This is a genomic window from Planktothrix paucivesiculata PCC 9631, from assembly GCF_900009265.2.
GTDB classification, from domain to species: Bacteria; Cyanobacteriota; Cyanobacteriia; order Cyanobacteriales; family Microcoleaceae; genus Planktothrix; species Planktothrix paucivesiculata.
Genome location: NZ_LR734982.1, coordinates 310,077 through 367,747, shown reverse-complemented (window position 1 = coordinate 367,747; position 57,671 = coordinate 310,077). Strand labels below are relative to the sequence as shown.

Below are 57,671 nucleotides of genomic sequence, written 5' to 3'. Positions count from 1 at the left end.
AAAGCAGACATCATCAACCGCCCAAATTTGAGAAGATCGGGAGTGGGGATAGGCGACCCTCAGATGTTCAACATCAAACAGACTTGACATAAGGTGATAGGGGAGAGATCAGTTCTAAGTTCATTGTTCATGGTTGCGGTGGCATTGACAATAGGTTAGGGATCTGGGTTTTGGCAAATAGGATTTTTCACCCGTCTTCATCGTCAACCGCTCAACCGTCAACTTACCCCCATGATCTTGTATAGTTAATATCACCCAAGACTGTACTTATATCATCACTTTTGACCATGATACAACAGCTTAAAAGAATATTAAATCGGGGAAACTTATTACCAGGATTAGTAATTTCCTTGATTTTAACATTAATCCTAGGATTTTCAGCAACTCCTGCTTTAGCCACGGGAGTTTATCAAGTTCCTACCGTATCCTCCGGTGATCAAACCTGGGTTGTGGAGCTTGATGGTGTTCTTAGCCGCAGTACGCAAGGACGTTTAAGTAATAGTTTATCTGAGTTAGCTAAAAAAACCGGATATGAAGTTCGGTTTTTAACTATTCGCCGTTTAGATTATGGAGAAACCATTGAAACTTTTACTGAAAAAGTCTTTCAAAAATGGTTTCCGACCCCTGAAGTTGCAGCCAATCAAACCCTATTAGTTTTGGATTTACTAACTAATAATGCCGCGATCCAAACAGGAGAAAAAACCAAATCCTTATTAACCGATGAAATAGCTGAAAGTGTGGTTGAAAAAACCCTAAAATATCCCCTTCGGAAAGGAGATAAATATAATGAGGCGTTTATTGCAGCAGACGATCGCATCTCTACTGTTTTATCGGGAGAACCCGATCCCGGCCCGCCCATAGAACAAGATAATATTAGTGTGGAAAGCACCTTTAAATCGGCCGAAGAAACCGACGATACCAGTGCTACAATTATAGTAGCGGTCTTGTTAATCGTGGCAACGGTAGTTCCGATGGCAACTTATTATTATTTCCAGGCAAATCGGAGCTAAAAATCCATATTTTTAGCAATGGTTCAGATCCCTATAACCCCCTGAAAAAAGGGGGCATGGGATGTTCCCAGATCCTACTCATTTCAAATCAAATAAAATGCAATTTATTGATCAGGTTGAAGTTGAAGTCGAAGCCGGAAAAGGAGGCGATGGAGTCGTTGCTTTTCGACGGGAAAAATATGTTCCCGCCGGAGGGCCAGCCGGAGGCAATGGCGGGAAAGGAGGTTCGGTTATATTAGTTGCGGTTGAAAACCTCCAAACCCTCTTAGATTTTCGCTATAACCACAAATTTAAAGCCGATGATGGCAAGCGAGGCGGCCCGAAAAACATGACCGGGGCACATGGAGAAGATTGTTTTATTCAAGTGCCATTGGGAACAGTAGTTTATGATGCTAATACCGATGAAATATTAGGGGATTTAGTAGAAAAAAATCAACAGTTTTGTGTTGCAGCCGGAGGTAAAGGCGGTTTAGGAAATAAATTTTTTTTAAGTAACCGAAATCGCGCTCCTGAATATGCTTTACCCGGATTAGAAGGAGAAAACCGACGGTTAAGATTAGAATTAAAATTATTAGCAGAAGTCGGAATTATTGGTTTACCTAATGCTGGAAAATCCACGTTAATTTCCGCCTTATCCGCAGCCCGTCCTAAAATTGCCGATTATCCCTTTACCACCTTAATTCCTAACTTGGGAGTGGTCAGAAAACCCACGGGAGACGGGACGGTTTTTGCTGATATTCCGGGGTTAATTGAAGGCGCCCATTTAGGGGCGGGGCTAGGTCACGAATTCCTGCGACATATTGAACGAACTCGGGTTTTATTACATTTAATTGATATTACCGATAGTGACCCGATTGGCAATTATCATACTATTCAAGAGGAATTAAAAGCTTATGGGAGAGGATTAGGAGAACGTCCTCAAATTGTGGCTTTTAATAAAGTCGATGCGGTCGATACTGAAAGTTCAGAAATTCAAGCCCTCGCCTCTCAATTGCAAGAGTTAAATCCCAGCCCTATTTTTATGATTTCCGCCGTGGCTGGAATCGGTTTAGATGCTTTATTACAGGAAGTTTGGAAACAATTAGATCAACTAGCTTTAAGGGATAAAAAGGAGTTAGAAGTTGGAATCCTAATCCCCTAATCCCTATCTAGTTGATCAGAGTAAAGATATATAGCAATTCGTGATATGGGTAAAATACAGCAACCTCGGCACGGATTTCTATATATGCTCAATTTAAGTATTTGACTGATAAAACTCATAAAAAAAACATGGGAGGCCATAAACGAGAGTATATTTAGACCTGAGAGTGTCAATTTCCGATAAAATACTAAAAATAATATTCATCCTGTGTAACAGTAATTTTGAGTGTGGCTAATTCTAATCGAAAACCGATTCTCCTGGACTTTGAAAAGCCTCTAGTTGAGCTAGAAAGCCGAATTGACCAAATTCGTCAGTTAGCGAATGAAAATGGTGTGGATGTCTCCGATGAAATCCTACAACTCGAAGCCCGCGCCAGCCAACTGCGACAAGAAATTTTTAGTGGTTTATCCCCCTTACAACGGCTACAACTGGCCCGCCATCCCCGTCGGCCGAGTACCCTAGATTATGTACAAGCGATGACCGATGAATGGATGGAACTCCATGGTGATCGCCGAGGCTATGACGATCCAGCATTAGTGGGCGGTGTAGCCCGTTTGGGGGGACAACCCGTAGTTATCCTCGGTCATCAGAAAGGACGGGATACTAAAGATAATGTGGCTCGAAATTTCGGTATGGCCGCCCCTGGAGGCTATCGGAAAGCGATGCGACTGATGGAACACGCTAACCGTTTTGGGATGCCGATCATAACCTTTATTGATACTCCGGGGGCGTGGGCGGGAGTGGACGCCGAAAAATTAGGCCAAGGAGAAGCGATCGCCTATAACCTGCGAGAAATGTTTGATTTAGAGGTTCCGATTATCTGTACGGTGATTGGGGAGGGCGGTTCCGGTGGAGCATTAGGCATTGGTGTCGGTGAAAAACTGCTAATGTTAGAACATTCGGTTTATACCGTAGCTACCCCCGAAGCCTGTGCCGCCATTTTGTGGAAAGATTCAGGTCAAGCCCCCCAAGCCGCCCAAGCCTTGAAAATCACCTCCAAAGATCTTAAACAATTAGGCATTATTGATGAAGTCGTACCCGAACCCGAGGGAGGAGCCCACAGCAACCCTTTGAAAGCCGCAGAACTGCTGAAAAAAGCCTTACTTCAATCTTTAGAAGAACTTTTGGCTTTAACCTCTAGTCAGCGTCAAACCATGCGCTATCAGAAATTTAGAAATATTGGAGTATTTGCTGAAGCCAAGGTTTAAATCAACAATAATACCAGGGAATAAAAGGCAGCATTTAACGAACCCAAACATTTGAAAATATGACTAATAAAATTCCTTTAGAAGTTAAAATTAGTGGTTCGTTTTTTGCCCTGGTATTTGCTATTGTTCTTCTCGGTTTCTATGGAGTTTCCCGTCTGAATAGGCAGATTGAAACCCTGGGTTATACTGTAATTCCCAGTATTAGGGGTTTAAATAAAATCAATGAAGGACAAACCCAAATCCAATCCGCAGAACGGTTATTAATCAATCCTTTATTAACAGAACAAGAACGAGAACAAGAATTAAACCGCATTGAAAAGGCGTGGTCACAAATTAAGCAGGGATTTGAAGAATACGAAAAAACCGAACAAACCGAAGCCGAAAAAAACAGCTATGCACAGTTTTTAATTGATTGGAAGCAATGGATTCAGTCCCACGAAGATTATTTAGCGTTAGAAGCCAAATATAATCAATTAGGCATAACTAACCCTTGGAACAGTTTACTGCTTTTAAAAGATCAAAAAAACGTTGATCGCGCTGAACTCGACAAAGTAGAAGCAGCTTTAAAATTAAGGCTAGAACTAGATAAAATTGATCATGAAAATGGTAGAAGATATTACCTAGCAGAGCAATCTCTTTTACAAGTTTTAGAAATAAATAATAAATTGGGTGAATTAACTAAACAAGAAGCTATTAATGATGTTAAAACCATTGGTTTTTTGATGATAGTAGCGATTATTGTTTGTCCTACCCTGGCTTTGATATTAGGAAAAGTTTTAAGTCGAGGGATTATTACGATTCTAAATAGTATTAATCAGATCGCTAATTCTTCTAGTCAAATTGCCACCACTATCGAAGAACAAGAACGAATTACTGCTCAACAGGCGGCGGCGGTGAATGAAACTACAACGACTATTGATGAATTAGGGTCGTCTTCTCGCCAGTCGGCGGAAAAGGCAAAACTCGCGGCTAATAATGCTATTGAAGTGGCTGATATTTCTGAAGAAAATAAAAAACTGGTTCAAAAAACTTTAGTCGGAATTTCTGCCTTGCAATCTACAGTAGAACAAATTTCTAATAAGATGACGGGTTTAGATGAGCAAATGAATCAAATTAGTATAATTACTAACTTAGTTACTGATTTAGCTAATCAAACCAATATGTTAGCGTTGAATGCTTCTGTTGAAGCGGTGAGAGCCGGAGAATATGGGAAAGGATTTGCCGTCGTCGCCGGAGAAATTCGCAAATTAGCTGACCAAAGTAAAAATTCTGCGACTCAAATTAATCATTTAATTACCGAAACTCAAAAATCTCTGCAAACAACGGTTTCTGTGACCGCATCGGGCAAACAAAACGCCGTCGAGGGGATTGAATTATCGAAACAAACCGCTACGGCCCTGGAAAGGTTGTTTAATGGAATTAATCATGTCATGATGATTAATCAGGAAATTGCCTTAACTTCTCAACAACAAGCAACAGCAGTGGAACAACTCGTCACCGCCATGAACCAGATCAACCAAGGGACTCAACAAAGCGTCTTAGGAATTAGGGAAACCCGTGGTAGCGTTCAAGAAATCAACCAAGTTGCCGTTAATCTCCAAAACCTGGCGGGAAAAAAAAGTTGAGTTCCTTGAAGTTGGGAAGGATTCACCGAGAATCCTAAATCCTTAATGCCTTTGATGATATACTGACAAGAGTAACAAATCTTTACACATTTCTCAGGTTCAGCAGTTGATCGATTTGTCACATCAGTTTTAGTCCCCTTGGAGACAACTTAACAGGTACATGACTTCTCCCATGCAGAAAAGAGCCTTGATCACAGGAGCTAGTAGCGGAATTGGTCGGGCAACAGCCCTGGCCTTTGCAAAAGCCGGGATTGACGTTGCATTAGTCAGTCGCCAAAAGGATCGCTTAGAGGCCGTAGCCGCAGAAGCCCGAAATTTGGGAGTGGAGGCGAAAGCTTTTCCCCTTGACTTGGCGAAGGTTGAACAAGTCCATGCACAAATCGATACTATTGTGGCTGCTTTTGGCCCGGTGAACATCCTCGTGAACAACGCCGGGATGGGATACACCGGACACTTAATCGAAACCTCCCTAGCCGATTGGCAAAAGGTCATCGACTTAAATCTCACCAGCGTATTCCAGTGTATCAAAGGAGTTTTGCCTGGGATGCGAGATCAAGGAAGTGGAACCATTATTAATATTGTCTCCATTGCGGGTCTACAGGCTTTTCCCAATTGGGGGGCCTACTGCGTCAGCAAATTTGGTTTGATGGCTCTTTCCAAAACCCTGAATATGGAGGAACGGGCCAATGGAATTCGGGCGACAGCCCTCTGTCCTGGTTCTGTGAATACTCCTATTTGGGATAGCGAAACCGTTAACGCTGACTTTGATCGCTCTGCCATGCTGACACCGGAGATTGTAGCCGAGTCAATTCTCTATGTCGCATTATTACCAAGCGTTGCGGTTATTGAAGAATTAACCCTAATGCCCAGTGTCGGCACGTTTTGAATCGTTCTAAGTATCGATTTTAAAACCGTTCAAATCTATTGTTTCTAAACCTTTTTTCTGATGACTATTTCACCAAACACCAGTGGCGTCAAAAATGAAGACCTGACTGGGTTTTCAATTCGACCTGATCGCACCTTATCCTATAGTCAAAGCACCCTCTCCCAACCCTCGATAGAGGTGAGTGATGAAGAAATGATGGGGGCGGTTCGCACCATGCTTTTAGGGGTGGGTGAAGATCCCGAACGCGAAGGGTTACTCAAAACCCCCAAACGGGTAGCTGAAGCCATGCGCTTTCTCACCAGTGGCTATAATCAATCCCTGGAAGAATTGGTGAATGGAGCGATTTTTGACGAAGGCCATGAAGAAATGGTGCTTGTGCGCGATATTACTTTTTTCAGTATGTGCGAACACCATATGTTACCCTTCATGGGTCGGGCGCACGTTGCCTATATTCCTAATCAAAAAGTGATTGGATTAAGCAAACTGGCTCGAATTGTGGAAATGTACAGCCGTCGTTTACAAGTTCAAGAACGTCTAACTCGCCAAATAGCTGAAGCGGTTAAAACAGTCCTGGAACCCCAAGGGGTGGCCGTTGTCATGGAAGCTACCCATATGTGTATGGCAATGCGAGGGGTGCAAAAACCCGGGTCTTGGACAGTCACCAGCGCCATGGTCGGTGTATTCCAAGACGAACAGAAAACCCGTGAAGAATTCTTGAATTTGATTCGTCACCAACCCGCATTTTTCTAACGAACTAGGGATATTAATCCTGAATTAAGAATGTAGGATTGAGGATTAAGAGATATTTAACTTATGCTGGAAAAAGCCGAAAAGCTATAATTCTTAATTCTTAATTCTTAGTTCTTAGTTCCCTTTTAACGTTGAAAATTCATGATCCCTCAACCCATTAAGTTTGGAACCGATGGCTGGCGCGGTGTAATTGCTGCGGACTTTACCTTTGAACGAGTGGCTTTAGTCGCCCCCATTGCTGCTCAAATTCTCTATCAAACCTACGGAGAAAGTACCCGAAGCCGGACAATTATTGTGGGCCATGATCGGCGTTTTTTAGCGGAGGAATTTGCCCAATGTGCGGCCGAAGCCATACAAGCTGCTGGCTTTGATGTCAAACTGAGTCAAACCTATGCTCCAACTCCGGCATTTTCGTTAATCGCCCATCAACAAAAGGCTTTAGGGGCGATTGTGTTAACGGCTAGTCATAACCCAGGAAAATATTTAGGTCTAAAAGTTAAAGGGGCTTTTGGCGGTTCGGTGGGGCCAGAAATCACCCAACAAATCGAAGCCTTATTAGATCAACCCCCAATTTTTGAGACTCCCCCCGGAACCTTAGAACGGTTTGATCCTTGGCCAAGTTATTGTGAAACTCTCCGTTCTAAGGTGGACATTGGGGCGATTCAAGCAGCCGTTAATCAAGGAAAATTAACGGTTTTTGCTGACGTCATGCACGGAGCAGCCACCGGAGGATTAACTCAATTATTGGGAGATAATATTCACGAAATTAATACCGATCGTGATCCTTATTTTGGCGGGGGCGCACCGGAACCTTTACCCCGTTATATTCCTAAATTGTTTGAACAATTAGAATCCCATCGCTTTTCTAATGGGGGTTTAGCCATTGGATTTGTGTTTGATGGGGATAGCGATCGCATTGCTGCTGTTGATCAAAAGGGTAATTTTCTCAGTTCTCAGATTTTAATTCCCGTATTAATTGAACATTTATCTACTCGTCGCGGATTTACGGGAGAAATTGTTAAAACTGTAAGTGGTTCTGATTTAATTCCTCGAATTGCTCAATTATTCAATTTATCTTTGTATGAAACGGCGATCGGTTATAAATATATTGCCGATCGGATGTTAACCACTGAAGTTTTAGTCGGGGGTGAAGAATCGGGGGGAGTGGGCTATGGAACCCATATTCCTGAACGGGATGCCTTGTTATCGGCTTTATATGTCTTAGAAGCGATGGTACAGTCGGGGGAAGATCCGACCCAAACCTATCAACGATTACAGGCACAAACGGGCTTTGATTCGGCCTATGATCGGATTGATTTACCTTTGGCGGGGATGGAGGTGCGATCGCGGCTGGTAGAACAACTCCAAACTCACCCCTTACAGGAAATTGCCGGACAGCCTGTGGTTGATTGTTTAACTGTGGATGGTTATAAATACCGTCTGGCCGATAGTCGTTGGTTATTAATTCGCTTTAGTGGGACAGAACCCGTTTTACGTCTCTATTGTGAAGCTCCCAACATAGACAAGGTTAACGAAACCCTGGCCTGGGCTAAGGATTGGGCAAATCAGTTTTAATTGGATGCCCCAGGGTGCGTGTATAGTCTCTCGCACGCACCTGTTATAGCGCTAGGGAACAGGGAACAGGGAACAGGGAACAGTAAGCTGCGAAATGGTTTCAGGATTTAGGAGTGTCCTAACAGTAATGCGTAGTGCTATAGCCCTGAAGGGCTTACTACGATAATATCTAATAATTAAATAATATCTAATAATTAAAAATGACCCAAAAAATATTAATTGTGGCAACCGGGAATCCAGGTAAACTTCAGGAAATACAGGCTTATTTGGAGGATTTAGAGATTGATTTGCAACTTAAACCCAAAGATTTAGAAATAGAAGAAACCGGGAAAACCTTTCTTGAAAATGCAGCCTTAAAAGCGTCCCAAGTCGCAGTCGCCACAGGAGAATGGGCGATCGCTGATGATTCAGGATTGGCTGTAGAAGCCTTAAACGGATCACCGGGACTGTATTCAGCCCGTTACGCTCCCACCGAAGCCGAAAGAATTATCCGACTGCTGAAGGAACTCGGAGATCACCCGAACCGCCGGGCCAAATTCATCTGTGCTGTGGCGATCGCCCGTCCCGATGGTTCCATTGCCCTAGAATATCAAGGAGTTTGTCAGGGAACAATCACACAGAAACCCCTGGGAACCGGGGGTTTTGGTTACGACCCAATTTTTTACGTTCCCGAAGTTGAGATGACCTTTGCCCAAATGCCCGCCACCTTAAAACATCAAATTTCCCACCGGGGTCAGGCTTTCCAATGGATTCTACCCCAACTGCAAACATTATTTGAGAGCGCAAATTATAGACAATAAAAACTTTGAATAGGACTACTTAGCAATCGTAAATAGGTTGTAACATTTCAATACTGACATCAAACAGCCACAAGTATTATCCAGTATTATCAAGTATAACCCATTACCCATTACCCATTACCCATTACCTGTTCCCTTGTGATCAGGAATTTGGAACACAACTCCATAGGATTGCTATTTTGTAGACTTGATGAAATTTTCATCTTTTCAGATATGAACATAACCAATAATCATGAAACAAAGACAAACATCCTGGGAGTACCGGCAGATCGAGGTAGATGGCTTTTAATACCTTTGGGGATGACTATTCTACTGTGCTTAGGTAGTGTCTATTCCTGGAGTATTTTTAGAACTCCCTTGGAAAAAGAACTGGGAATTAGTGCCAGTGCCAGCCTATTGCCATTCACATTTATTTTAGTTTTTTATGCGGCTACCATGCCGATAGCCGGTTTTTATATTCCTCGGATTGGTACTCGTGTGATGACCGCAGCCGGCGGGATGATCGTCGGTTTAGGTTATATTCTTTCTAGTTTTGCTACCAATGTGACAACGCTAGTCTTCACCTACGGAGTTATTGCTGGCATTGGGGTCGGTATTGCCTATGGTGTGCCGATGGTGGTAGTATCCCAGTGGTTTCCTGATAAAAAAGGATTGGCTGTAGGGTTGACGATTATTGGCTTTGGACTTTCCCCCTTAATCACCGCTCCCCTCGCCAACCAACTAATCAATATCTACACCGTTCGACCCACCCTACGGATTCTCGGTATTGCCTTTATATTGATCATTTTAGCCATTTCCTTGACTATGAAATTGCCACCCCAGGGCTGGCATCCTCGACCAAATATGGGAAATTCCACATCGATATCAGCCTCATCTTACCCTAAGAATTTGTTGCGGAGTCGCTCATTTTATGGACTGTGGACTTGCTATGTGATCGGCACTTTAGTGGGTTTGAGTGCGATCGGTATTTCTAGTACAGTCGGAGAGGAAATTATTAATATTGACCCGACCCTGGCGGCTAGTAGTGTTTCCTTATTCGCCCTATTTAATGGGGTAAGTCGTCCATTGTTCGGTTGGTTAGTTGATCGGTTTAAGCCTCACTATATTGCTATTTTGTCCTATGTGTTAATTTTAATCGCCTGTATATTAATGGTCAACGCCGAGACAGGACAAGTGGGTAACTACCTGATTGCCTTCTGTCTATTTTGGTTTTGTCTGGGCGGTTGGTTGGCCATGGCCCCCACTATCACCCTGGGTTTTTTTAATCCAGAACAATATGCTCAAAACTATGGGATTGTCTTTACAGCTTATGGGGTTGGTGCTTTGATTGGAACCTTGGCGACGGGTCGGATTCGAGATTTATTTGGCACATACACCTATGTGTTTTACCCGATGGCATTTTTGGCGATGATTGGCATTATTGTGGCTTGTTTTCTGCTGAAAAAAGAAAGATTTTGAATAAAAGTGGGATACGACAAAGCCGTATCCCCAGTTTTGTCAAAAAAAACTTAAATAGCTTCTAAGTCTTTTTCTCCAGTCCGAATTCGGATAATTTCCTCCACTGGAGAGATAAAGATCTTGCCGTCACCGATTTCCCCTGTACGAGCGGCAGTAATGACTTTATCCAAGACCATATCAACCTGACTATCTTCGACAACGATTTCAACTTTGAGTTTTTGTAGGAACTCAACAGTGTACTCAGAACCCCGGTAACGTTCCGTTTGACCCTTCTGACGTCCAAAACCTCTGACTTCAGAAACCGTCATCCCCACAATACCTGCATTGACCAGGGCGATTTTAACCTCATCAAGCTTAAAAGGCCGAATAATTGCTTCTATCTTCTTCAAGATCCTCACTCCTCAAGTTAAGTATTTCTTGTAGTCGTCACTTAGCATTCTATCTTTTGATATCACCGCCGAGAGACAATTATTTGTAAAATATGCTACAATTTATCCCCTAAATGGAATCAGGGTTGACTCAGCCTAACATCTTGATCTCAAATTGATCCGATCTGACTAGAGAACAAGGGAAAAGCGCGGAACTCGCCCCAAATCCACCAGAGATTCTACCATACTTTGAAAAGTTAAGATGAGGGTTTAAGAATTGATAGATGGACTCCCTAGAAAATCTATCTAAATTTCCCGGAAAAATCCCAACACCCTTAACAATTTCATTGATATTGTAAAGTCTTGTTAAAAGTGGCAGTCTCTCGGGCCTGAGAGCTTGGTAACTTTTAAAATAAAAAAACTATCTACGGGCGGGTTAATCAAAATCAAATTTTAGTGTCAATACACTAATTGAAAAACCCACCCCAGTCAACTTAAACACAGTTCGAGGAATTACTGTGCAACTAAAAACTAAAATAGCTGCAAAACGGGCAACGGGTGCTTACGCACTGATGGACAGTTTGAAACGCCATGGCGTCAAACACATTTTCGGATATCCCGGTGGAGCAATTTTGCCCATTTATGATGAACTCTACCGCTTTGAAGCCACGGGGGATTTAAAACATATCCTGGTGCGTCATGAACAAGGAGCCGCCCATGCCGCCGATGGTTACGCCCGGGCAACGGGTCTAGTCGGGGTCTGTTTTGGGACTTCTGGCCCTGGAGCCACCAACTTAGTGACGGGCATTGCTACGGCCCAAATGGACTCGATTCCGATGGTGGTGATTACCGGACAGGTGCCCCGGTCGTCTATTGGGACGGATGCCTTCCAGGAAACGGATATCTATGGGATCACCCTGCCGATTGTCAAACACTCCTATGTGGTGCGTGACCCGAAAGAGATGGCTCGAATTATTGCCGAGGCGTTCCATATTGCCAGTAGTGGACGTCCTGGCCCGGTATTAGTTGATATTCCTAAAGATGTAGGTTTAGAAGAATTTGATTATATTCCCGTTAATCCTGGGGAAGTCACCTTACCCGGATATCGGCCAACGGTGAAAGGAAATAGCCGCCAAATTAATCAAGCCATTAAATTAATTCGGCAAGCCGAAAAACCATTACTCTATGTGGGAGGCGGAGCAATTGCGGCCGGAGCCCACCGGGAAATCCAAGAATTAGCCGAACTGTTTAATCTGCCCGTGACCACAACCCTGATGGGTAAGGGCGTGTTTAATGAAACCCATCCCCTATCGGTGGGAATGTTGGGAATGCACGGCACGGCCTATGCTAATTTTGCGGTGACGGAATGCGATTTGTTAATTGCCGTGGGCGCCCGTTTTGATGACCGGGTGACGGGGAAACTTGATGAATTTGCCGCCCGTGCCAAGGTGATCCATATTGATATTGATCCGGCGGAAGTTGGGAAAAATCGCGCCCCGGAAGTTCCCATTGTTGGGGATGTTAGACAGGTGTTAGTAGATTTATTGCGTCGATGTCAGGAAACGGTCGGAGCAACGGAAACCCAGCAAAAAACGGCCCAATGGTTACAACGAATTCAACGCTGGCGGGAAGATTATCCCCTGGTTGTGCCGATTTATCAGGATTCTCTGTCGCCCCAAGAGGTAATCGATACTTTGGGGAAAATGGCTCCCGATGCTTATTTCACAACGGATGTGGGACAACACCAAATGTGGGCGGCTCAATTCCTGAAAAATGGCCCGCGACGATGGATTTCCAGCGCCGGGTTAGGGACAATGGGTTATGGAATGCCGGCAGCCATGGGCGCAAAAACGGCCCTCCCCCATGAACAGGTGATCTGTGTGGCTGGGGATGCCAGTATTCAGATGAATATTCAGGAGTTAGGAACTCTGGCTGAATATGGGATTAATGTTAAAACCGTGATTATCAACAATGGTTGGCAAGGCATGGTGCGTCAGTGGCAAGAAACCTTCTATGGCGAGCGTTATTCTTCTTCTGATATGCAGGCGGGAATGCCTGACTTTGTGATGTTAGCCCAGGCCTACGGGGTCAAGGGGATGCAAGTCACCCGCCGGGAGGACTTGAAGGATGCGATCGCCGAAATGTTGGCTTTTGAGGGCCCGGTATTAATGGATGTGCAGGTGAAACGGGATGAAAACTGCTATCCGATGGTCGCTCCCGGTAAGAGCAATGCTCAAATGATTGGTTTACCCGAGCGGACAAAGTTAGAAACCATTGAGTTAGTTTATTGCAACAATTGTGGCGCAAAAAATGTGGGCAGTAATAATTTCTGTCCTGAGTGTGGCACTAAATTGTAATTTAACCGGATTTTAGGTAAGTAGCAACCCCGGATAGGGGTTGTTTTTTATTGATTTGATGGAGAAACACAAAGGCACTAAGACACGAAGAAGATTATAATTTTTGAGATGAACAGGAATTTGAGTCTATGAGTCCTAATGATGAATCGCGATCGGAACTTACCCTTGAATATTATATTAATTCAGGTCGGCAATATTATCAACAGCAAAACTGGGAAGCGGCGATTAATAATTATTTAAAAGCCTTAGAATTACAGCCGAATTTTTTCTGGACTTACTATGGGCTAGGCTATAGTTATTTTCAAGATGGTCAATGGGAAAATGCGATCGCGAATTACCTAAAAGCTATAGAATTAAAGCCGGATTTAATTGATTGTTACCAGAATTTAGGCTATGCTTATATTAAATTAGGTCAATGGCATCAAGCCTTAAACTATTATAATCAATTATTAACTTTTGAAGGGGCTATTCTCTATCCTCCCCATAACTATTTGCGAGAGATGTTAATTCAATGGCAAAGTATTAATTTCTCGGAGATCAGTCATAATTCAGATCGGAAAATTATCAAGATTTTTCAAGCTGACCCAGGGTTATATAGTATGCTTAATTGTTTATCTTCTGGGTATCAAAAACAGGTTTTTTCCCGAATTCAAGAACAGGGAATTGAGGTTACAGAAGATCAAATGGAAGCCGATATTATTATTTCTCAATATTTGGTTATTTTAGAAAGTTTTGCCCGTCAATATAAACAGCAAAAAAAATACTTGTTATATACGGAAGAACCCCGTTTTGATCTTAATTTCGAGTCTAAAGTTAATCTGGAAGGCGTGGAAATTAATATTATGAATATTTATACAGGAGATGTTTTTATTAATAATTATCATCTCTGTATTTGGCGGGGAAATCTATTTGGTCAACCCTTGCAATTCTTCACCGACGAGGATTTTGGACGACCCAAACATCGGAAAATCGCGGCTTTGATGTCAAAACATCCGATAGCTGGATTTGCAACTTTAGTCCGGGGGGGAAAAAGTATTGATTTATATAATTTGCGGAATCAAATTGCTTTAGAAGGTCATCAATTAGGGAAAATTGATATTTATGGAAAGGGTTGGGAAACCGGAATAACTGTGGAAAATTCTAGGGATGGGGACTGGACAAATCGCAAGTTTCAAATTCTCGAAGATTATCATTTTAATCTGTGTTTTGAGAATACCATCGCCCCCTATTATTGTACGGAAAAAATTTGGGATGCCATTATTGCAGGATGTTTACCAATTTATTATGGGGGAAAAGATGCAACTATTTATCAAGATTTTTCTGCCAATAGTTTTTTAGACTATTCTGATTTTTCCTGTCCTGGGGAGTTATTTCAATATATCGAAAATATGACTTTTTTAGAATATAAACAACGCTTGAATTTATGTATTGAGACGTTTAACCGTGTCGGGGTACTTCTCCGAAATCATGATTTTTATATTCCTCAACGGGCGGATAATTTAGCTGAAAAAATTAGAAGTATTGTTTTTTAAAACTCAGTCATCGTTGTTGTGCTTTAGCACTTCCTAATCGTTGTGCTTTAGCACTTCCTAATCAGAGTCCTCACCAGTCTAACAACCCGATAACGGAGGATTCTTGTAAAGAATTGAAACGTTTACTTGTGCATGGAGACAAGGGGACTGAAACAATAAAATACGGAGGCCCTAAAGAGCCTACTACATTGCATAATCTGAAAGATAAATCTGTGAAATCCGCGAAATCTATTTAATCAGCGATCGCTTTTAGATGTTGACTAATTAATTCCGCCGCCAAACTATTTCCGGCGATATTCCAGTGAGTATCATTGGGTTTATAGAGGCGAGTTATTTTAGAAGCGGCGACAAAACTCGGTAATAAATCCAAATAATCAATATTAGCCTGTTGTAAACGTTCTGTTAACATTCGGTTAGGAAGTTCAAAATCCAATAAATTCGGATCATTAGGATCAAAAGCTGTTTTTACTTGCTGTTGAAATTGTGAATTAACTTGAACTTCATCAGGAATAATCACAATTGTTAAAGGGATATTTTGAGAATCGGCAATTTCTTTAATTTTAATTAAATCCTGCATCGCATCTTCTAAAAAACCTTTAAAGATATCATCCGGGGGATTTCGTACAAACATATTACTTTTGCTAACCGTATCTTGCAGATATTTAGGACTATCAATGCTCGGTTGGTTATCGTCATATTTAAGCACCGGGTTGATGAATGTACCTTGATAATGGCTTTGAAGTTTAATTAAAGATTTAATTAGAGCAATAACATAGGAATTTTCCTCTTTTCTCAGGTGGGCGGTCATAGAATTATCTAAAAAATCATTGCCCATATAGAAGGATAAAACAATTCGGTCTGGATTTAATTTTAATCCTTCATTCACTAAAAGATATAAATAATCCTTTGGCCCCATACCGGGAATTCCCATATTAATCACTTCAGTTTTTTTACCGGATTTATTTAATTTTTTTTCTAAAAGCGTTAAATAATTATATTGATAGGGAACAACACCATAGGCGAAGGAATCTCCTATCCCTAAAATTCGGTGGGTTTCCGCAGGTTTTTCTACGGTAAATTCTAAATCTTTAAAACCTTGGGAATTTAACTTAAAATCATAGTCGGGGGCGTTGGCTTTTCCTCGAAAACGGTTATAGGAAGAATCATAAAAAACAAAACTAGGATTAATTTTATTATAAATTCTCAGGGTTATTTCGGACATGACAAACGTAATTAAAGCGATTAATGCAGTTTGTCCGAGAATTTGAGTAAAAGCTTTCAGTTTGATTTTTTGCATTTTAAATTTTATTGGAAGAAGGGGGAAAAAGTTTAAAAAATTGATTAGTTTTGGGGATTAAATTCTCAAATAATATTTCCGCAGCCAGTTGATTTCCGGCTGAATTCCAGTGAGGTTCTTGTAACAAGTATAAGGGACGTTGTTTTTGTTCAGCTTGAAACCGGGGGCGGAAATCTATATAACTAATTTGTTGGGATTGCAGATGGGGAATTAAAATATTCTGCATACAGTTTGGGTCATATTTTGATAAATTTAAGTCATGTTTTTCCTGAATTTGATTTAATAAATTAGGATTGACTTGAAACTCATCGGGATATATGGCAACAATAAACTGAGTATTTTGTTGTTTTAACAGCCGATTCATTTCGTCAATACTTTGGAGAATGTAATTGATATTACCATTCCAAACCCCTTTTTGCAAATCTTGACGTTTACAAAAGTCTAAGCGGGTCTTTTCCGTCGCTAGAAAGGTTTCTAGGGATAAAATACCGGGGGATTTTTCCGGTTCAGCCGGATTAATCACAAATTGTACTTGATAGGGTGAAATTGATTGTTTTTGAGCTTTTTGGGCTTCCTGAAATACTTTATATTTTTGTTTAATAAAGAGTAACAAACGAGATTGATTAATAATCGGATAACCGAATAATTTTAACTCCTTGCGTTTATCAATATCAATATAAATATCATTAACAATAATCCGTTTGCGGTTAGGTTTAGCATCAATAAAATCATTACCAACAAAAAAACCTAATATGACTAAATCAGGACGATATTCTAGGGCATATTTTTTTAACAGGGCTAATTGTTCCCCCGTGTGGGTTCCGGGGTATCCAGTATTAATCACTTCAACTTGAGAATTTTGATAATATTGGGCAAATTTCTGTTCTAATAAAGCGGTATAGTTTCCTTCTTTTCCCCCCGCCCAATTAAAGGAATCACTCAGAATTAAAATTCGATATTTCCCCGGTTCTTTTTGTAGGGGATAATCTCGATCATTAAACCCAAATTGATTATTTCCATTGGCGTAGGGACGAATTTTAAACCCTAAATCGGGATCATATTGATACAGTCCTTGGGATAACTGGGGTTCGAGGACAATCATTAATATTTCCACTAAAAATAATGGTACAATTGTCCAACAGAACAATAATAGCAAGATTTTAGATAGGGATTTTTTCATCATAAATAATCTAAAACTACAGCATAAAAGATTGATTTAACCACAAAGACACAAAGAAATTTTAAACACTAACCTGCTTTTGGTTATAGCGATCGCAAATTTCCAAAATTCTAGCTTAATGAAGAGAATAATTTTTTTTCAAGGTTCAATAAGCTGATTATTTTTATTCAGAGCCGGAGGCACAATTAATACTTTATCAACGCGGTTGCCATCCATATCCATCACTTCTATGCGTAAATTTTGCCATTCAAAATGGTCAGCAGCAGCCGGAATCCGCCCTAACTGAGTAATCACAAATCCCCCGACGGTGTGATAGTTTCCTTCTGATTCTTCTAATAAATTTTCTAAATCAAATAAATCAAAAAATTCTTCGACGGGCAACATTCCATCTAACAACCAAGATCCATCTTCTCGTTGCACTTTCTGGGGTTCTTCGGGATTATCCCAGGAGGGCATATCACCGACTAATTCCATGAGAATATCATTTAAAGTTACTAATCCTTGAATTACGCCATATTCATCAACAACGACAGCAAAATGGGTTTCTCCCTGTTTAAATAATTCTAAAATTTTTAAAACAGAAGTGGTTTCAGGAATAAATAACGGACGACGTAAACTTGTAGTTAAATCTAAGGGATTACCGGATAGGGATTGAGTTAATAAATCCGAGACTTTAATAAACCCTAAAACATGATCTAAATCTTCCTGACAAACTAGAATCCGAGTGTAAGCATTTTGGGCAATACTCTGACGATTTTCTTCGGCAGAATCATCAATATCAATCCAAAAAATCTCAGGGCGAGGTGTCATTAAACTTCTGACTTGGCGATCGCCCAATTCAAACACCCGTCCCACAATACTTTGTTCCGCTTCCTCCACAATTCCTGATCTAGTTCCCTGCTCAATCATAATCTTAATTTCTTCTTCGGTAACTTCCGGTTCCGTCGAGGCATGACTCCCCAAAAGCCTTAAAATTAATTCCGTAGACAGACTTAATAAATGAACAACGGGGGAACTAAAATTAGATAACCAACGCATGGGAATTGAAACGCTAGTTGCGATAGATTCAGGCGCATTCAGGGCTAACCTTTTAGGAACTAATTCCCCAATAATTAATGATAAATAGGTAATAATGATCACAACAATTGTAAAACTAATGGCATTGCTGTGGGGAACTAAAATCGGAATTTTATTCAGTTGGATGGCTAATCGGGCTGAAATTGCCGCCCCTCCAAAAGCACCTGCTAAAATGCCAATTAGGGTAATTCCCACTTGCACCGTTGAGAGTAAACTATTGGGAGAGTTGGCTAATTCCAAAGCCACTTTTGCTTTTTTATTTCCTCGATTGGCTGACTGTTGTAAGCGAACTTTGCGCGCAGAAAGAATCGCAATTTCTGACATCGCAAACACGCCATTGGCGACAATCAGCAGGAAAACGATTAAAATTTCTTGGAAGACAGATGACATTTTGGGGTCAGAATATAAAGATCAAAGACTAGAATAACTGATCCTATCAAGATCTAATTATCCTATCGGATTTTCAAAGAATTGCTTAAAATATTAAAACGACTGCATTCCCTGTCCCCTGTTCCCTGCCAATATGACATTTTCTTCTATCGTGCGTGCATTGGGGCGATCGCCCTTAACGGCTGAACTCCTAACCAAACTGAATAAATCCCAGTCCCTCTACCTCAATGGTCTGTCTCGCATTCCCAAGGGGTTAGTCGCTTCTACCTTGGCTCAGGAGTCGGGATTAAATCTGTTGGTGGTGACGGCGACCCTAGAGGAAGCGGGACGGTGGGCTGCCCAATTGGAGGCGATGGGATGGGCCACGGTTCAGTTTTACCCCACTTCCGAGGCGTCCCCCTACGAGTCGGTGACTTCTGAGGAGATGACCTGGGGACAAATGCAGGTCTTAGCGGAGTTGGCGGGACGGTTGCAGACGCCTTCGGATGTCCCGATGGCAATTGTGGCCACAGAAAGGAGCTTACAGCCCCATTTACCCCCGGTGTCGGCTTTTCAACCCTATTGTTTAAAACTATATCGGGGGATGACTTCAGCCGGAAAAACCCTCGATGAACAGTTTGCCAAGTTAGGCTATGAGCGGGTATCCTTGGTGGAAACCGAGGGCCAATGGAGTCGGCGGGGGGATATTGTGGATATTTTTCCGGTGGCCTCGGAATTACCCGTGCGTTTAGAATGGTTTGGGGATGAGTTAGAACAAATTCGAGAACTAGATCCCAGCACCCAAAGATCCTTAGATAAAATTGAAAATCTAATTCTTACCCCGACGAATTTTGATGTGATTATTCAAGGGAATTTAGCCGATGCTGAAACCTTAATTTCCCAAATTATTCCCTCCATCCCTAAACCGGAATTTCAACTCGATAATAATAACTATAAACCCCCTAAATCCTATCATTCTTTATTAGGATTAGCTTTTGAAAAACCCGCTTGTTTATTAGACTATTTAACCGATACGACTTTAATTGTGATTGATGAAATTGATCAATGTTGTGCCCATAGCGATCGCTGGTTAGAACATATTCAAGAACAATGGCAAGCCTTACCCGAAAAGCCTCCTAAAATTCATCGTCCGTTTACCGAATCTTTGCAACAAATTCAATCCTTTGATAAACTCTATTTATCAGAATTGGGGGATTATCAACCTAGTTTAGTTAATATTACTAATGTTCCTAGTTTAAACCTATCTTCCCGTCCAGTTCCCGCCACACCCCATCAATTTGCTAAACTGGCAGAGTTAATTCGATCTGAGCGACAACGATATTTTTCTATATTTATTGTTTCCGCCCAACCCAGTCGATCGGTTGCCCTATTATCAGAACATGATTGCCCCTCAAAATTCATTCCTAACCCCCGAGATTACCCCGCCATTGATAGCTTAATTAAAAATACCCCCGTTGCCTTAAAATATACCGGACTTGCCGAATTAGAAGGGTTTATTTTACCCACCTTTCGGTTAGTTTTAATTACCGACCGAGAATTTTATGGGCAGCATTCCCTCGCCACCCATGGTTATATTAGAAAACGACGGCGGGCGGCATCCAAACAGGTTGACCTGAATAAACTCCGTCCGGGGGATTTTGTGGTTCATCGTCAACATGGGGTAGGGCGATTTATTAAATTGGAAAGCCTAGTTATTAATAACGAAACTAGGGAATATTTGGTCTTACAATATGACGATGGCACGTTACGAGTTGCCGCCGATCAAGTGGGCAGTTTATCGCGATTTAGAAGTACCGGGGGTAAGGTTCCCCAACTGAATAAACTCACCGGACAGGCTTGGGAAAAAACCAAGGAAAAAGTCAAAAAAACCTTAAAGAAATTAGCCGTAGATCTATTAAAATTATACGCCCAACGCGCCCAACAAACGGGCTATGCTTTCCCCCCGGATATGCCTTGGCAACAGGAACTAGAAGACTCCTTTTCCTATCAACCAACCCCCGATCAAATTAAATCCACCCAAGACGTGAAAAGGGATATGGAAAGCGATCGGCCGATGGATCGGTTAGTTTGTGGGGATGTGGGATTTGGCAAAACAGAAGTCGCAATTCGGGCTATTTTTAAAGCCGTTACTGCTGGAAAACAGGTGGCATTATTAGCCCCGACCACAATTTTAACCCAACAACATTATCATACCTTAAAAGAACGATTTTCTCCCTATCCCATAGAAGTGGCTTTAATTAATCGTTTTCGCAGCAATTCGGAAAAACAAGAGATATTAAAACGGTTAGCAACGGGGGAAATTGATATCATTGTTGGCACTCAATCTTTACTGGGAAAAGGAGTACATTTTAAGGATTTAGGGTTATTAGTTGTCGATGAAGAACAACGTTTTGGAGTGAATCAAAAGGAAAAAATCAAGACCTTAAAAACCCATGTTGATGTCTTAACTTTAACCGCTACTCCCATTCCTCGCACCTTATATATGGCATTATCTGGTATTCGAGAAATGAGTTTAATTACTACTCCTCCGCCTTCCCGTCGCCCGATTCAAACCCATTTATCTCCTTTGAATTTAGAAATTATTAGAACGGCAATTCGTCAGGAATTAGATCGGGGGGGACAGGTGTTTTATGTTGTGCCTAGAATTGAAGGAATTGAAGAAAAATCTGCTCAAATTCGAGAGATGATTCCCGGGGTGAGATTAGCGATCGCCCACGGACAAATAGACGCCTCCGAATTAGAATCAATTATGTTAACCTTTAGTTCTGGGGAAGCGGATGTTTTAGTCTGTACAACCATTATTGAATCGGGGTTAGATATTCCTAGAGTTAACACGATTTTAGTTGAAGACTCCCATCGTTTCGGATTAGGTCAACTCTATCAATTACGGGGTCGGGTCGGACGTTCTGGAGTGCAAGCCCACGCCTGGTTATTCTATCCGACAACAGCCGACGGACGGGTTAATTTAACTGATGATGCTCGGAAAAGATTGAGAGCAATTCAAGAATTTGCTCAGTTAGGATCGGGCTATCAATTAGCCATGAGAGATTTAGAAATTAGGGGCGCAGGAGATATTTTAGGGGCCGAACAATCGGGTCAAATGGATGTGGTCGGGTTCGATCTTTATAGTGAAATGTTACAAGAAGCGATTCAAGAAGTCCGAGGTCAAGAAATTCCCCAGGTTGATGATACTCAAATTGATTTGAGTTTAACTGCCTTTATTCCTTCCGATTATATACCGGATTTAGATCAAAAAATGAGTGCCTATCGGTCAGTGGCGGCTTGTCAAAGTCGGGATGAATTATCTCGAATTGAGGAAGATTGGTGCGATCGCTATGGCCCAGTTCCCACCCCAGCGCGTCAATTAATTAGAATTATGGAACTCAAACAAATTGCTAAGAAATTAGGCTTTTCTCGTATTAAACCCGACGGGAAACAACATATTTTATTAGAAACCCCCATGGAAGAACCCGCCTGGAATTTATTAAAAGCCAATTTATCGGAAAGTTTACATACTCGGTTTGTGTATAGTAAAGGTAAAGTTACGGTGAGGGGATTAGCGGTATTGAGTGCGGATAAACAGTTAGAATCTTTAGTCAGTTGGTTAGCTCAAATGCAAACCGCTTTACCGGAAAATTCTACGGTTTAGATAATCTAAATTCCCTATTCCCTGTGCTCTGTTCCCTATTCCCTAATTACTTACAATGACAGATCAAACACCGATTGAAACCCCAACCTTTAACCCCTGGAATTATAAACCCTGGTGGTGTCAACCTTGGTCAATTCTATTAACTGGAATTACATTAATTTCCGGGAGTTGGTTGTTATTTAAAACCCTGTGGATTACAATTTTAGTCGCTATTCCTTTGTTGGCTTGGATGGGATTTTTTGTATTAATCTGGCCGAAGTTAATGGCGGAGGTTTATTCTCAGGAATATTTAAGCAATAAGGAATAAGTTATTAATGAGGTTAAAAATACAATCATCTATGAATCAAGAATATCATATAAACCATGCCCAAGAAAATTCGAGAGCTTAAAAACTTATTGGAAAAAGCAGGGTTTGTTTATCGTTCCGGAAAAGGAAGTCATACACGATGGATTCATCCTTTAATGCCCAGCGAACCAATTACCATTTCCGGAAAAGATGGTAATGATGCTAAAGTCTATCAAGAAAAAGAAGTTTACAAAAAACTAGATCTGTTAAAAAAAATTCAAGAAAAGGAGTCAGAATAATGAAATTACCTTATACAATTGTTATTCTCTGGTCTGATGAAGATAATTGTTATTTAGTTCACCTTCCTGAATTTCCAACTCAACAATTTTATACCCATGGAGAAACATACGAAGAAGCGTTAAAAAATGCTCAAGAAGTGTTAGAACTATTGATAGAAGACTATCAAGCCGAAGGAAAACCGTTACCCAGTTCTAAAACGACAAAACAAACTTTTCAGTTAGCTTAAAGAATAAGAATAATATGATAATTATCGGAATCGAAAATATGTATTTATGGGCAGAAAACGCGATCTGAGACAGGTTGATGCGATCGCTAGAGAGTTTAGAATGGGAGACGAATTAAGGATTGCTTTTGGTTTATTCCTTGAGGAAGAAAAGAAAAATGGTTATGGTGGAACTTTAAACCTTAGAGGCGATTTTACTTATGAATAACTCCGCCAGAAAGCTCAAGAATTTTTAGAGGATCTTTAAATGGCTATTCAAACATCTATTGCTAATCAGAAGCCAGATATCGAGCAAATTATTTCAGTCATTACTAAACCGATGCTCACAGAAATTTGTCATCAGGTTATATTTAGTTATGGGGATGAATTACGGCTAGATTTCGGTGAGATGTCTGCTTATACTCACCCAAAATTAGCACATCTACGCAAAGGTAGTTGGCAATTTGGCACAAGGGCAACACCTTGGGTTTTCAAGCAAGGCGATCAAATCTTAACTTATTCCTTGCCAGTAAATATAGATGCAGAAATAGATCAGATAGAAATAGATGCTGTCAAAAAAGTTTTGCAGCAATTGGAAAATAAAGAATTGATTGATTTTGTAATTGATGCTGGTAATATTAGTCTCACCCTATTTTTTGAGAGTTATTATAAACTTATTTTAGAGCCAGATTTGCAAGATAATTCTGGACTTGCCTATTGGGAATTGTTCATGCCAACTGAACAAATTTTGACGGTTGGGCCTGGATTTTTTTGGGAATGTAAATCAATTCACGAACGTTATTGATATTAAATTAAAGTGAGGATGGGGTGTTTTTCCCCAGAACAGAAACCGGGTTTCTTAATTTAATCTTGGGTAAGCCACAAAAATTGTCGCAGAAACCGGGTTTCTTATGTAGATTTTGAGGTCGGTGAGGTTGCGGGGCGATGCCCTCAGTGGATTTGGGACAGTGGTGTTTTTTAACGAGTTGCAGGTACGGCGGCGGGGTGATCGCGGTTATCGAATTTGCTGCTGTCGATGGGGAGGAGTTGGGCGAGGTTAACACTTGGGGTGTCGCTATGGCATAATTATTAAAGAACTTAATTAGCCATTAACCATGATCACTAATGTTGAAATTAACGAAGAACTGGTTAAGGAAGCCTTGCGGTTAACCCAGTTAAAAACAGAAAAAGAACTGATTGATTTTGCATTGCAAGAGTTAATTCGTACCCGAAAAAAACGTAATTTACTAGATTTAAGCGGACAAATTCAATTTTCAACTGACTACGACCACAAAACCTTGCGGTCAAACCGAAATGTTTCTGATTGATACTTCTGTTTGGATCAGTGTTTTTCGCGACAAGACAGGTGCAGTACGTCGATCGCTCGAAGCAATTATTAACAATGAAAGTATCTTTTTGAGCCGATTTACTCAGATGGAACTTTTGCAAGGTTGTCGAGACGATCGCGAGTGGACGCTATTAGAAACTTATCTTCAAGCTCAAGACTATATCGAGGCAACTGCCGATACTTGGATTGCTGCTGCCCGAATTTATTACGATTTGCAACGACAGGGATTAACGGTTAGAAGTAGTATCGACTGCTGCATTGCCCAATTAGCGATCGAATACCAACTCACTCTAGTTCATAACGATCGCGATTTTGAAACAATTCAGAGAGTGCGATCACTGCCCAACTGCCGCCCACACTGGCAAATTGGCTAACAGAAACCTTTGGTTTGGAAGCGAGTCCATTGCGAGATTTGAAACTTCGGGATGCTCAAGATAGTTTGAATCAGGTGGGGGGCGATACCCTCTGTGGATTTGGGGCGGCGGGGTTATCGCGGTGATCGAATTTGCTGCGATCAACGCAGAGGAGTTGGAGGGTTTGGTGGAGGTTGGTTTCGGTGAGTTGGGGCGTTGCTATGGCATGATTAAAAGTAGGTCAGTACCGTGAGGTTTTGTAAATGATGAGGTTTAATGATGTAGTCGAGGTAATTAAAGGTCTTTCTACGGATGAAAAGCAGGAAATTCAACTATTGTTGAACCAATACATCCGTGAAGAACGCCGTGATGAGATATATGATAACTTCAAGTTAGCGCAGGTCGAACAGCAAAAAGGGGAATTGAAGTTTTCTTCAAATATTAACGAACTAAGACAATTAATAGAGGAACATGGAGGTAGTCAAAATGTTGAGTATAGATGAAACCCAAAAACTATAGCAACCCTTAGCTAATAAATTAATCATTCCCCAGGATGAAGTAGATTATCAACGGCTTGTGGAATGGCTCGATCAACTGATTGATGAAGTTGGCGAAAACGAAGAACATCCCCTCGCCTCACTCATGGATATTCTCGGTATTTTAATCGAGCATTATGAAAATGAGCATATTCCTGAACTTCAAGACTGAAGTTAATTTTGGGTTTTCCCAAACCAGCGCCAGATAAACAATTCAACTTCTTCTAGCTCAAAGGGCTGGTTGCGAAACACATCAAACCCCGAAAAGGCATTCTTATCCGCTTCTGGTGACATTCACCCGACAAGTCTCCACCACCCGCGCCACCTGCACCCAGCCCCCAGAAACCCGGTTTCTGTCATAGTTTTCCTTTCCTACCCCCGTCTGCCAAATTGGCAACATAGTCTAGTTGAACTGGGTTTTAATGATTTTAGATAGCCAGATTTATTGACATCTACTTACTTACCCAGCGCATAGGATAGCATTCAGAGGGCTTTAACAGGCACTTATAAAGGAAGAATCTGTTTGGGAACACTTAGCAGGGATGCTTCACAAAGTTCAGCAGCACCCCTTTTGAAGCAGGAGAACATTTGCAAAATACTGTTCAGGTGATTGACAATTAGGTAATGAATTGTTAGTAGTTAAGGAGTAACAATAAGATGTTTATTTTAGCAGAAGCTACGTTTTGGGATTGGTTAAAAGAAACTCCCATACCTTTGCTTTTTGGTGTTATTTTGACACCGGCTGGCTTGGTACTAATATTAACTGGCTTTGGTATCATTAGACTAACAGAATGGATTGATATTAAACGAGGATGGGAAACTGTAGTTGTAGGAGTTATATTTTTGGCTATAGGAATTTTTTTATTAAATATCACACCTACACCTACACCTACACCTACACCTATATCCACATCTGCATCCACACTTATCCCCACAGATAGAGTTCAAATAATTGAGCCAAAAGACAACAGTTTTTTTGATAATCAACAAGGTGAAATTGATTTAAAAGTGGCATTTTTAAGGCCAAAAAAAGACGAATATTTATGGATAGTTAATAATCCAGGAGGGACAAAGGATTGGTATCCTCAATGCAACTTAGAGGATCGTGAATGCGGCACACCGATTAAAGAAGATGTTTGGTTATATAAGTATTGGATAAAAAAGGAGCTAGGCATTCATCAGATTAATATTGTTTCAGCAAATAAAAGTGCTAATTTAGCTTTTAAAAATTATCGTTCCCAAGCACTTTCAACAGGTGACTGGCCAGCAATACCTCTGCCTGATGGGGCTTATCCCTTAACCAAGGTGACAATTATTGTCGAATGAATCTGCCCTAGGAAGTAAACGAACCTATCTTAAACTCACCCGTTGAATCCTCACAATACTGGCTGATCTGAGAAGGCTATCAACCAGTATTACGATAAGAAAGACGACTAGCTATTGTTTAACCCCAATCTCTGTTAAACTTGCATTAATGGTTGGTAAATATTCTAATTCAAAAGCTCTATAGGCACGGTCATTAGTTTTTAATTGCTCGACAAAATGAGCGTATATTCTGGAAAATAAACCTGTTTGTAGTTGATCATCACGGGCAGCAGAATCATGGAAAAAGGATCTATGACCATATTTATTGCAATTAAGCATAATTTAGAGATGGTGCGTGCGCTGTGCTTACGCACCCTACTTGCGCTGAATGTAGGGGCGGGTTCGAGTTGATTTTTGTGATAATTATTAACCTGAATAAACCCGCCCTTTCCCGTGAATTTTAATCAACATTAAGCCTTTTCTAAAGGTGCCATGGTTAACCCTTCTCGACTTAATTGTTGATGATATAATTCCGCCTGTTCTTGGGGGCCAACCCATACCGTCGCTTGACCTTCATAATGGATTTGATTAGTTAATTGCCACGCGCTATCGGCTGTCATCCCGGGAATATATTTCATCAAACAATGACTAACGTGTTCAAAGGTATTAAAATCATCATTTAAGACAATGACTTTATAATTGGGATAGGTTTGATTAACAGTTTGACGAGAGCGAGTTGGTGCAACAGTAGGTGAACTTGCCATCCCTCGAATAGATGCTAAAATTCCCGTATTCATATCAATAACCCTAATTTCAAACACAATACAAATTAAACAATAATTTTTTATACTCTCAACCCAAACCTGAATAATTGAGGTTTTTGGCATTGATTTAAAATCATTATACCTTAAAATGAGTATTTTGGTTGTCAATTGGTTAGAAATGATTTTAACGACTGGTGATGATCCAGATGCAGTTGCTAATTGAGAAAATGATACATGGAGAGTAGAAAAATTATCAAGAAATTACAACAAGATGGATGGTATCAAGTCGGTGTTACTGGCAGTCATTATCCTTTTAAACATCCTGTAAAATTGGGTAAAGTTACTGTACCCCATCCGAAAAGGGATATTCCGATTCAAACCTTAAAGAGTATTGAAAAACAAGCTGGAATTAAATTAACATAAAGGAGAAAAAAATGACTTATTATATTGCTACTGTTCATAAAGATACTGACAGTGATTATGGAGTACAGTTTTATGATTTTCCGGGTTGTATTACTGCCGAAGAAACGATAGAAGCCACACAAATTATAGCTCAAGAAGCCTTAATAGGTCATATTAATTTAATGGTTGCTGATGGAGATGAAATTCCAGTTCCTAGTTCCCTAGAAACAATTTTAAGCGATAGTGATCATCAAGATGCGATCGCATTTTTAGTGATTCATATTCCCGATAAAATTTTCAATAGAATTAACACTTCGACTAACAAACAACAACAACCCTTAAAGCTTGCCAAAAGCTCCCCAAATTAAACCCGAAACCATCCCCCAAACACTGCCAATTCCAGCCGATACAATAATGGAACCCATTAATAAAGAAGTTGTACCTGTCGTTCCAGAAGTATCCAAAAAATTAGCAAAACTTGTTGCGGCTAAAACCCCCAAACCCGCCCCAGAAATTGCCCCTAAAAAATTACCCCAAATTGCCCCAATAAAAGCCCCCCTTCGTCCTGATAAATTCAGGGATAAAGGCAAACTCGGAGCACCTCCCACGGTTCCAAATATCCCTCCCGCTATAGTTCCACCAATAGTCCCCACACCTGCGGCTACAATCGCTGTCGCCATTATTCTGAGGGCTATTTCCGATGAATTTGAGGTTGAACTAATATTAGAATTCATCTGTTCAAATTGTTGCCAACCCACAGCTAAAATTCCTAAACAAACTCCCCCTAAAGTTCCTAAATATGACCCCCAAACTCCCCCCACAAATGCCCCTCGTCTTCCCCACAACCGTCCAATATGAGGTAAAGATAAAGGAGGTTTAAATAAATGCCAAACCGCACCCCAAACCATCCCCATTAGCCCTCCCCACATTAAACTTTGACCAATTAGGGGTTCCCGTTCCACGACGCCAAAAATGAATCCGGCAATCACCGCCGCCACAAAAATACCCGACCAGCCCCCCACAATTAACGCTACTACTCGGTTTAATCCCCCGGGCGGAGGGAGATAAACACTAATCAGCATTCCTATAAATGCCCCCCACATTGCCCCCACCATTAACCCGCCAATAATCGCTTCTTTCCCTTGGACAAATGCAATAATTAGGGCAATAATTGCCGATAAAACCGACGTTCCCCATAGTCCTCCTAAGAAAACTCCTTCAAATACATTCCCGAATAAAGTTTGCAGATAAAAATTAGGAGTCTGGGGAAAAACTAAGGTTTTTTTAGCCGTTTGTTGAGCAAAAATAGGACGGTTTGACGGTGTGAATAAAGGACGATTATTAACCGGAATAGGTTTATTATTTAAAACTCGTTTACGTTTGCGTTTGAGGGGTTGTAAATTTTGTTTTTGTTTAACGGCTAGACGGGAGGGAAACGGGTCACGCCCCCCTAATTTTTCCGTGCGATCGCACCAAGGACAAGAGCTTAAATGATTGCCATAACGATGTTCTGATTGTTGGTTGCAGGTAATTAAATTAGCTTCGGCTTCTTTTAATACTATTAACCAAGTTTTAGCATCGGGTCTGGCTTGGGGATTTTTGTATCCCATTTCAAAACATTGAATAAATAATTGTTGTAATTTTGGGTACAAAATTTCAAAAGGAGGAGCATAGGGCATGGGTTGATAGGGAACCTGTTTTGTCCCATAGACAAAATGACCCGCCCGCACCCGAGACTCAATAGCTGGAGGGTCGCCACTGCCCTGATAAACCCCGGAAAAGGGGTGAGTTCCCTCCATCAATAATAAAAATATTAATACCGCCAGTCCAAACCGATCCTGTTCTGGGGTACGGTTTAAGTCCCGAAAGGCTTGTCCCTGGAGTTCTGGAGGGGTAAATTCGGCTTTTCCCACCGGACAGCGATAAATTAACCCAGTATCAGGATCTCGAACTTGAAAGGAGTCCGTATCCACCAGGGTTACTAAAGCCGTATCACTAACTAAAATATTAGATTCATTGACGTCACCAATAATATATCCACTACTATGTAAATCGGCGACGGAAGCAACTAAATTACGAGCAGTACGATGGAGATATAAATAGTTAAATAAAGGCTTTTGTTCCCGACGACTTTTGGGAGTATAAAAAATATGAATAGGGGTAGCTTTATGCACCCGTGGCATTAAATAACCGACAATTTGGCGTTTAGGGTCGGCGGTATGGAGCAGGTCAACGGGCCAAGCGATCGCCGTCATGTCCGGGGAAACCATCGCCGTTGCTGGGGGATAGTTATACATGACGGTGAGTTTCTCGGCGTCTTCGTCGTTGGGTTTATGGTAGATTTTGGCAACTAAATTCGGATCTTCTAATATGGCATAGATGCGTCCTTCCCCCCCACTTCCTAGAGGAGTGTGGGTATCAAGAGTGATGGTTTGTCCGTTGAATTGGCGTTGCAGCCGCATAGCAAGTTTGGGGTTGAACCGTTGCACCTATGGAATCGTACTCCCAGCATAGCGCGTTGGGGAAGTTCGTTGTTGGGCTGAGGCCCCCTGGAAGAATGGGCTAAAGCCCAACAACTTTATCAAGTTTATTTTAAATTTAGAAAATTGTTTAAGGCGGTGACTAATTTTGGCGGCCACCGTCTAACATTTTTCACCCAATCAATATTTTTATATCGAGCATCGAGTCCTACCACCGCTACCCAATTACTTTCTGCTTCTCCGGGTTTGCCAATATCCCATAAACAGGCAGTTAAGGCGGCTCGCATATCGGCAAAATTAGGATATTTCCGCACTAGATTTTTCATGGTTTTTAGGGCTGTTTCAGTTTCTCCTAATTGATATAATGTTAGGGCATAATTCCCGCGAGCAAAGGAATAGTTTTTATCTAAATCACTAGCGGTTTTATAGTCTAAAAGGGCGGCTTCCCAGTTTTCTAATCCGGCTTCCGCATTACCTCGATTATTATAAGCAATGGCATCATCGGGGTTAATTGCTAATACCTGATTATAGTCGGCGATCGCTTTTTCCCACTCTCCTAAACCTTCATAAGCCACTCCTCGGTTTAAATAGGAATCGGGAAAAATCGGAGCTAATTCTATCGATTGATTATAGTCGGAAATCGCCTGCTCTAGTTTATTTTGACTCACCCTAACATTGCCTCGGTTACTCCACATCGCCGGATTTTCAGGATATCGATCAATAATTTCAGTCCAGTAGATTTCAGCTTGGGGAAACTGACCCTTTTGAGTGGCGGTAAACGCTTGCTCAAGCAGAGTATCCAAAGCGGAAGATAGGGATTGATTTTCCGCCAATAGGGGGGCCGCATTTCCCCAGGTGAAAATCAGAATACTGAACAATAGGGTTAGATTTTGGAGAAACCAACGCATTTTAGGTATTAACTCAAATAAGTTAAATCAATCAGAATACTTAATAGCTTAACCCATTATTCATCCAAATCAATTTTCCCTTGAACTCCTTGAATAATCCGAGATAATTCACTCTTTTCATTAACAACAATACGACTGGGAGAACCACTGATAATCCGTTCATAATCCCGGAAAGAATCCGTAATTACAGGGCCATGATCACTAATAATATATTCTCTAATGCCTTTATCGTGCCAGGAACCTCGCATTTTGAACACATTCAAAGCCCGGCACATTTCCCCGCGAATTTCCACATATTGCAGCATCAAAATCGTATCAGTAATCGTGGAAATATGGGAATCGGTAATAGAATTAGATCCCATAAATTGATCCGTTGTATTCGTGAAAAATCCTGTAATTTCCTCCTGTTTCGCATAACCAGTCACGCCAATCACAAATTGACGAAAGGCGTTATTATTCACCCCTCGGGATAAAGCCGATAAGGAATCAATCGCAATTCGATCAGGTTTAAACTCGGAAATTTCCGATTTGATAATTTGTAAATGATCCTCTAATCCAGTAGATTCAGGATAACTACATAAAATTTTGAGTAACCCTTTTCTTTCCATTTCTTCAAAATCAATTCCCCAGGAATTCGCATTTCTGAATAATTGAGATCGGGATTCTTCATAAGCAAATAACAGTGATCGTTGACCATTTCTCCAGGCATTTTCTAGGAAAATACTGACTAATAAAGTTTTACCGGTTCCCGTCGCTCCAGTCGCCAGAATAATTGAATCCTTGAAGAACCCACCCCCACACATTTTATCGAGGGTTGTATTTCCAGAAGAAACCCGAACATTAGACGAGCGTTGGGTAAGTCGCATCGCTCCCAGGGGAAAGATACTAATGCCATTATTAGTAATCGTAAAGGGATATTCCCCTTTCATGTGGGTGGTTCCCCGCAATTTCAGAATTTCCGCCGTGCGTCGTCGCCGTTCTCCTTCTAAAACGTTTCTCAAAATCACCACATTATCGGAGACAAATTCTTCCACCCCAAACCGAGCCACCGGGCCATATTCAGCCTCTCGTTCCGTGGTCATAATCGTAGTGGCTCCCACCTGTTTGAGTCGCGCCACCAGTCGAAAAATTTCCCGTCTCACCACTCCAGCACCATCATATTGTTGAAAGACGGCTGTTACTGAATCAATTGATACTCGTCTAGCTTTATATTTACGAATAGCATATTGAATCCGCTCAATTAATGCAGATAGGTCAAAATTTCCGACAATATCTTGTCCCTCTGGGTCGGGAGAAGCATCTAAGATAAATAGCTTACCTTCATCAATTAATTTTTGCAGATCCCATCCAAAACTAGAGGCGTTTTTAATAATATCCGTAGGTGATTCTTCAAAGGTAATAAAAATGCCTGGTTCATCAAAATAAATAATGCCATTGTAGAGAAAATGAACAGCAAATAGGGTTTTTCCTGTACCTGAAGTTCCGCTCACTAGAGTGGCTCTAGCAATAGGCATTCCCCCATGACTAATATCATCGAACCCTTCTATCATGGTGCGAATTTTTTGCACCCCGGTTAGTTTGCGTTCACTGCCTTTGGTGTCCTGAGAACTTTCAGTCATAAATTTTAATTTTAAAAGATGTAGCAGGTGATCGATCAACCCGCGATACTATTGCTACATTTACCATAAAATTAGGAACATTGACACTCCCCCGCCTAGCTAACCTACTGGACGAGGGATGGCTGAATATTTATTGCCTACCGGAGCTTGAGGGCTAATCTCAATCATCCATTAGTTCTTCGTAAAGAAGATCAAGCCCAATTAAGACTTTTTCGCGATCTGATAGATCGCCAATAATTTTTCGCACGGGAGGGGGTAAAATTTTGGACAGGGTAGGGGTCGCCAAAATTTTGTCTTCCTCAGCCAGTTGAGGATTTTTCAGAACATCAATCACTTTTAAGGCATAAACCCCTTGGAATTCCTGTTCTAAGATGTCTTTCAAGGTTTTTAACGCCCGGACTGAATTAGGCGTATTGCCAGCGACATAGAGCTTGAGAACATAAGTTTTTTGGAGAGGACTCATAGATTTTTATGGGTTAATTAAGGTAACATCCACTTAGTCTGCTAGGGTGAGAATCTCTACACCGGTTTCTGTGACGGCAACCGTATGTTCAAATTGGGCGGAGAGTTTTTGATCCTTGGTGATGGCCGTCCAACCATCGTCCAAAACTTTCGCTTCCCAAGTGCCTTCATTAATCATGGGTTCGATAGTAAAAACCATCCCCGGACGTAGACGTTTTCCTTTTCCCCGTTTTCCATAGTGGGGAATTTGGGGGGCAGTATGAAACACCGTATTCACCCCATGACCGACAAAATCGCGCACGACGGAAAAGCCCTGAGCTTCGGCATATTCTTGAATCGCCGCCCCAATATCCCCTACCCGTCCATCGGGTTTAACGGCTTCAATTCCTCGCCTTAAACATTCTTCTGTGACTTCGACTAATTTTTTAGCTACGGCCGAAGGTGTCCCGACAAAAAAGGTGCGGGAGACATCACCATAATAGCCGTCTAGGATGGGGGTAACATCGACATTAATAATATCCCCGTCTTTGAGAATCTGTTTAGCGTTGGGGATGCCATGGCAGATGACCTCATTCACGCTCGTACAAATTGATTTGGGGAATCCATGATAGCCTAGGGGGGCGCTGCGAGCACCACGTTCCTGTGTCCAGCGTTCGGCTTCGTCGTTCAGTTCTAGGGTACTCACCCCGGGTTTAATCATCGGTTCGAGATGATTTAACAGTTGCACCGCCAGACGTCCTGCTTGGCGCATTTTCTCTATTTCTCGGCGGGATAAAAGAACAATTGTTTCAGTGCCCATGGGTTTGTTAAAAATCTAAATATATCTCGCAAGTTATCAGCGTTTCTACTAAAGTACCATAATTAGGGCAGGTAACAGGGAATTACGAATTACGAATTACAAATTACGAATTGGTGATGGGTTTAGAAATTTTCTGTATTTGCTAAAAACAATCAAATACTAATCAATAGGGAAATAATAAATAATTTCACCGTTTGATTTTTGTTGGGATTTTCCGTTTAACTCTTGAGCTTTTTGCTCTAAAAATAATTTAGATTCGAGTCGGGATAAATGAGTATATTGAGCTAATTTATCAACACTAATTTCTCCACCTTGAACTTTAACTAAATGCCAAAAGATAGAACTAATCCGTCGAGAACGAGCTTGATTTTTTTGACGGCGTTCTTGAACCCAATCCCAGGCGACCCATGCCCCAATTCCCAGGGAAGGCAAACCGAGGATTAATCCCCCCAAAATAATACTCAGTCTCCCATCAGTCGTTGAATTAGGATTAATTAATTCCGTGGCGATCGCTAATAAACAACCCATTCCCACCGGAACTAATAAACTCGCTGTGATGATCTTCAAGAACTGCATCGTTTTTCCTCCCCACCCAGAGAGCGCGAAACACAATTAGAGCCACATTAGCGGGGGGAGACACTAATTTTGCCTCTCCCTTTTGTGTGTATCTTAATCTTAAGAGCGTATAGCTTCAATTAAACGGGAATAGTAGAAGCTAGTCCCGATCATGGTTTGTCGTTGAATCGAAAAACCATTATCACTAAAAATCTTCACAATATCTGCTTCTCGATGTTGGTAAGCGCGAGTGGTTTTACTCGGGCCGGGAAATAATTCCCCAACTTTTTTGAGTATAGTTAATGCTAAGGTTTTAGGAGCAAAACTCAAAATCACCCGGGACTCGGCGAGGGAACACAGATGAGAAATCATCTCAGGAATTTGATCTTGGGGATAATGAATCAAAACATCCAAACAAATCACCGTATGATAGCGACCTTGTAGGGTTTCTAAATCCTGGGCTGTGAAGCTCAGTTTTTGGATTAGGCTCAGGCGGTCTTTTGCCCGATGATAGGCTTCAGCAACCATTTTTTCAGAAATATCGCTCCCGTAGACTATGGCTCCGGCTTCTGCTAAGGGAATACTCAAACTACCTACACCACATCCCGCGTCACAGATGCTTAAACCCGGCAGGTTGCCATCGGCTTTTAACCACTCCAAAACTTGATCAACGGTTTGTTGATGTCCTTGACGGATATCAAGTTGCACCTTATTCACTTGACCGTCACCGTAGATGCGTCTCCACCGATCAAATCCTGTGCTATTAAAATAATCCCGAACTACGGTTTTCTCGTCTGCTACACTCATGGGTTTTTTTGCAATTAATTCCGTCCAAACCTTTATTGTAAGGCATATAGGAGTAGGGGGAGCAGGGGAGCAGGGGAGCAGGGGAGGCAGGGGAGGCAGGGGAGGTGAACTCTTGCTATTACCCATTACCCATTACCCATTACCCATTACCCATTACCAAAAGGAAGAGTGTGCCGTTTATTGAACGCGGACGTCGATGACTGTGCCGTTGAAGTTGTAGTTTTTGCCGTCGAGTTCAACGGTAGTACCCACTTTAATTTTAATATTGCCTAAGACCGGGCCTGTTTCGGTGATTTGACCTTTTCCCTCTAGGGTTAAAAGCAAATTATTATTAAATAGATTATCAGCAGTCGGGTCGGGGAGAGCTTTTAATGTGCCATCCGGTTGAGTCACGGGGATAATTCTGGGTAAAAAGTTGATTTTATTCAGAGTGACTTGACCATAGGGTTGATTCCGAATAATTAAGTTAGTTTTTTCTCCGGTTTTAAATAATTCTTTGGCATTACTGCTTTTGAGTCCTACCACCAAAACATCGATGGTCACAGGACGGGTGGTAACGCCGACTTGAGCGACCGAACCTGATGTGCCTGGATAGAAGAAAATCCCAAATAGTACCAGTAAAATTACTAAAGCCGCACCAAAATCGAGAATACTAATCCTACCAAAGAGACGACCTTGAGAATCTAAAATTTTCATAGAACAAATACACAGTAAGTTTTACGCAGGATTTAACGTTGTCGATGGACAAAAATCTGTATTAGAGGGAAAAACCCAAGGAAACAGCGACAAAGAGAATAACGTAGGATCGATGACCCTAAAAAATTTTAAATCTAAAGGCGATCAGAAGCCAAAATAGAATTAAAGATTATTGTTCGATCCCCAAAGATAACACTGATCGGGATTTTGTCTTTGGCAAACCCAAGAGTGCACACAACCTAAACCGCCAAAATCGCCTTCAAGGTTGCCAGAGTCAGAGTAAACGGCAAAATTAGGTAAGACATCCACTAAAAATACCAATATGCTGGTAATAGGAGAGGGTCTTACCCCCCAGGTACTTTAACCCTTTTGTCTGATGATTTGACCAGTTTCCCCCAAACCTAGTCCCAACCAGGATTCCACTCAGTACCCACCCCACTCAGCCTTCTATGTTTATTCCCTCAGTCCGTCAAGCAATTAACCGCCATCCCCTGACTACTACACCGGAAACCCCTGTATCCGAGGTAATTTTGTTGATGAGTCGTACCCGTTCCAGTTGCATTTTTGTGATTGAACCGGACGATATTGTTAATCAAAAGCCCATAATCGTCGGAATTTTTACAGAACAAGATATTATTCAGCTTAATTCAATTGGAGATCCCTTAAAGGGATTTCCGATTTCTCAAATTATGATTCGGTCATTTGTCACGGTAAAAGAATCAGAGGTTAATGATATTTTTACCTTGATGGGGATATTAGAAAAAAATCAGATTCAACACCTTCCTATTATTGATGATCACGGAAGATTAGTCGGAGTAATTAGTCCTAAAATTTTTCTACAACTGTCTTTAAGAAATTCAGAAGCCCAAAAAATAGCCCCAACTTTACCCCCTGTGCCGCCGGAAATTCCTACGGCCTTATCCTCGAACTCAGATTTAGTCTTTCCTGACCCTCAACCCCCGGACTCAAAACTTCTGGAATACCTATTTATTCCCGATCATTTAATTAAACTCAATCAACTTGCGCCCCTACCCGCCGCTAAGATTGTACCCGCATCGGGGGCAACAACCCTACGGGAATTAACGGAATTAATGTTTAACTATGGTGTGGATGAAATTGTAATTACGGAAACTTCTCCCCCCCATTCTAAGTTAACGGGAAATCGAATATCTAATCCCCAATCTCAATGTAAATGGGTGGGCGTGGTGACGTCTCATGACCTGATTTCTTTACAGGCATTGGGGCTGGATCTAAAAACTGTTAAAGCGATTACAATTTGTAATACTCCCCCTTTGATTTTGCGATCGCAGGTTTCCCTGAAAACCGCCCTAAACTTAATGAGAAAATATTATTATCAACTTCCGATTATTTTGGTAGATGATCATAATAATCCCGTCACCCTGATCTCTCCTGAAACCCTATTGTTACAAGTTCTGCAACCCAAATCGATGCACAATACTTTATTAAGTTGGCAGCATCAATTTCAGGAGGTTTTAAAAGCCACTCCATCTTCTTCTAAATCCTTAGCCTTAGCCCCTCACATTTTATCCTCAAATGCGCCAAGAACAGACCCTGCAAACTCTGCCCCAGAAGGGATTTATCATTGGAACTTAAAAACCAATGAAATTTTATATTCTTGCCAATGGAAAGCCATGTTAGGATATGCAGATCATGAAATTACAAATACCCTAGAAGAATGGTTAAGTCGGATTCACCCTCAAGATTTGAAACGAGTTAAAGTCACCCTGAAAGATTATTTTTCCAAGAAAAACAAGGAATATCAGATAGAATATCGCATCCGGTGTAAAGACGGTCAATATAAATCCGTAGGCAGTCGAGGTCAGGGGTTTTGGAGTGAACAAGGAGAACCTTTGCACTTAATCGGCATTCAAATTGATTTAGGATCTTATGACCCAGAAAAAACCCCATCTGGGCAGGGAAATTATCCCCTGGATGATCCGATTCAGCAGTTAAAATCCGTTGTGTTTAAAACCGATATTCAAGGAAATTTTATCTTTTTAAATTCCGCTTGGACACAGTTAACCGGATTAGCCATAGAAAATAGCTTAGGAACATCATTTTTAAATTATATTTATTCTCAAGATCGGACAAAAGCCAGCCAGTGGTTTGAATCCTTAATGTTAGGTCGTCCCAAGACTGAACAACTGGATATCCGAATGTTAGTTTTTACTCTTAAAGAGAAAGAAAGTAGCGATAAGTCTTCCCAACCTGCAACTCGTCGGATCTTAATTTCTAGTCAATTAATCTTAGATGAACACAAGCATATTTTAGGAATTTTAGGGACATTAAATGATATTTCAGAACAGTTTAAAGAGTTAAATAACCTCAGAGAACGCGAGCAACTAATTCATCAATTTTATGAAATTACCGTGAGTCATAATACGGATTTTGAAACTCGGATTAGTGCAATTTTGAGTCTGGGTTGTCATCGATTTGGTATGGATATTGGCTTACTGGGAAAAATTTTTGCTGACCGATATGAAGTGATTTCTTCCTATCTTTCCGAGGATTTTCCTTTTGGATTTGCTAAGGGGGATACCTTAGCTATTGAACAAACTTTTGAATGGGAAGCCTTAAAAACAGAGGATGTTGTTTGTTTAGAATCGATTAAACAATCACCTTGGAAAGACCATCGGGCCTATCAAACCCGACGTTTAGAAGCCTATATTGGTATCCGGGTCATGGTGGGAGGACGGGTCTATGGAACCTTGAGTTTTATGAGTCGCAATTCCCGCGGCGCGTTTCAAGAATTGGATTTAGAAATCATGCAATTAATGGCAAATTATATTGGAAATGAAATTGCTAGGGATAAATCTCAAGAGATTCTTCAACAGCAAAATCAACATTTATTATTACTCAAAGAAATTACCCATAAGGTGCGTTCTAAATTAGATACACAAGAAATTTTTCAAACTACCGCGACTCAAATTGGTAGAATTTTTGGGGTGAATCGCTGTTCTATTTATACCTATCGATCTGATCCCTATCCCCATTTATCTTGTGTGGCAGAATATCTGGAATCCGGTTATGATTCAACCTTAAATTTTGAAATTTCTGTGAGTTATAATCCCTATATTGAAAAACTCTTAGCTGAAGATCAAGCGATCGCTTCAGTAGATGTTTTTACCGAACCTTTATTAGAATCTTCTGCCCCAATGTGTCGGCGCATGGGTTTAAAATCAATGTTAGCAGTTCGGACTTCCTATCAAGAAGATGCTAATGGGATTATGATGCTGCATCAATGCGATAGAATGCGGCAATGGATACCCGAAGAAATTGAATTTTTAGAAGATGTTGCCAACCAAGTCGGATTAAGTTTAGCCCAGGCTAAACTATTAGAAGCAGAGGTTAAAAATCGTCAACAATTAGCTGAACAAAATAAAGATTTAGAAGAAGCTAGATTAGCCGCAGAAGTGGCAAGTCGGGCTAAAAGTGAATTTCTGGCTACCATGAGTCATGAAATTCGTACTCCGATGAATGCGGTGATTGGGATGACGGGGTTACTCTTAGATATGAATTTAACCCCCGAACAATTAGATTTTGTCGAAACCATTCGCACCAGTGGCGATGCTTTATTAACGATTATTAATGATATTTTAGATTTTTCTAAAATTGAATCGGGTAAATTGGATTTAGAAACTAATCCGTTTAAACTGCGAGATTGTTTGGAAGAATCCCTCGATTTACTCTCAGGAAAAGCCGCAGAAAAAGGTCTGGAAATCGCTTATTTAATTGAACCTTCAACCCCGCAAGTAATTCTGGGAGATGTGACCCGACTACGCCAAGTTTTAGTGAATTTACTCAGTAATGCGGTGAAGTTTACCGCCCGGGGAGAGGTGGTGGTTTCGGTAAAAGCTTCGGAGGTGACTGATCTCCCAATTAACCTGAATACTGCCCCAACAATAGCTCATAAAATTTATGATATTCAGTTTGCGGTTAAGGATACGGGAATTGGGATTCCTGCCGATCGGATGGATCGTTTATTTAAAGCCTTTTCTCAGGTTGATGCTTCCACTTCTCGTCAGTATGGAGGCACGGGTTTAGGATTAGCTATTAGTCAACGGTTATGTGAAATGATGGGTGGACAAATGTGGGTGGTGAGTCGCTCTCAATCCGGTTCTTATACTGATAATGAATCCTTTATTTCCACAATGACTGGCAATCCTCCCGATAATTTTGTCGAGACGTTTGAGTTAGATACGGGTTCAACTTTTTACTTTAGTATTCGAGCAGAAGCGATTGCCAAAGTTGAAGCCAATGAACTCTCGGGTTTCCTCATGGGTAAGAGATTATTAATTGTTGAAAATCATGGAATTAATCAAACGGTTTTAATTCGTCAAGCTAAATCTTGGGGGATGGTTCCTGTTTCGGTTAAAACCGGACATGAAGCCTTAAATGTGTTAAAAAATAATCCTGATTTTGATTTGATTATTTTAGGCATGAATTTGGCTGATGTTGATGGGATTAATTTAGCCAAACGGATTCGAGATTGGGAACGAAGCCGTGCGGAAATATTCCCAGAACAGAAACCGATTAATATTACATTCTTTAATTATGTGGTTAATACGGATTTGGTTAAACAGGTAGAACACAGTAATATTAATTGTGCCGGGTTTATTAGTAAACCTTTGAAACAATCACAGTTTTATAATACTTTACTTCAGGTTTTGGGTGAAGCTATAGAGGGGGCGATTAGACCATCTTCCCAATCAGCATCATCCCATTGGTTATCTATTGTTCCTACGAATGGGTTAAAAATTCTCCTGGCTGAAGATCATGTTGTTAACCAAAAAGTGGCGATTCAAATGTTACAAAGATTGGGATATCGTGCTGATATTGCCGGGAATGGATTAGAAGTTTTAGAAGCTTTAAACCGACAATATTATGATGTGATTTTGATGGATGTTCAAATGCCCTTAATGGATGGTTTAGAAACCTCCCGTCGCATTTGCGAAGAATATGCAGATCGCCCTCATAAACCTTGGATTATTGCGATGACGGCTAATGCTATGCAAGGCGATCGGGAAATGTGTTTAGCCGCTGGTATGAATGATTATATTACTAAACCTGTGCGTCGGGAAGAACTAGCTTTAGCCATCTCCCAATGTCAACCAATTGAGAATGGTAATGGTCATCAAACCTTAGAAGATTTATCGGATTTTGGCAGTAACGGCCATTCTAATTTATCTTCTGAATCTCTGGCTAATTCTAATGGTAATATTCCAGAATCTTCGGCGATTGATCCACAAGTCTTAGAAAATTTAAGGGAATATGATGATGAAGATGATCCCTTTGTCAATACATTAATTCAGGATTATTTAGCCGATACTCCCCAAAAAATTGCCCAAATTCAAACGGCGATCAAAACCCAAGATATCCAAGGGTTAAAAGAAGCCTCCCATACCCTAAAATCCAGTAGTGCTCAATTAGGCGCCCTGAGTTTTTCCGAGTTGTGCAAGGAGTTAGAATATATGGGACGGGCAGGAATGGCGGCCGAAAATGGCGCGAGTCTGGAATGTTTTATATCGGGAAAAGCTGCTACGGGGTTATCTAAAATGGAAATAGAATGGTTACGAGTCAAAGCCACTTTAGAACAGGAATTATCTAAGGAAACCGTGAATATACATAATTAAGAATTGTTGATTTTTTATTCTTAACTATTGACGTTTTTTTGTTGATTATTTAGAATAAATTATGAGGAAAAAAATTAAATTTTAAGTATGATTCCTGTAATTTTGGCTGGCGGAAAAGGTGAACGGTTTTGGCCCCTAAGTCGGAAACATCGACCCAAACAATTTTTGAGTTTAGATGGTAGTGGGATTAGTTTATTACAAGCTACCGCCGAACGGTTATTACCTTTAACCGAAAGTTGGGAGGGTTTATGGGTCGTAACTTCGGCTTTATTGGAGTCGGGAGTTCAAACTCAGTTACCCCAATTACCTCACCCGAATATTTTAGCAGAACCCGAAGGACGAGACACCGCTGCCGCCTTAACCTGGACAACTTTAGAAGTAGCAAAACGTTACGGGGAAGATGCGGTAATTGGGTTTTTTCCGGCGGATCATTGGATTGCGGAACCGGAGAAATTTCGCCAAACTTTAAAGGCGGCGGAAGTATTAGCAAAAACCCAAGATGTGATCGTTACTTTAGGGGTAAAACCAACCTATCCTTCCACCGGATATGGTTATATTGAACAGGGGGAAGAAATCGGAATTTTTGATGGATTTCCCGCCTATAAAGTGGCTCGTTTTACCGAAAAACCGAATCGAGAAACGGCAGAGAATTTTTTAGAAACCGGGCTATTTAGTTGGAATGGTGGGATTTTTGTGTTTCGGGTGGGGGTGGTTTTAGCAGAATTAAAAACCTATGTTCCTGAATTAGTTAGCGCTTTAGAAACTAAGGGAAAAGACGCCTATCCTGAGTTAAAAAAAATTAGTATTGATTATGCTTTAATGGAAAAAACCCAGAAAGCTTGTGTTTTACCCGTTGAATTTGGCTGGGACGATTTAGGAGATTGGAATGGGTTAGAACGATTATTAGGGGGAGATAAACCTAACGTAGAATTGGTTAAACACGTCGGGTTAGATACGAAGGGCACAATTTTATTTAGTTCGAGTGATGAAGATGTGGTTGTAACTTTAGGGATTGAGGATTTAGTGATTGTGCGGGATGGAAATATTACCATGATTGCTAAAAAAGATCGGATTCAAGATATTAAACAGGTGTTAAAAACCCTAGGAGATGATCCAGAATTTCAGGAACTCTTATAATTAGATAAATTTGTATTAACAATACTCTCGCTATTGTTTGTAACCGGAGGATGGGTGACAGTAAAAGTGCTTCTGATGTCACCCACCCTACAACCCTATTGTTCGGTTTTTAGATAACATTAACCCAAAAATCAGCCGTCACAATTTCACCATTGCGCTTAAATTGTCCCCAAAGTTTATACATTCCAGGCTGAGGAAAACGAGTCATAAAATGGATTTTTCCCTCTGGAGTTCCTTTGAGTGCATGAGCATGAATATAATTCGCTTCTGTGAGGACGGGAGATTGATGTAAAATCACTAAATGCCCAGATTCTCCTAAATAAGGTTGTAAATCAGCCACAGGTTGATTATTAGTAGAATCTTTGAGGTGAAACATAACAGTAACTTCATCCCCAGCTTTAATTGTTGCATCAGGAAATATCAGGTCAACGTGAGTATTAGCGAAGGTTTTTGTGCGACTCAGATTAATTTCTGGAGTCGATAGATTATTCCCAGGAACTTGTATTTTAAGAACAGAAACTTGTTCAGATTTTTCAGTTGGTTTATAATCACTGAAAAAGGTGTAATTTCCGGCTTGAGGAAAATCCGTTTTAATTTCAAACTCTCCATTTCCTTTATAAGTTGGGTGAAGGTGAGAAAAAACTTGAAAGTCATCACTGACTAGAATTAAGTGCATGAGTTCTTCTTGAAAGCGATCAAATTTTTCAATCGCCTGACCCGTTGAGTCGTGAATATTAATGGTTAAAGGAATATCAGTATTAGGAGTAATATTTGCTGGTGTTATCAGTTTAGCTTGAGCAGAAACTATCGGGTTTGTTGGGCTGGTATGACTGCTAGAATGGGCATCATCACCTTGATTAATCCCTTTAATTTTATGGTCTTCTGCGTGACTTGTAACCGCATTTGCAGTTGTTTCATTTGTTCGAGTTGAAATTGAACAACTTTGAGCGAGTAATAAAGTTGTGATCATGGCGATCGCTAGATTAAAGTGCTGCATTAGACTTTCTCCAATTTTGTGATTAAAGGGTTAACTATCTCTGTCTTTGAGAGTCTTTGAGAACCTTAAAATCATCTTAAATTCTCCAGTCTAATGGAGAGTCAAGGGGGCAATTGAAAAAATTCAATATTTTTCTATAAACTATTTTCAACATTCACAAAAAATCAATGTCTGCTCAAGGATTTTACCGTCGCCCTCTCCCACAACCGCTCATTTCCTTCTCATCTTCAGAGGGAAGGCAAATTTTCCGAGAGGCGCTAGAAATGGACGGAATGGCGGGGTATTTTCCCTTAGCCGAACAGTTTCACACCCAAGCCGAACCCGCTTTTTGTGGTTTGGGAACTTTGGTAATTGTCCTCAATGCCCTTTCCATCGATCCTGGACGGATTTGGAAGGGTATATGGCGCTGGTACGGGGAAGAATTTTTAGATTGCTGTCAACCCCTTCCTGTGGTGAAAAATAGCGGTATTACCTTCGATGAATTCGTCTGTCTAGCTCGTTGTAATGGAGCGCTCGCCACTCCATTTCGTTACGATCACAGCACCTTAGATGAGTTTCGGGAAACAGTACAACAGACGAGTGCTACCCCCCAAGGATTTCATCTGGTTGCAGCTTATAACCGACAAATTTTAGGACAAACGGGAGAAGGTCACTTTTCACCCCTGGGCGGTTATCATCCTCAGCGAGACTTAGTGCTGATAATGGATGTAGCCCGTTTCAAGTATCCGCCCCATTGGGTTCCCTTACCCCTGCTTTGGCAAGCTTTTGAGCCACTTGATGCCACTACGGGTCAGTGTCGAGGTTACATCTCACTACGGAAAAGCACTCATTTGCGGGAGACTTTTTTTTATATCGCCTTGGACTTGCAGGAGTGGAAACGGGTTGCGCCCTACTTCACAGACATCATACCTACGGCCCTAGAGGTTGCACAACCCCATTCACAGGTTGAAGTGATCAATATTATTCTTCAGCATTTACCCCCAGATTTTATCGAGATTTTGTCAACAGCAACCGATAGGATGGAAATTCCCCAGGAACTCAAAGACACTATTGAAGTTAATCCCCTGTTTAAATTAGTAGTAGAATCTTTGTCTCAAAATTCGATAGAATTATTGCGATCGCAACTTTCTGAGTTTGCACAAATCATCAGCCTGCTTCTTCTTTCTTGCCCTGAGAAACTTTACAAAAAGTTGGATGGCGAGTTACAGATATGGTTTTCTCAAATCCGACAACCGGAACAATTAGTTTCTCCACTGGATAGAGAAGTTTTGAAGTTGCGGGAACAAATGGCTGCATTGCAAGAACTGGGTGAAATTTCTTGAGAATATTAATACAACGGGGAACGAAATTATGAGTTTTCGGGGTGAAATTCAGGCAAATCATGATGCCCTTGAACAACTATTTGAAGCCGTTGTTATGGCTTTAGCGGGTGAGTCAAGTCAATTAGCGGTTTGGTTACTAGATCATGATCTTGATTTTTCAGAGATTGAACCGCAGTTTATTGGGGCATCCTCTCCGTTTTTAGAAAGTAATAGTATATTAGCAGGTTCGGGTTTATTGATTCCATTAACGGCGGAAAAAATTAAGAAAATTATACCACTTTTTACTGAAAATGGTCATCTAGGATTTGAAGTTTTACACCTGCAAATTGAATCCCAAGGAACACTTCAATTTGCAGCTTATGATCACTTTTGTCCGGTTTTCTTTGGTGATCAGATTTCAATAGAAATGCTAGAAACACTTAAGCAAAATCAAGTTATTCAAGACTATCAACGCTTTGATTCCTAGATTCTGAAGTATCAATTAAGCAACTAACCACAGGGTAGAATCTAATGAATCTGTTAAGGGTGGAACCTTCTCAATTATACCATGTTGAGCTAGTTTTTCTGACATTTTTTGCCAACGGTTGGCCGAAATATAACCGATTTGCTCTGGGTTAATTCCGTGGGTAATATAATCAGCAATTAACTGTAAAGATTTAGTTTGATACTCTAAATTATGATATTGACTATCGGGTTTTATATAGGTATTAACTACAATTTGAGCAGCTTGATTAATATTATCTAGGGCTAATTTCCATCCCGCAAAAGATGCTTTTAAAAACTGATTCACCCATTCAGAATGATTGTCTAATAACCGTTGATGGGCAAAAATGACCTGCACATAGGCATCATATCCATAATCGCTAAATTTCAAAATATTAGGCTGAATTCCAGTTTTATAGCTAAAACCAATAGGTTCATCAACACTATAACATTGAACGGCTGCTAATTCCCCACTTTGTAGCCGCTCATATTTATCTTGATAGGAAATCGGGAGAATTGTAATGTCTTGGGGCGATAAACCATTGATATTAATTACTAATTCCATAATTTTTTTAACATCTCCATGAATCCCAACTTTTTTTCCCACCAAATCATTCAGAGAATGGATATTATTTTGGGGAATTGACATTAACCCTAAAGGAGAAGTTTGAAACATAGTTGCGATCGCTTTAACCGGATATCCTTGCACTTGGGCGGCTAAAATAACATCCTGTTCCCCACAGCCTAATATTAACGGATTTTCTGCTATTTGTTCAAACACATTTTGTGAATTTACAGGTAGAATCTCAACTTTTAATCCCCGTTGTTGGTACAATCCATAATAATCTGCTAACAGTAACCCTGCAAATTGAACATTATATTTCCAGTCCAACTGCATAGTTAAATGGGGAGTTAAGGTTGGAATAATATCAAGAATGGAGGTTGCAGGATTGGCTAAAATCCCAAGTCCTAAACCCCCACAATATTTTACAAAGTCTCGACGCGAAATTAATTCTATTTTCTGTTGACCCATGGATTTAATAGTTAATTTTGGGTGCGCGACCGATGAGACCTGTCATTAATCTTAATGCTAAATATCGAAATATTTGCACCTTGGTTAATACCCCTAATCCCAGGCGGCGTAAACTGACTTTTAGAGTCCAATCTCCTGAGAAAGTTCTATCCAAGAAATCCGTTAATCCTAAAACAATTAAATTCTCCTTTTGTCGCCAACCTTCATATCGTTTTAACACCCGTTTTTGCCCAATATCCTCGCCTTTTTGATCCGCTATTTTTAACACATCTGCTAAAGCTCCCGCATCCCGAATTCCCATATTTAAACCCTGTCCCCCTACGGGATGACAACAATGGGCGGCATCTCCAACTAAGGCTAATCGGTGTTGAATATAGCGATCACTCTGCATTAATTGTACCGGATAAACATAGCGATCGCTCAATAATTCTAATTTTCCTAATAACCCTCCGGTGCGATATTCTAATAACTTTAAAAACTCCGTTTCATCTAACTCCTTTAAAGCCTGGGCTTCCGCATGGGGAGCCGTCCAGACCACCTGACAACGATTTCCGGGCAAGGGTAAAACCCCCATGGGGCCACTCGGCCAAAACCGTTCAAAAGCTATATTTTGATGGGATTTTTCCGTTTTAATTGTCATCGCAATACAGGATTGCCAATATTTCCAACCGTGGGTTTTAATTCCGGCTTCTTCCCGTAATCGAGATTTAGAACCATCGGCTGCTACAACAATCTTACTATAAAATGTGTTAAGATTACCTTGATTTTCAATTTCAATTTCTACAAAATCGGGATGATAATCAACATTTTTTAAACTAGCCGGACATTGCCAAGAAACATTCGGACACTCAGCTAAAAATTCATACATTGCCGATAAAATGATCCCATGTTCACCCACATATCCTAATTCATCCGTCCCCAAATCTGTAGACAGAAATTCTACAACCCGAGGATAATCAGAATCACTCAAACTAATCTGATAAAAAGTCGTAATTTTTGTGATAATTTCATCCCAAACTCCAATGGATTTAAGAATGCGTCCCGTTTGTAATGTTAAAGCATAGGCTTGTTTTTTACTAATTGCAACCTCTGGCTGTTGGGATTCAATAATTGTTATTTTCAACCCCGAATCTTTCAACCCACAAGCCAAAGTTGCCCCAACAATTCCACCCCCAACAATAACGATATCATAATCGATCTGGGGTTTTGATGAATCGACGACAGAAGATTGAGTTTGTGAACGTGACTGCACCAGCATTATGTTCTATGACTATATTTATAATTTGACTAGCTCTATTCTTACACAGTTATCAGTCATCAGTGTAGAGACGTGCCATGGCGCGTCTGTACCAGTTATTAGTCGATCACCCATTACCCTGTTACTGAGCGAAGTCGAAGTATTCCCCATTCGTAATTCGTAATTCGTAATTCGTAATTGTTATATGTCACAATAGAGGGAGTAAAGCCTTAATCTGTGAGACTATGACCTTATTATTAGCTGGAGATATTGGGGGAACAAAAACAATTTTGCGCTTGGTGGATGGGACAGAAATTGTGAAAGGGAGCCAAACCCAAGAGCGATTAAAAACCCTCTATGAATCCCGTTATTTAAGTGGAGATTATCCTGATTTAGTTCCCATTGTACAACAATTTTTACAAGAAGTAAAGGAACAATTGGGTGAGCATTTGCATCCAGAAAAAGCCTGTTTTGCCATTGCCGGGCCAGTGGTTCATCAAACCGCCAAATTAACTAATTTACCTTGGCACTTAGATGCTCAATATTTAAGAGAAGAATTAGCCATTTCCCATGTGACTTTAATTAATGATTTTGAAGCGGTGGGCTATGGAGTTACAAGTTTACCCGAAAGCGATATTTTAGTATTACAAACAGGACAGCCACAGGCGGATTCTCCTATTGGAGTCATTGGGGCGGGAACTGGTTTAGGACAATGTTTTGTGACACCTTTAGTTAATAAAATCAAAGTCTATCCCTGTGAAGGAGGTCATACAGATTTTGCCCCACGTTCTGAATTAGAATTTCAGTTAATGAAGTATTTATTAGCTAAACATAGGATTGATCGAATATCCGTAGAACGGGTAGTTTCTGGGCCAGGAATTATAGGGATTTATCAATTTTTACGCGATCGCAATACAGCAAAAGAATCTCCAGAAATTAGCGAAATTGTCAAGGAGTGGGAGCATCAAATTGGGTTAGCAGAAGTAACCGTTGATCCCGCCGCCGCCATTTCTCAAGCTGCTTTAGAGAAACGAGATCATTTATCAGAACAAACCATGCAGCTTTTTATAGAATCCTATGGGGCAGAAGCGGGAAATTTGGCGTTAAAACTATTACCCTATGGCGGGTTATATATTGCCGGAGGAATTGCGCCTAAAATTTTACCTTTATTAGAAACTTTTGAATTTATGCAGGCTTTTTCTAATAAAGGACGCATGAAACCCATCTTAGCTAAAGTTCCTGTTTATGTGGTATTAAATCCCCAAGTGGGATTAATGGGGGCGGCGGTTTGTGCCGCGATTTTTTGACCCTTAGAAATAGTAGAGGTAATTCATGAATTACCCCTACTAACCCCAGATTATTTATCTTTCCAACTGGATAAGGGAGGGGTTTCAATTAATGCTTGACTTAACCGTTCATGTAAATAACCATTGGTGGCTAAAATTCGACCCGAACCGATTTTAAATGGACTGGTATCATAGGCGGTGACTTTCCCTCCCGCTTCTTCTACTAATACAATTCCTGCGGCCATATCCCAGGGAGATAACCCCCTTTCCCAATAGCCATCTAAGCGTCCACAGGCCGTGTGTGCCAAATCAATAGATGCCGCCCCACTGCGACGAACACCCTGGGTTAAATGGGTTAAATAGGCAAATTCGGCATAATTATTATCCGTCGTTTCCCGGCGATCATAAGCAAAGCCCGTGACCAGTAAGCTTTTATCTAAACTATCGGTTTTAGACACATTAATTAAACGATTATTGCAAGTTGCCCCTAACCCTTTAGCAGCTTGAAATAATTCATCATGAAAGGGATCATAAATCACTCCCACTTGAGGTACTCCATTAATTAATAACCCAATAGAAGCGGAAAAAAACGGATATTGGTGAGCAAAATTCGTAGTTCCATCTAAAGGGTCAATAGCCCAAAGATAGGGACTTTTCAAATCACCCAATTCCCCCGATTCTTCGGTTAAAATTCCATGATCAGGGACATGACGTTCCAATACGGCTAAAATCGCCGCTTCCGATGCCTTATCCGCTTCGGTGACTAAATCCCCAGACCGTCCCTTTTCTTGAACATCGGTTAAATTTCCCAAATAGTATTTTAAAACAGTGCCCCCCGCCTGAGCAGCTAGGGTAGCAACATCTAAAAAAAACTGTAATTCGTTTTTAGTCATATTATTTCGGTAATCAGTCATCAGTGGGCCAGACGTGCCATGGCGCGTCTCTAATCAGTAAACAGTAATTAGGGTTTCAGCTTAAAATATTTCTCCTCCCCCTACTCTCCTCCTCCCCTGCTCCCCCTAACCCCTCTAAGGTTGCTGATCTCGAAATTCCGTTGGCGTTAAACCCATGGGTTTCTCGGGGTTCCAAATGCCATTTCCCATGAGTCGGGCATATTCTTGAGCATAGTTAAACCGTTGACTATATTGAGTCTGGAAATTAGAACTACCGGAGTTATAAATAGGGGTCGTTTCCGCTAAAACATATCCCTCTTTAAGCAAATGTTCATTAATTAAAATTCCGTCCAGCCAGATATAACCTGAGATGCGACCATAGCGATCTTTTGCAGTTAAATCTGCTTCTAATAGGATTTTTTTACCCTCAGAAAGTTGTTTTAAATGTTGTTTAGCTCTGATTCCCCAAGGATCTTGTTTTAGGTCAGGGGCAATAATTCCAGCGAGTCGAACCTGTTGCAATACCGGAATTTTACCCGTTTTATCGAGAATTTCCAGGGTTTGACCACTAATGACCCGTTCAACTTTGGTAAAAATGCCTTTCGGAAGGTCAGGTTGAGCACAACTGGTCAGCAGAAGCAACAAACCCCATACTATCGCGCCATACCATTTTCCTCGGAACCGAAAATCCAGTGGATTAATCTTCGTCCAGGGGTAATCCGGTTTTAACTTTACCTTTACCAAAATAGCGTCCGAACTGAAGTTCATACACTTCATCCTCGTCTTGGGTTTCCACAACTAAATCGGAGCGGGGATAACTCACACATAGCAACGCATATCCCTGTTGTTGTAAGTCCGGGGAGAGTCCCATGGCTTCCGATTGGTGCAACTCCCCAGAAACCACCCGCACCGCACAACTGGTACAGGCGCCATTGCGACAGGAAAAGGGCAACTCTACCCCCTGATTTTCGGCACTTTGGAGAATATACCGATCTTCGGGAACGTTGACATAAAAACGCTCACCTGTCTGACGATAATGAATTTCTACCCGATGGGAACTGGCCATAAAAAAATTTTTTCTGAGATCGTGTTGACTTTCCGAAATTTATGATAGTATATATTTTCGTGGGTAAAAATGAAATATTCCACCTGGAGAGGTGGCCGAGCGGTTGAAGGCGCGACACTGGAAATGTCGTTTAGGGGTGACTTTAACGAGGGTTCGAATCCCTCCCTCTCCGTTTTTATTTAGAAGGTAATAGGTAATAGGTAATGAGGGCAAGACTTTGCCCTAATTTGGCTGGCTCAGTCTTTAATTTGTCCTAATCGCTGTATCTATTGCTATGCAAGCCCAGTGCGAACGTTCTAGCTCGCGCGAATAATCTAATATTCCCTCCTGGCTCAAATCCTAGAAAACAAATTCCGCAAACAGTAATTAGGGTTTCAGCTTAAAATATTTCTCCTCCCCCTACTCCCCCTGCCTCCCTTGTTCGGACATTGCGATCGCAAAATCAGCAACAACCGAACCAAATCCTGTTAATAACTTTGATACCCTATAAGTTAGCATCTTCGCGCCGAAGCCCCACGTCTGACACGGGTTCGGCAGCGTGGGATGAATTGCGGTCAGAGACTAGGATTATTTAAGTGTTAATATAATTAAAAAGGAGGTGATTAAAAGTGCTCAAGGCAATCAAGGTTAGACTGTACCCAACACCCGAACAGGAATTAGCTCTAGCTAAGTCTTATGGCTGTGCAAGGTGGTATTGGAACTTTGCCCTTAAGGCTTGTATTGAGCACTATAAAGAAACCCGGAAAAGCCTAAAACTAGCGGTTTATAAGGGAATGCTCCCTCAACTCAAGAAAGACTATCCTTGGCTACAAGAGGATTGCTACTCATCGGTTTTACAATGTGTAGCTATCAATCTAAATAAAGCCTATCAGAACTTTTTTGAGGGACGAGCTAAATTTCCCCGATTCAAATCCAAGCATCATAAACAATCTATTCAATATCCCCAGAGTGTTACCGTTGTTAATCAAACTCTAAAGGTTCCTAAGATTGGTGAAATCCCAGCAATATTTCACCGGGAAATCACAGGAACAATTAAAACAGTAACAATTTCTAAAACTCCGACTAACAAATATTTTGCTTCTATTTTGTGTGAAGTAGAAGCAACTGAGTTAAAGGAATTAGGGGATAAAATTATTGGGATTGATCTAGGATTAAAGGATTTTGCGATTGTTCACGATGGAGAAAATGTAACCAAATACGCTAATCCCAAACATTTAAAACGTCATCAGAAAAATCTAGCTCGAAAACAGAAAAAACTCTCCCGAAAAACTAAAGGCAGTAAATCGAGAGAGAAATTCAGAAAAATTATCGCTAAGGTTCATGAGAAAATAGCTAATTCCCGCCAAGATTTCTTGCATAAATTATCAAGAAAATTGGGGAACGAAAGTCAAGTTATTGTCGTTGAAAATCTCAACGTCAAGGGAATGGTTAAGAACCGGAAGCTATCAAAAGCAATATCTGATGTGGGCTGGGGAATGTTTGTTAATTTTGTGAATTATAAACTTCAACAAAGAAGCGGTAAATTGATAGAAATTGGTCGCTTCTTCCCCAGTTCCAAAACTTGTTCTTGCTGTGGTTATCTTGTAGATGAGTTATCTCTGGATATCAGAGAATGGGATTGCCCCAATTGCAATACTCATCATGACCGTGATATTAACGCTGCACTTAACATCAGGAATGAGGGAATCAGGATATTAACTGAAGGCGGAGGGAACCCCGTCTTTGCCGATGGAGGCTGTGTAAGTCCACCTGCTTGTAAAAGTAAGGGGCATCGGTCTGTGAATTCGGAAGCCTACACCGACCCTATTAGGGCAGTGTAGGTAGTTCACGGAGCATACTATCCAAAAACGAGTAGCCTAGGGATCACTGTATTGAGGAGAGGGGAAGAATGTCTGCGACTGACTATAAAGACTACTACACGACTTTAGGACTAAATAAAACCGCGACGGCGGATGATATTAAAAAAGCCTATCGGAAACTAGCCCGCAAATATCACCCGGACATGAATCCGGGGAATAAACAGGCTGAGGCGAGTTTTAAAGACGTCAACGAAGCCTATGAGGTGTTATCCGACGCCGATAAACGCCGCAAATATGATCAATTTGGTCAATATTGGAATCAAGCTGGGGCCACGGGTTGGCCCGGTGGTGCGGGTGGGGGTCAAGACGTTAGCGGATTTGATTTTAGTCAATTTAACAGTTTTGATGATTTTATTAATAGTCTTTTAGGTCGTGCCGCCACAGGTACAGGGGCTAGACCCGGAAGTAGTAGCAGTCGTAGTTATTCCTATCGAACTCAAACGGGAAACCCTTCGGGATTTGGCGGGAGTCCCTACGGTAATGATTTTGCCTCGGGATTTAACCCTCGTAACCCTCCGTCGGTCGCCGATACGGAAGCAATTATTACTCTAACTTTGACTGAAGCCTTTCATGGGGTGCAGAAACGCTATTCCACCGGGGAGGTGACGATTCCAGCCGGGGTCAAGCCAGGTAGTCGGATTCGGGTTCGAGGCCAAGGTCAACTCGACCCCTACAGTCAACAACGGGGGGATTTATACCTGAAAGTCGAAATTCAACCTCATAGCTTTTTTCAATTTGACGGGGATAATCTAGTTTGTGAAGTCCCGGTTACTCCCGATGAAATGGTTTTAGGCACATCAATTGAAATTCCGACGCCCGATGGGATGGTAACAATGAATATCCCGGCTGGAATTCGTTCAGGACAGTCGCTACGATTACGGGGCAAAGGATGGCCAAAACCCAAAGGGGGCGGTCGCACGGATCAATTAGTGAAAATCATTGTGGTGCCACCCAAAGAAATCAGTCCCAGTGAACGGGAATATTATGAAAAAATTCGTGCCAGTCGCACGTTTAATCCCCGCAATAGTTTAAAAGACATTAAGCTCTGAAGGGGAATAGGCAACAGGGAATGAATTTTTTGATTTTTATTGCCATAAATACAGAAAATGCTTACTTTTGTGTCTTGACAAAACACAGAAAATGTGTGTATTAACCCTGAAAGCCTCAAAGCCAGCAATTTTACTGATCAAACTTGTTAACTTTATAGATTTTCAAACCCTAGTAATATTGCCATAATAGGCGCACAGTAGCAGAGAGATGTGTCCTGTAGCTCCGAGATTATATAAATCCTCTTAAGTAATTCAGGGGAGCCGAATATAGACTCAATCGGGTAGCATCGCTCTTTGAAGATGTGGTAGCGGGTTCGTAAGTAGGGGTGGAAATCATACAAGGTCGGGGTGCCCGTTTTTGTGATATCTGATTCGCCCCTACACTTTTTTTTGATCTAGCAAGGAATAGGGAATCATATAGAAAGTTCCAATCTGTTGATACACTCAACAAAGTGATCAACAATTGGTTTTTTATGTCTACTTATGATGTGATTATCATTGGTGCAGGCCATAACGGGTTAGTTTGTGCGGCCTATCTTCTCAAAGCCGGATATAGTGTTTTACTATTAGAAAAACGTTCCGTTCCTGGGGGTGCCGCCACAACGGAAGAAGTCATGGCAGAAGACGCTCCAGGATTTAAGTTTAACCTCTGTGCCATTGATCATGAATTTATCCATCTTGGCCCGGTGGTGCGGGAATTAGAATTAACTAAATATGGCTTAGAGTATTTATATTGTGACCCGGTGGTGTTTTGTCCTCACCCCGATGGACGGTATTTTTTGGCCCATCGCTCCGTAGAAAAAACCTGTGCGGAAATTGCCCGATATAGTGAAAGAGATGCTCAAAAGTATCAGGAATTTGTGGAATATTGGCAACGAATAATGAGTGCAGTTAGTCCTTTATTTAATGCTCCTCCGACTGCAATTATTGAGATTGCTAAAAACTTTGATCGAGATTCTTTTCTGGATTTATTAGCCGTATTAGGAGGAACGGATAAAATCTTGGATTTTGTCAGAACTATGTTAATTAGTCCCGAGGATTTAATTAATGAATGGTTTGATACGGAAATTGTTAAAGCACCTCTGGCGAGATTAGCCTCAGAAATTGGTGCCCCTCCGTCTCAAAAAGGCATTTCTGTGGGGGCGAGTATGTTAGCCATGCGCCATGACCCGGGGATGTCTCGCCCTCGCGGTGGCACAGGAGCCTTAACTCAAGCGTTGGTCAATTTAGTTAAACATTTAGGAGGAGTGATTTTAACAGAAACTCCGGTAGAAAAAATATTAATTGATGATGGTCGTGCCGTTGGGGTTAGGGTGTCAGACCATCAAGAATATCGGGCTAAACGGGGTGTGATTTCTAATATTGATGCTCGACGTTTATTTTTACAATGTGTTGACCCGACGGATATTGATGCTGCTGATCCGAATTTGCGAGAAAGATTAGAACGGAAAATTATCAATAATAATGAAACTATTCTTAAAATTGATTGTGCTTTATCCGAACCCCCACGATTTGAGGGTTATAATCATCAAGATAGCTATTTAATAGGCTCAGTTTTAATTGCAGATTCGGTGAATCATGTGGAAAAAGCCCATAATTTATGTACTGTGGGCGAAATTCCCGATCAAGATCCGTCGGTTTATTTAGTTGTGCCCACGGTTTTAGATCCCTCCATGGCTCCTGAAGGAAAACACACCTTATGGATTGAATTTTTTGCTCCGTATCAAATAGCAGGAGCCGAAGGAACAGGGTTAAATGGAACCGGATGGACGGATGAGTTAAAATATAAAGTAGCGGATCGGGTGCTGGATAAAATTGCTGAATACGCTCCAAATATTAAGCATTCAGTTTTAGCCCGACGGGTGGAAAGTCCGGCGGAATTGGGAGAACGTTTAGGATCTTATAAAGGTAATTGCTATCATATTGATATGACCTTAGATCAAATGATTTTTTTCCGTCCCCTGCCCGAATTGGCTAATTATGCAACCCCCATTCAAGGTTTATTTTTAACGGGTGCAGGAACTCATCCAGGGGGTTCAATTTCCGGGATGCCGGGTCGCAATTGCGCTCGGGTATTTCTTCAGGCTCAAAAACCACTGAATCAAGTTTTAAAGCAGACTCAAAACACTTTCAAGTCTGTCTGGAATCGATTCAGGTAAAGCCGTATTTGAAGGATTGAGGAGATCAACAAGATGGCTAGATTAATCTTTTTGATTGTCCCAATTCCCTGCTATAACGGAAGTACAGTTACCAACTTATCACCCCAAATGTCATGAAGCCACCTGAAACCAGTGCCAATTCTATATTAATGAGTCCCCGGGAATTATTAGACCGTTATGCGGCTGGAAAACGGGGTTTTATTGGTGTGAATTTGCAAGGGGCTGATTTAAGGGGGGCTGCATTAAAAGGGATTTTACTGTGGCAAGCTAATCTCAAATCCGCGAATTTAAGTGGGGCGGATTTAAGTAATGCTCATTTATTTGCTAACTTAATTCAAACGAATTTAAGTGGGGCTGATTTATCAGGTACTAAACTAATTTATGCGGATTTAAGAAAGGCGGATTTAACCTGTGCTAAGTTATTTAAAACTAATCTAAAAGGGGCGGATTTAAGGGGGGCGGATTTAAGGGGAGCTAAGTTGATTTATACGGATCTCGATGGTGCTAATTTAAAAGGTGCTAATTTAAAAGGCGTAATTTTATTTGCTGTTAATTTGAATCAAGCGAATTTAGTGGGAACTGATTTAAGCGAAACTACCCTGATTAAAAGCGATACTAAGTTGGCTATTTTATCGGAATCTCAAGACAATCAAGATATAAATTCTTAAAGGTTTGAAACTGCATTTTAAATTATTTTTAATGTTAAGGGAACACTTCGACACTTCGACACTTCGACACTTCGACACTTCGACAAGCTCAGTGCAAAGCAGGCTCAGTGCCTCGCAGGGAACAGGTAATACTTCGACTTCGCTCACTAACAAGGGAATAGGGAATACTAGGGCTGATTCTCGGGGGTTGGGTTGGCGGTGTGGTGATTATTGACACTAAGTATACCACCATAGCACGGTCTATATCGCTGTCCATAATAGAAATATGGCGATCGCAGTTGATATAGCGCTACGCATTACAGTTAGGACACTTTTGAGTTCTGAAACCCTTTCACTGCTTACTGTTCCCTGTTCCCTGTTTCCTGTTCCCTGTTCCCTAGCGCGCAGTTAATATAATTAATCACATTGATTTTGAGGTTTAATCCTAGATCAATAAATTTTAATTTGGGTCTATTGTCTAATCGGATCTTTTGCTAAAAGTTTACTCAACTATACGGTCGAAAATTTGCCCAACTCTATAATTTAAGATGGTTAAGGTCATTCACTTTTAACCTAGCAGTAGCTATCCGATTACAAACGATTATCCGCAAAACGATCCCAAGTTCTAGTTTTCACCCTATGACTGTTCTCCCTACTAGACCTAAAATTGGTCTGGGTAGGGTCTTCCCAGAGCAAAAGCGAATTCGGTGTCAACCGAGTTTTC

The 57,671-nt window shown here is 41.0% G+C and carries 54 protein-coding genes and 1 tRNA gene (1 of these 55 only partly in view); 34 read left to right on the top strand and 21 right to left on the bottom strand.

The window, feature by feature from the left end:
• Window positions 1–90, bottom strand: partial view of an ABC transporter ATP-binding protein gene (locus PL9631_RS01690; RefSeq protein WP_083616313.1) — the 5' end (the start) only. It extends 1,566 nt beyond the left edge of the window; 90 of the gene's 1,656 nt are visible here — the first part of the coding sequence; it begins with the start codon at window positions 88–90; its stop codon lies off the left edge, out of view.
• A 197-nt stretch (window positions 91–287) separates the two neighbouring features.
• Here PL9631_RS01690 and psb32 point away from each other — a divergent pair, with 197 nt between their 5' ends.
• The 9 genes from psb32 to PL9631_RS01645 all read left to right on the top strand — a co-directional run bounded on the left by psb32 (window position 288) and on the right by PL9631_RS01645 (window position 10,453).
• Window positions 288–1,010, top strand: coding sequence for a photosystem II repair protein Psb32 (psb32, locus tag PL9631_RS01685; RefSeq protein ID WP_083616311.1), 723 nt, complete (start codon window positions 288–290; stop codon window positions 1,008–1,010).
• Window positions 1,011–1,107: 97 nt separating this feature from the next.
• Window positions 1,108–2,151, top strand: coding sequence for a GTPase ObgE (gene obgE / locus PL9631_RS01680; protein WP_083616309.1), 1,044 nt, complete (start codon window positions 1,108–1,110; stop codon window positions 2,149–2,151).
• Window positions 2,152–2,378: 227 nt separating this feature from the next.
• A complete protein-coding gene (gene accA, locus PL9631_RS01675) occupies window positions 2,379–3,359 on the top strand; it encodes an acetyl-CoA carboxylase carboxyl transferase subunit alpha (RefSeq protein WP_083616307.1) in 981 nt (326 codons plus the stop codon).
• Between the two features lie 59 nt (window positions 3,360–3,418).
• On the top strand, window positions 3,419–4,984 hold the full coding sequence (locus tag PL9631_RS01670) for a HAMP domain-containing methyl-accepting chemotaxis protein (protein ID WP_083616305.1): 1,566 nt from the start codon (window positions 3,419–3,421) through the stop codon (window positions 4,982–4,984).
• A gap of 160 nt (window positions 4,985–5,144) precedes the next feature.
• Window positions 5,145–5,870, top strand: a complete 726-nt coding sequence (locus PL9631_RS01665) for an SDR family oxidoreductase (RefSeq protein WP_083616303.1) — start codon at window positions 5,145–5,147, stop codon at window positions 5,868–5,870.
• A gap of 60 nt (window positions 5,871–5,930) precedes the next feature.
• Complete coding sequence (gene folE / locus PL9631_RS01660) at window positions 5,931–6,620, top strand: GTP cyclohydrolase I FolE (RefSeq protein ID WP_083616301.1); 690 nt, start codon at window positions 5,931–5,933, stop codon at window positions 6,618–6,620.
• Between the two features lie 144 nt (window positions 6,621–6,764).
• The gene (locus PL9631_RS01655; RefSeq protein WP_083616404.1) at window positions 6,765–8,195 is read left to right on the top strand and encodes a phosphoglucomutase/phosphomannomutase family protein; all 1,431 of its coding nucleotides are present in this window, start codon (window positions 6,765–6,767) and stop codon (window positions 8,193–8,195) included.
• A gap of 200 nt (window positions 8,196–8,395) precedes the next feature.
• Window positions 8,396–8,995: an RdgB/HAM1 family non-canonical purine NTP pyrophosphatase gene (gene rdgB, locus PL9631_RS01650; protein WP_083616299.1), complete on the top strand. Its 600-nt coding sequence runs from the start codon at window positions 8,396–8,398 to the stop codon at window positions 8,993–8,995.
• Window positions 8,996–9,295: 300 nt separating this feature from the next.
• Window positions 9,296–10,453 (top strand): L-lactate MFS transporter, encoded by a 1,158-nt coding sequence (locus tag PL9631_RS01645; RefSeq protein ID WP_331281241.1) that lies wholly within the window; start codon window positions 9,296–9,298, stop codon window positions 10,451–10,453.
• Between the two features lie 50 nt (window positions 10,454–10,503).
• Here PL9631_RS01645 and PL9631_RS01640 read toward each other — a convergent pair whose 3' ends face one another.
• Complete coding sequence (locus tag PL9631_RS01640; protein ID WP_083616296.1) at window positions 10,504–10,842, bottom strand: P-II family nitrogen regulator; 339 nt, start codon at window positions 10,840–10,842, stop codon at window positions 10,504–10,506.
• A 497-nt stretch (window positions 10,843–11,339) separates the two neighbouring features.
• Between PL9631_RS01640 and ilvB the strand changes: the two genes are divergently transcribed.
• Window positions 11,340–13,178, top strand: a complete 1,839-nt coding sequence (ilvB, locus tag PL9631_RS01635; RefSeq protein ID WP_083616294.1) for a biosynthetic-type acetolactate synthase large subunit — start codon at window positions 11,340–11,342, stop codon at window positions 13,176–13,178.
• A 128-nt stretch (window positions 13,179–13,306) separates the two neighbouring features.
• Window positions 13,307–14,710, top strand: a complete 1,404-nt coding sequence (locus PL9631_RS01630; protein ID WP_083616292.1) for a tetratricopeptide repeat protein — start codon at window positions 13,307–13,309, stop codon at window positions 14,708–14,710.
• 232 nt (window positions 14,711–14,942) lie between these two features.
• On the opposite strand, the gene PL9631_RS01625 is transcribed toward PL9631_RS01630, so the two are convergent.
• The 3 genes from PL9631_RS01625 to PL9631_RS01615 form a co-directional block, all read right to left on the bottom strand.
• A complete protein-coding gene (locus PL9631_RS01625; RefSeq protein WP_083616290.1) occupies window positions 14,943–16,007 on the bottom strand; it encodes an SGNH/GDSL hydrolase family protein in 1,065 nt (354 codons plus the stop codon).
• Between the two features lies 1 nt (window position 16,008).
• The gene (locus PL9631_RS01620) at window positions 16,009–17,190 is read right to left on the bottom strand and encodes an alginate O-acetyltransferase AlgX-related protein (RefSeq protein ID WP_156090408.1); all 1,182 of its coding nucleotides are present in this window, start codon (window positions 17,188–17,190) and stop codon (window positions 16,009–16,011) included.
• A gap of 135 nt (window positions 17,191–17,325) precedes the next feature.
• Entirely contained in the window at window positions 17,326–18,654 is a 1,329-nt protein-coding gene (locus PL9631_RS01615) for a hemolysin family protein (protein WP_083616286.1), read from the bottom strand.
• A gap of 133 nt (window positions 18,655–18,787) precedes the next feature.
• Between PL9631_RS01615 and mfd the strand changes: the two genes are divergently transcribed.
• The 11 genes from mfd to PL9631_RS01565 all read left to right on the top strand — a co-directional run bounded on the left by mfd (window position 18,788) and on the right by PL9631_RS01565 (window position 26,654).
• The gene (mfd, locus tag PL9631_RS01610; RefSeq protein WP_083616284.1) at window positions 18,788–22,303 is read left to right on the top strand and encodes a transcription-repair coupling factor; all 3,516 of its coding nucleotides are present in this window, start codon (window positions 18,788–18,790) and stop codon (window positions 22,301–22,303) included.
• 55 nt (window positions 22,304–22,358) lie between these two features.
• Window positions 22,359–22,610, top strand: coding sequence for a DUF6737 family protein (locus PL9631_RS01605; RefSeq protein WP_083616282.1), 252 nt, complete (start codon window positions 22,359–22,361; stop codon window positions 22,608–22,610).
• A 56-nt stretch (window positions 22,611–22,666) separates the two neighbouring features.
• Complete coding sequence (locus PL9631_RS01600; protein WP_083616280.1) at window positions 22,667–22,888, top strand: type II toxin-antitoxin system HicA family toxin; 222 nt, start codon at window positions 22,667–22,669, stop codon at window positions 22,886–22,888.
• On the top strand, window positions 22,888–23,115 hold the full coding sequence (locus PL9631_RS01595; RefSeq protein ID WP_083616278.1) for a type II toxin-antitoxin system HicB family antitoxin: 228 nt from the start codon (window positions 22,888–22,890) through the stop codon (window positions 23,113–23,115). Before PL9631_RS01600 ends, PL9631_RS01595 begins: the two co-directional genes overlap by 1 nt.
• A 46-nt stretch (window positions 23,116–23,161) precedes the next feature.
• Window positions 23,162–23,320, top strand: coding sequence for a hypothetical protein (locus PL9631_RS25970; protein ID WP_197046217.1), 159 nt, complete (start codon window positions 23,162–23,164; stop codon window positions 23,318–23,320).
• A gap of 39 nt (window positions 23,321–23,359) precedes the next feature.
• Window positions 23,360–23,896, top strand: a complete 537-nt coding sequence (locus tag PL9631_RS01590; RefSeq protein WP_083616276.1) for a hypothetical protein — start codon at window positions 23,360–23,362, stop codon at window positions 23,894–23,896.
• A gap of 310 nt (window positions 23,897–24,206) precedes the next feature.
• Complete coding sequence (locus PL9631_RS01585) at window positions 24,207–24,419, top strand: type II toxin-antitoxin system VapB family antitoxin (RefSeq protein ID WP_083616275.1); 213 nt, start codon at window positions 24,207–24,209, stop codon at window positions 24,417–24,419.
• A complete protein-coding gene (vapC, locus tag PL9631_RS01580; RefSeq protein WP_083616274.1) occupies window positions 24,406–24,813 on the top strand; it encodes a type II toxin-antitoxin system VapC family toxin in 408 nt (135 codons plus the stop codon). The genes PL9631_RS01585 and vapC overlap by 14 nt, the downstream gene beginning before the upstream one ends.
• A gap of 242 nt (window positions 24,814–25,055) precedes the next feature.
• Window positions 25,056–25,295, top strand: a complete 240-nt coding sequence (locus PL9631_RS01575) for a hypothetical protein (protein ID WP_083616273.1) — start codon at window positions 25,056–25,058, stop codon at window positions 25,293–25,295.
• A gap of 73 nt (window positions 25,296–25,368) precedes the next feature.
• Window positions 25,369–25,500 (top strand): hypothetical protein, encoded by a 132-nt coding sequence (locus PL9631_RS26910; protein ID WP_269321673.1) that lies wholly within the window; start codon window positions 25,369–25,371, stop codon window positions 25,498–25,500.
• Window positions 25,501–25,985: 485 nt separating this feature from the next.
• On the top strand, window positions 25,986–26,654 hold the full coding sequence (locus PL9631_RS01565; RefSeq protein ID WP_083616272.1) for a hypothetical protein: 669 nt from the start codon (window positions 25,986–25,988) through the stop codon (window positions 26,652–26,654).
• 111 nt (window positions 26,655–26,765) lie between these two features.
• Here the strand turns inward: PL9631_RS01565 and PL9631_RS01560 are convergent, their stop codons facing one another.
• Both PL9631_RS01560 and clpS read right to left on the bottom strand, forming a co-directional pair.
• Window positions 26,766–26,972 carry a hypothetical protein gene (locus PL9631_RS01560; RefSeq protein WP_083616271.1) on the bottom strand — a complete coding sequence of 69 codons (207 nt, stop codon included), beginning with the start codon at window positions 26,970–26,972 and terminating at the stop codon, window positions 26,766–26,768.
• A gap of 131 nt (window positions 26,973–27,103) precedes the next feature.
• Entirely contained in the window at window positions 27,104–27,397 is a 294-nt protein-coding gene (gene clpS, locus PL9631_RS01555; protein ID WP_197046229.1) for an ATP-dependent Clp protease adapter ClpS, read from the bottom strand.
• A gap of 234 nt (window positions 27,398–27,631) precedes the next feature.
• Between clpS and PL9631_RS01550 the strand changes: the two genes are divergently transcribed.
• A complete protein-coding gene (locus tag PL9631_RS01550) occupies window positions 27,632–27,820 on the top strand; it encodes a type II toxin-antitoxin system HicA family toxin (protein WP_083616270.1) in 189 nt (62 codons plus the stop codon).
• Window positions 27,821–27,831: 11 nt separating this feature from the next.
• Window positions 27,832–28,167 (top strand): type II toxin-antitoxin system HicB family antitoxin, encoded by a 336-nt coding sequence (locus PL9631_RS01545; RefSeq protein ID WP_083616269.1) that lies wholly within the window; start codon window positions 27,832–27,834, stop codon window positions 28,165–28,167.
• Here the strand turns inward: PL9631_RS01545 and PL9631_RS01540 are convergent.
• From PL9631_RS01540 to PL9631_RS01505, 8 genes are all read right to left on the bottom strand, one after another.
• Window positions 28,138–30,288, bottom strand: coding sequence for a DNA-binding protein (locus tag PL9631_RS01540; RefSeq protein ID WP_331281240.1), 2,151 nt, complete (start codon window positions 30,286–30,288; stop codon window positions 28,138–28,140). The genes PL9631_RS01545 and PL9631_RS01540 overlap by 30 nt on opposite strands.
• Before the next feature lie 98 nt (window positions 30,289–30,386).
• On the bottom strand, window positions 30,387–31,187 hold the full coding sequence (locus PL9631_RS01535; RefSeq protein ID WP_083616268.1) for a tetratricopeptide repeat protein: 801 nt from the start codon (window positions 31,185–31,187) through the stop codon (window positions 30,387–30,389).
• 56 nt (window positions 31,188–31,243) lie between these two features.
• Entirely contained in the window at window positions 31,244–32,806 is a 1,563-nt protein-coding gene (gene kaiC / locus PL9631_RS01530; protein WP_083616267.1) for a circadian clock protein KaiC, read from the bottom strand.
• 160 nt (window positions 32,807–32,966) lie between these two features.
• Window positions 32,967–33,269, bottom strand: a complete 303-nt coding sequence (gene kaiB / locus PL9631_RS01525; protein ID WP_079677629.1) for a circadian clock protein KaiB — start codon at window positions 33,267–33,269, stop codon at window positions 32,967–32,969.
• A 33-nt stretch (window positions 33,270–33,302) separates the two neighbouring features.
• Window positions 33,303–34,067: a type I methionyl aminopeptidase gene (map, locus tag PL9631_RS01520; protein WP_083616266.1), complete on the bottom strand. Its 765-nt coding sequence runs from the start codon at window positions 34,065–34,067 to the stop codon at window positions 33,303–33,305.
• A gap of 159 nt (window positions 34,068–34,226) precedes the next feature.
• Complete coding sequence (locus PL9631_RS01515) at window positions 34,227–34,643, bottom strand: hypothetical protein (RefSeq protein WP_083616265.1); 417 nt, start codon at window positions 34,641–34,643, stop codon at window positions 34,227–34,229.
• Between the two features lie 99 nt (window positions 34,644–34,742).
• A complete protein-coding gene (gene bchM / locus PL9631_RS01510; protein ID WP_083616399.1) occupies window positions 34,743–35,429 on the bottom strand; it encodes a magnesium protoporphyrin IX methyltransferase in 687 nt (228 codons plus the stop codon).
• Window positions 35,430–35,606: 177 nt separating this feature from the next.
• On the bottom strand, window positions 35,607–36,125 hold the full coding sequence (locus PL9631_RS01505) for a DUF4330 domain-containing protein (protein ID WP_083616264.1): 519 nt from the start codon (window positions 36,123–36,125) through the stop codon (window positions 35,607–35,609).
• A gap of 449 nt (window positions 36,126–36,574) precedes the next feature.
• Between PL9631_RS01505 and PL9631_RS01500 the strand changes: the two genes are divergently transcribed.
• Together PL9631_RS01500 and PL9631_RS01495 are read left to right on the top strand one after the other, a co-directional pair.
• Window positions 36,575–41,779: a response regulator gene (locus PL9631_RS01500; RefSeq protein WP_083616263.1), complete on the top strand. Its 5,205-nt coding sequence runs from the start codon at window positions 36,575–36,577 to the stop codon at window positions 41,777–41,779.
• A gap of 87 nt (window positions 41,780–41,866) precedes the next feature.
• Entirely contained in the window at window positions 41,867–42,916 is a 1,050-nt protein-coding gene (locus PL9631_RS01495) for a mannose-1-phosphate guanylyltransferase (RefSeq protein WP_083616262.1), read from the top strand.
• A gap of 109 nt (window positions 42,917–43,025) precedes the next feature.
• On the opposite strand, the gene PL9631_RS01490 is transcribed toward PL9631_RS01495, so the two are convergent.
• Window positions 43,026–43,913 (bottom strand): hypothetical protein, encoded by an 888-nt coding sequence (locus PL9631_RS01490; protein WP_083616261.1) that lies wholly within the window; start codon window positions 43,911–43,913, stop codon window positions 43,026–43,028.
• A 167-nt stretch (window positions 43,914–44,080) separates the two neighbouring features.
• Here PL9631_RS01490 and PL9631_RS01485 point away from each other — a divergent pair, with 167 nt between their 5' ends.
• Window positions 44,081–45,235: a phytochelatin synthase family protein gene (locus PL9631_RS01485; protein WP_083616260.1), complete on the top strand. Its 1,155-nt coding sequence runs from the start codon at window positions 44,081–44,083 to the stop codon at window positions 45,233–45,235.
• 28 nt (window positions 45,236–45,263) lie between these two features.
• Entirely contained in the window at window positions 45,264–45,701 is a 438-nt protein-coding gene (locus PL9631_RS01480) for a hypothetical protein (protein WP_083616259.1), read from the top strand.
• 15 nt (window positions 45,702–45,716) lie between these two features.
• On the opposite strand, the gene PL9631_RS01475 is transcribed toward PL9631_RS01480, so the two are convergent.
• Window positions 45,717–46,751: an ABC transporter substrate-binding protein gene (locus PL9631_RS01475; RefSeq protein WP_083616258.1), complete on the bottom strand. Its 1,035-nt coding sequence runs from the start codon at window positions 46,749–46,751 to the stop codon at window positions 45,717–45,719.
• A 4-nt stretch (window positions 46,752–46,755) separates the two neighbouring features.
• Complete coding sequence (locus PL9631_RS01470) at window positions 46,756–48,009, bottom strand: FAD-dependent hydroxylase (protein ID WP_083616257.1); 1,254 nt, start codon at window positions 48,007–48,009, stop codon at window positions 46,756–46,758.
• Window positions 48,010–48,233: 224 nt separating this feature from the next.
• Between PL9631_RS01470 and PL9631_RS01465 the strand changes: the two genes are divergently transcribed.
• Window positions 48,234–49,295: a glucokinase gene (locus tag PL9631_RS01465; RefSeq protein WP_083616256.1), complete on the top strand. Its 1,062-nt coding sequence runs from the start codon at window positions 48,234–48,236 to the stop codon at window positions 49,293–49,295.
• 50 nt (window positions 49,296–49,345) lie between these two features.
• Here PL9631_RS01465 and PL9631_RS01460 read toward each other — a convergent pair whose 3' ends face one another.
• The 3 genes from PL9631_RS01460 to PL9631_RS01450 all read right to left on the bottom strand — a co-directional run bounded on the left by PL9631_RS01460 (window position 49,346) and on the right by PL9631_RS01450 (window position 51,233).
• A complete protein-coding gene (locus tag PL9631_RS01460) occupies window positions 49,346–50,167 on the bottom strand; it encodes an inositol monophosphatase family protein (protein ID WP_083616255.1) in 822 nt (273 codons plus the stop codon).
• A gap of 135 nt (window positions 50,168–50,302) precedes the next feature.
• Window positions 50,303–50,812, bottom strand: coding sequence for a thermonuclease family protein (locus PL9631_RS01455; RefSeq protein ID WP_231516603.1), 510 nt, complete (start codon window positions 50,810–50,812; stop codon window positions 50,303–50,305).
• 52 nt (window positions 50,813–50,864) lie between these two features.
• Window positions 50,865–51,233 carry a 2Fe-2S iron-sulfur cluster-binding protein gene (locus tag PL9631_RS01450; protein WP_083616253.1) on the bottom strand — a complete coding sequence of 123 codons (369 nt, stop codon included), beginning with the start codon at window positions 51,231–51,233 and terminating at the stop codon, window positions 50,865–50,867.
• A gap of 85 nt (window positions 51,234–51,318) precedes the next feature.
• On the opposite strand from PL9631_RS01450, the gene PL9631_RS01445 reads away from it, so the two are divergent.
• The 5 genes from PL9631_RS01445 to PL9631_RS01425 all read left to right on the top strand — a co-directional run bounded on the left by PL9631_RS01445 (window position 51,319) and on the right by PL9631_RS01425 (window position 56,968).
• Window positions 51,319–51,405 (top strand) — tRNA-Ser (locus tag PL9631_RS01445).
• Window positions 51,406–51,841: 436 nt separating this feature from the next.
• Window positions 51,842–53,053: an RNA-guided endonuclease InsQ/TnpB family protein gene (locus tag PL9631_RS01440; RefSeq protein ID WP_083616252.1), complete on the top strand. Its 1,212-nt coding sequence runs from the start codon at window positions 51,842–51,844 to the stop codon at window positions 53,051–53,053.
• Window positions 53,054–53,121: 68 nt separating this feature from the next.
• Window positions 53,122–54,141 carry a DnaJ C-terminal domain-containing protein gene (locus PL9631_RS01435; RefSeq protein ID WP_083616251.1) on the top strand — a complete coding sequence of 340 codons (1,020 nt, stop codon included), beginning with the start codon at window positions 53,122–53,124 and terminating at the stop codon, window positions 54,139–54,141.
• A gap of 452 nt (window positions 54,142–54,593) precedes the next feature.
• A complete protein-coding gene (gene crtO, locus PL9631_RS01430; protein WP_331281239.1) occupies window positions 54,594–56,300 on the top strand; it encodes a beta-carotene ketolase CrtO in 1,707 nt (568 codons plus the stop codon).
• Between the two features lie 113 nt (window positions 56,301–56,413).
• A complete protein-coding gene (locus tag PL9631_RS01425) occupies window positions 56,414–56,968 on the top strand; it encodes a pentapeptide repeat-containing protein (protein ID WP_083616249.1) in 555 nt (184 codons plus the stop codon).
• The last annotated feature ends 703 nt before the right edge of the window (window positions 56,969–57,671 follow it).

What these genes read in the sequence shown, in the direction of transcription:
- map (WP_083616266.1), bottom strand. Translation starts at nt 34,067, where the DNA reads ATGGGCACTGAAACAATTGTTCTTTTATCCCGCCGAGAAATAGAGAAA.
- vapC (WP_083616274.1), top strand. Translation starts at nt 24,406, where the DNA reads ATGTTTCTGATTGATACTTCTGTTTGGATCAGTGTTTTTCGCGACAAG.
- PL9631_RS25970 (WP_197046217.1), top strand. Translation starts at nt 23,162, where the DNA reads ATGGGCAGAAAACGCGATCTGAGACAGGTTGATGCGATCGCTAGAGAG.
- PL9631_RS01560 (WP_083616271.1), bottom strand. Translation starts at nt 26,972, where the DNA reads ATGCTTAATTGCAATAAATATGGTCATAGATCCTTTTTCCATGATTCT.
- PL9631_RS01630 (WP_083616292.1), top strand. Translation starts at nt 13,307, where the DNA reads ATGAGTCCTAATGATGAATCGCGATCGGAACTTACCCTTGAATATTAT.
- kaiC (WP_083616267.1), bottom strand. Translation starts at nt 32,806, where the DNA reads ATGACTGAAAGTTCTCAGGACACCAAAGGCAGTGAACGCAAACTAACC.
- PL9631_RS01425 (WP_083616249.1), top strand. Translation starts at nt 56,414, where the DNA reads ATGAAGCCACCTGAAACCAGTGCCAATTCTATATTAATGAGTCCCCGG.
- PL9631_RS01505 (WP_083616264.1), bottom strand. Translation starts at nt 36,125, where the DNA reads ATGAAAATTTTAGATTCTCAAGGTCGTCTCTTTGGTAGGATTAGTATT.
- PL9631_RS01585 (WP_083616275.1), top strand. Translation starts at nt 24,207, where the DNA reads ATGATCACTAATGTTGAAATTAACGAAGAACTGGTTAAGGAAGCCTTG.
- clpS (WP_197046229.1), bottom strand. Translation starts at nt 27,397, where the DNA reads ATGGCAAGTTCACCTACTGTTGCACCAACTCGCTCTCGTCAAACTGTT.
- obgE (WP_083616309.1), top strand. Translation starts at nt 1,108, where the DNA reads ATGCAATTTATTGATCAGGTTGAAGTTGAAGTCGAAGCCGGAAAAGGA.
- rdgB (WP_083616299.1), top strand. Translation starts at nt 8,396, where the DNA reads ATGACCCAAAAAATATTAATTGTGGCAACCGGGAATCCAGGTAAACTT.
- PL9631_RS01480 (WP_083616259.1), top strand. Translation starts at nt 45,264, where the DNA reads ATGAGTTTTCGGGGTGAAATTCAGGCAAATCATGATGCCCTTGAACAA.
- PL9631_RS01535 (WP_083616268.1), bottom strand. Translation starts at nt 31,187, where the DNA reads ATGCGTTGGTTTCTCCAAAATCTAACCCTATTGTTCAGTATTCTGATT.
- PL9631_RS01550 (WP_083616270.1), top strand. Translation starts at nt 27,632, where the DNA reads ATGGAGAGTAGAAAAATTATCAAGAAATTACAACAAGATGGATGGTAT.
- bchM (WP_083616399.1), bottom strand. Translation starts at nt 35,429, where the DNA reads ATGAGTGTAGCAGACGAGAAAACCGTAGTTCGGGATTATTTTAATAGC.
- PL9631_RS01495 (WP_083616262.1), top strand. Translation starts at nt 41,867, where the DNA reads ATGATTCCTGTAATTTTGGCTGGCGGAAAAGGTGAACGGTTTTGGCCC.
- PL9631_RS01575 (WP_083616273.1), top strand. Translation starts at nt 25,056, where the DNA reads ATGATGAGGTTTAATGATGTAGTCGAGGTAATTAAAGGTCTTTCTACG.
- folE (WP_083616301.1), top strand. Translation starts at nt 5,931, where the DNA reads ATGACTATTTCACCAAACACCAGTGGCGTCAAAAATGAAGACCTGACT.
- PL9631_RS01590 (WP_083616276.1), top strand. Translation starts at nt 23,360, where the DNA reads ATGGCTATTCAAACATCTATTGCTAATCAGAAGCCAGATATCGAGCAA.
- PL9631_RS01620 (WP_156090408.1), bottom strand. Translation starts at nt 17,190, where the DNA reads ATGATGAAAAAATCCCTATCTAAAATCTTGCTATTATTGTTCTGTTGG.
- PL9631_RS01605 (WP_083616282.1), top strand. Translation starts at nt 22,359, where the DNA reads ATGACAGATCAAACACCGATTGAAACCCCAACCTTTAACCCCTGGAAT.
- PL9631_RS01565 (WP_083616272.1), top strand. Translation starts at nt 25,986, where the DNA reads ATGTTTATTTTAGCAGAAGCTACGTTTTGGGATTGGTTAAAAGAAACT.
- PL9631_RS01515 (WP_083616265.1), bottom strand. Translation starts at nt 34,643, where the DNA reads ATGCAGTTCTTGAAGATCATCACAGCGAGTTTATTAGTTCCGGTGGGA.
- PL9631_RS01490 (WP_083616261.1), bottom strand. Translation starts at nt 43,913, where the DNA reads ATGCAGCACTTTAATCTAGCGATCGCCATGATCACAACTTTATTACTC.
- PL9631_RS01460 (WP_083616255.1), bottom strand. Translation starts at nt 50,167, where the DNA reads ATGACTAAAAACGAATTACAGTTTTTTTTAGATGTTGCTACCCTAGCT.
- PL9631_RS01645 (WP_331281241.1), top strand. Translation starts at nt 9,296, where the DNA reads ATGACTATTCTACTGTGCTTAGGTAGTGTCTATTCCTGGAGTATTTTT.
- PL9631_RS01450 (WP_083616253.1), bottom strand. Translation starts at nt 51,233, where the DNA reads ATGGCCAGTTCCCATCGGGTAGAAATTCATTATCGTCAGACAGGTGAG.
- PL9631_RS01465 (WP_083616256.1), top strand. Translation starts at nt 48,234, where the DNA reads ATGACCTTATTATTAGCTGGAGATATTGGGGGAACAAAAACAATTTTG.
- PL9631_RS01500 (WP_083616263.1), top strand. Translation starts at nt 36,575, where the DNA reads ATGTTTATTCCCTCAGTCCGTCAAGCAATTAACCGCCATCCCCTGACT.
- PL9631_RS01600 (WP_083616280.1), top strand. Translation starts at nt 22,667, where the DNA reads ATGCCCAAGAAAATTCGAGAGCTTAAAAACTTATTGGAAAAAGCAGGG.
- mfd (WP_083616284.1), top strand. Translation starts at nt 18,788, where the DNA reads ATGACATTTTCTTCTATCGTGCGTGCATTGGGGCGATCGCCCTTAACG.
- PL9631_RS01625 (WP_083616290.1), bottom strand. Translation starts at nt 16,007, where the DNA reads ATGCAAAAAATCAAACTGAAAGCTTTTACTCAAATTCTCGGACAAACT.
- kaiB (WP_079677629.1), bottom strand. Translation starts at nt 33,269, where the DNA reads ATGAGTCCTCTCCAAAAAACTTATGTTCTCAAGCTCTATGTCGCTGGC.
- PL9631_RS01475 (WP_083616258.1), bottom strand. Translation starts at nt 46,751, where the DNA reads ATGGGTCAACAGAAAATAGAATTAATTTCGCGTCGAGACTTTGTAAAA.
- PL9631_RS01670 (WP_083616305.1), top strand. Translation starts at nt 3,419, where the DNA reads ATGACTAATAAAATTCCTTTAGAAGTTAAAATTAGTGGTTCGTTTTTT.
- PL9631_RS01615 (WP_083616286.1), bottom strand. Translation starts at nt 18,654, where the DNA reads ATGTCATCTGTCTTCCAAGAAATTTTAATCGTTTTCCTGCTGATTGTC.
- PL9631_RS01485 (WP_083616260.1), top strand. Translation starts at nt 44,081, where the DNA reads ATGTCTGCTCAAGGATTTTACCGTCGCCCTCTCCCACAACCGCTCATT.
- PL9631_RS01435 (WP_083616251.1), top strand. Translation starts at nt 53,122, where the DNA reads ATGTCTGCGACTGACTATAAAGACTACTACACGACTTTAGGACTAAAT.
- PL9631_RS01545 (WP_083616269.1), top strand. Translation starts at nt 27,832, where the DNA reads ATGACTTATTATATTGCTACTGTTCATAAAGATACTGACAGTGATTAT.
- psb32 (WP_083616311.1), top strand. Translation starts at nt 288, where the DNA reads ATGATACAACAGCTTAAAAGAATATTAAATCGGGGAAACTTATTACCA.
- PL9631_RS01595 (WP_083616278.1), top strand. Translation starts at nt 22,888, where the DNA reads ATGAAATTACCTTATACAATTGTTATTCTCTGGTCTGATGAAGATAAT.
- PL9631_RS01665 (WP_083616303.1), top strand. Translation starts at nt 5,145, where the DNA reads ATGACTTCTCCCATGCAGAAAAGAGCCTTGATCACAGGAGCTAGTAGC.
- PL9631_RS01470 (WP_083616257.1), bottom strand. Translation starts at nt 48,009, where the DNA reads ATGCTGGTGCAGTCACGTTCACAAACTCAATCTTCTGTCGTCGATTCA.